Origin of the sequence: Streptomyces sp. NPDC046909 (assembly GCF_040644695.1) — a bacterium.
GTDB lineage: Bacteria > Actinomycetota > Actinomycetes > Streptomycetales > Streptomycetaceae > Streptomyces.
The window spans coordinates 413,821-469,178 of sequence record NZ_JBEYXC010000008.1 but is presented as its reverse complement, the minus strand read 5'-3'; the positions used below and the strand labels follow the sequence as shown (position 1 = coordinate 469,178).

57 protein-coding genes and 2 tRNA genes (2 of these 59 only partly in view) are annotated in these 55,358 nt (G+C 70.4%); 40 read left to right on the top strand and 19 right to left on the bottom strand.

The window, feature by feature from the left end; genetic code table 11:
• The 7 genes from ABZ928_RS28170 to ABZ928_RS28140 form a co-directional block, all read left to right on the top strand.
• On the top strand, window positions 1–1,444 hold the 3' portion of the coding sequence (locus ABZ928_RS28170) for a beta-N-acetylhexosaminidase (RefSeq protein ID WP_361524614.1). 188 nt of this gene lie to the left of the window's left edge; the window shows 1,444 of its 1,632 coding nt (coding positions 189–1,632); its start codon lies off the left edge, out of view; its stop codon occupies window positions 1,442–1,444.
• Between the two features lie 255 nt (window positions 1,445–1,699).
• The gene (locus tag ABZ928_RS28165; protein WP_361524611.1) at window positions 1,700–2,593 is read left to right on the top strand and encodes an FAD binding domain-containing protein; all 894 of its coding nucleotides are present in this window, start codon (window positions 1,700–1,702) and stop codon (window positions 2,591–2,593) included.
• Complete coding sequence (locus tag ABZ928_RS28160) at window positions 2,590–4,368, top strand: 2Fe-2S iron-sulfur cluster-binding protein (protein ID WP_361524608.1); 1,779 nt, start codon at window positions 2,590–2,592, stop codon at window positions 4,366–4,368. Before ABZ928_RS28165 ends, ABZ928_RS28160 begins: the two co-directional genes overlap by 4 nt.
• Window positions 4,365–6,674 (top strand): xanthine dehydrogenase family protein molybdopterin-binding subunit, encoded by a 2,310-nt coding sequence (locus ABZ928_RS28155; RefSeq protein WP_361524606.1) that lies wholly within the window; start codon window positions 4,365–4,367, stop codon window positions 6,672–6,674. Before ABZ928_RS28160 ends, ABZ928_RS28155 begins: the two co-directional genes overlap by 4 nt.
• On the top strand, window positions 6,671–6,793 hold the full coding sequence (locus ABZ928_RS28150; RefSeq protein ID WP_361524604.1) for a hypothetical protein: 123 nt from the start codon (window positions 6,671–6,673) through the stop codon (window positions 6,791–6,793). The genes ABZ928_RS28155 and ABZ928_RS28150 overlap by 4 nt, the downstream gene beginning before the upstream one ends.
• Window positions 6,794–6,843: 50 nt before the next feature.
• Complete coding sequence (locus ABZ928_RS28145) at window positions 6,844–7,392, top strand: AAA family ATPase (RefSeq protein WP_361524601.1); 549 nt, start codon at window positions 6,844–6,846, stop codon at window positions 7,390–7,392.
• A gap of 180 nt (window positions 7,393–7,572) precedes the next feature.
• Window positions 7,573–8,742, top strand: a complete 1,170-nt coding sequence (locus ABZ928_RS28140) for an SUKH-4 family immunity protein (RefSeq protein WP_361524598.1) — start codon at window positions 7,573–7,575, stop codon at window positions 8,740–8,742.
• A gap of 78 nt (window positions 8,743–8,820) precedes the next feature.
• Here ABZ928_RS28140 and ABZ928_RS28135 read toward each other — a convergent pair.
• Window positions 8,821–8,892 (bottom strand) — tRNA-Cys (locus tag ABZ928_RS28135).
• A gap of 218 nt (window positions 8,893–9,110) precedes the next feature.
• Here ABZ928_RS28135 and ABZ928_RS28130 point away from each other — a divergent pair.
• From ABZ928_RS28130 to dapE, 7 genes are all read left to right on the top strand, one after another.
• Complete coding sequence (locus tag ABZ928_RS28130; RefSeq protein ID WP_361524596.1) at window positions 9,111–10,679, top strand: MFS transporter; 1,569 nt, start codon at window positions 9,111–9,113, stop codon at window positions 10,677–10,679.
• Window positions 10,680–10,727: 48 nt separating this feature from the next.
• Window positions 10,728–10,925, top strand: coding sequence for an Arc family DNA-binding protein (locus ABZ928_RS28125; RefSeq protein WP_013003224.1), 198 nt, complete (start codon window positions 10,728–10,730; stop codon window positions 10,923–10,925).
• Complete coding sequence (locus tag ABZ928_RS28120) at window positions 10,926–11,312, top strand: type II toxin-antitoxin system death-on-curing family toxin (protein WP_361524593.1); 387 nt, start codon at window positions 10,926–10,928, stop codon at window positions 11,310–11,312. It abuts the gene before it with no gap.
• Between the two features lie 140 nt (window positions 11,313–11,452).
• A complete protein-coding gene (locus ABZ928_RS28115) occupies window positions 11,453–13,249 on the top strand; it encodes a DEAD/DEAH box helicase (protein WP_361524590.1) in 1,797 nt (598 codons plus the stop codon).
• 396 nt (window positions 13,250–13,645) lie between these two features.
• Window positions 13,646–14,287 (top strand): helix-turn-helix domain-containing protein, encoded by a 642-nt coding sequence (locus ABZ928_RS28110; protein ID WP_361524587.1) that lies wholly within the window; start codon window positions 13,646–13,648, stop codon window positions 14,285–14,287.
• Window positions 14,288–14,652: 365 nt separating this feature from the next.
• Window positions 14,653–16,101: an amino acid permease gene (locus ABZ928_RS28105; protein WP_361524584.1), complete on the top strand. Its 1,449-nt coding sequence runs from the start codon at window positions 14,653–14,655 to the stop codon at window positions 16,099–16,101.
• Entirely contained in the window at window positions 16,098–17,162 is a 1,065-nt protein-coding gene (gene dapE, locus ABZ928_RS28100; protein ID WP_361524581.1) for a succinyl-diaminopimelate desuccinylase, read from the top strand. The genes ABZ928_RS28105 and dapE overlap by 4 nt, the downstream gene beginning before the upstream one ends.
• On the opposite strand, the gene ABZ928_RS28095 is transcribed toward dapE, so the two are convergent.
• Window positions 17,143–18,696, bottom strand: a complete 1,554-nt coding sequence (locus ABZ928_RS28095) for a helix-turn-helix domain-containing protein (RefSeq protein WP_361524579.1) — start codon at window positions 18,694–18,696, stop codon at window positions 17,143–17,145. The two genes, dapE and ABZ928_RS28095, sit on opposite strands and share 20 nt — an antisense overlap.
• Before the next feature lie 130 nt (window positions 18,697–18,826).
• Between ABZ928_RS28095 and ABZ928_RS28090 the strand changes: the two genes are divergently transcribed.
• The 3 genes from ABZ928_RS28090 (at window position 18,827) to ABZ928_RS28080 (ending at window position 21,626) form a co-directional block, all read left to right on the top strand.
• A complete protein-coding gene (locus tag ABZ928_RS28090) occupies window positions 18,827–19,603 on the top strand; it encodes a chorismate synthase (RefSeq protein ID WP_361524576.1) in 777 nt (258 codons plus the stop codon).
• Window positions 19,600–20,709: an o-succinylbenzoate synthase gene (gene menC, locus ABZ928_RS28085; RefSeq protein ID WP_361524573.1), complete on the top strand. Its 1,110-nt coding sequence runs from the start codon at window positions 19,600–19,602 to the stop codon at window positions 20,707–20,709. Before ABZ928_RS28090 ends, menC begins: the two co-directional genes overlap by 4 nt.
• Before the next feature lie 125 nt (window positions 20,710–20,834).
• Window positions 20,835–21,626 carry a S16 family serine protease gene (locus ABZ928_RS28080; protein ID WP_361524571.1) on the top strand — a complete coding sequence of 264 codons (792 nt, stop codon included), beginning with the start codon at window positions 20,835–20,837 and terminating at the stop codon, window positions 21,624–21,626.
• Here ABZ928_RS28080 and ABZ928_RS28075 read toward each other — a convergent pair.
• From ABZ928_RS28075 to ABZ928_RS28045, 7 genes are all read right to left on the bottom strand, one after another.
• The gene (locus tag ABZ928_RS28075) at window positions 21,623–21,811 is read right to left on the bottom strand and encodes a hypothetical protein (RefSeq protein ID WP_361524568.1); all 189 of its coding nucleotides are present in this window, start codon (window positions 21,809–21,811) and stop codon (window positions 21,623–21,625) included. The genes ABZ928_RS28080 and ABZ928_RS28075 overlap by 4 nt on opposite strands.
• An 11-nt stretch (window positions 21,812–21,822) precedes the next feature.
• Window positions 21,823–22,404, bottom strand: a complete 582-nt coding sequence (locus ABZ928_RS28070) for a helix-turn-helix domain-containing protein (RefSeq protein WP_361524565.1) — start codon at window positions 22,402–22,404, stop codon at window positions 21,823–21,825.
• Between the two features lie 71 nt (window positions 22,405–22,475).
• Window positions 22,476–23,426 (bottom strand): glycine betaine ABC transporter substrate-binding protein, encoded by a 951-nt coding sequence (locus ABZ928_RS28065; protein WP_361524562.1) that lies wholly within the window; start codon window positions 23,424–23,426, stop codon window positions 22,476–22,478.
• A gap of 5 nt (window positions 23,427–23,431) precedes the next feature.
• Window positions 23,432–24,175, bottom strand: coding sequence for an ABC transporter permease (locus ABZ928_RS28060; RefSeq protein WP_361524690.1), 744 nt, complete (start codon window positions 24,173–24,175; stop codon window positions 23,432–23,434).
• Window positions 24,176–24,240: 65 nt separating this feature from the next.
• Complete coding sequence (locus ABZ928_RS28055; protein ID WP_361524559.1) at window positions 24,241–25,488, bottom strand: betaine/proline/choline family ABC transporter ATP-binding protein; 1,248 nt, start codon at window positions 25,486–25,488, stop codon at window positions 24,241–24,243.
• Window positions 25,481–26,128, bottom strand: a complete 648-nt coding sequence (locus ABZ928_RS28050; RefSeq protein ID WP_361524556.1) for an ABC transporter permease — start codon at window positions 26,126–26,128, stop codon at window positions 25,481–25,483. Before ABZ928_RS28050 ends, ABZ928_RS28055 begins: the two co-directional genes overlap by 8 nt.
• 24 nt (window positions 26,129–26,152) lie before the next feature.
• Window positions 26,153–26,641: an Lrp/AsnC family transcriptional regulator gene (locus ABZ928_RS28045; protein WP_361524553.1), complete on the bottom strand. Its 489-nt coding sequence runs from the start codon at window positions 26,639–26,641 to the stop codon at window positions 26,153–26,155.
• A 126-nt stretch (window positions 26,642–26,767) separates the two neighbouring features.
• On the opposite strand from ABZ928_RS28045, the gene hppD reads away from it, so the two are divergent.
• The 5 genes from hppD (at window position 26,768) to nthA (ending at window position 30,117) form a co-directional block, all read left to right on the top strand.
• Window positions 26,768–27,922: a 4-hydroxyphenylpyruvate dioxygenase gene (gene hppD, locus ABZ928_RS28040; protein WP_361524549.1), complete on the top strand. Its 1,155-nt coding sequence runs from the start codon at window positions 26,768–26,770 to the stop codon at window positions 27,920–27,922.
• A gap of 134 nt (window positions 27,923–28,056) precedes the next feature.
• Complete coding sequence (locus ABZ928_RS28035; RefSeq protein ID WP_361524546.1) at window positions 28,057–28,911, top strand: Teichoic acid biosynthesis protein C (Precursor); 855 nt, start codon at window positions 28,057–28,059, stop codon at window positions 28,909–28,911.
• A 22-nt stretch (window positions 28,912–28,933) separates the two neighbouring features.
• The gene (locus tag ABZ928_RS28030) at window positions 28,934–29,215 is read left to right on the top strand and encodes a hypothetical protein (protein ID WP_361524543.1); all 282 of its coding nucleotides are present in this window, start codon (window positions 28,934–28,936) and stop codon (window positions 29,213–29,215) included.
• Window positions 29,208–29,543, top strand: a complete 336-nt coding sequence (locus tag ABZ928_RS28025) for an SH3-like domain-containing protein (protein ID WP_361524540.1) — start codon at window positions 29,208–29,210, stop codon at window positions 29,541–29,543. Before ABZ928_RS28030 ends, ABZ928_RS28025 begins: the two co-directional genes overlap by 8 nt.
• The gene (nthA, locus tag ABZ928_RS28020) at window positions 29,533–30,117 is read left to right on the top strand and encodes a nitrile hydratase subunit alpha (protein ID WP_361524537.1); all 585 of its coding nucleotides are present in this window, start codon (window positions 29,533–29,535) and stop codon (window positions 30,115–30,117) included. Before ABZ928_RS28025 ends, nthA begins: the two co-directional genes overlap by 11 nt.
• A 4-nt stretch (window positions 30,118–30,121) precedes the next feature.
• On the opposite strand, the gene ABZ928_RS28015 is transcribed toward nthA, so the two are convergent.
• Window positions 30,122–31,573 carry a tetratricopeptide repeat protein gene (locus ABZ928_RS28015; protein WP_361524687.1) on the bottom strand — a complete coding sequence of 484 codons (1,452 nt, stop codon included), beginning with the start codon at window positions 31,571–31,573 and terminating at the stop codon, window positions 30,122–30,124.
• A gap of 128 nt (window positions 31,574–31,701) precedes the next feature.
• Between ABZ928_RS28015 and ABZ928_RS28010 the strand changes: the two genes are divergently transcribed.
• Complete coding sequence (locus tag ABZ928_RS28010; RefSeq protein WP_361524534.1) at window positions 31,702–33,108, top strand: FAD-linked oxidase C-terminal domain-containing protein; 1,407 nt, start codon at window positions 31,702–31,704, stop codon at window positions 33,106–33,108.
• A 29-nt stretch (window positions 33,109–33,137) separates the two neighbouring features.
• On the opposite strand, the gene ABZ928_RS28005 is transcribed toward ABZ928_RS28010, so the two are convergent.
• Window positions 33,138–33,611, bottom strand: a complete 474-nt coding sequence (locus ABZ928_RS28005) for an SsgA family sporulation/cell division regulator (RefSeq protein ID WP_361524532.1) — start codon at window positions 33,609–33,611, stop codon at window positions 33,138–33,140.
• A 213-nt stretch (window positions 33,612–33,824) separates the two neighbouring features.
• Here ABZ928_RS28005 and ABZ928_RS28000 point away from each other — a divergent pair, with 213 nt between their 5' ends.
• Both ABZ928_RS28000 and ABZ928_RS27995 read left to right on the top strand, forming a co-directional pair.
• The gene (locus ABZ928_RS28000; protein WP_361524529.1) at window positions 33,825–35,669 is read left to right on the top strand and encodes an RDD family protein; all 1,845 of its coding nucleotides are present in this window, start codon (window positions 33,825–33,827) and stop codon (window positions 35,667–35,669) included.
• Between the two features lie 100 nt (window positions 35,670–35,769).
• The gene (locus ABZ928_RS27995) at window positions 35,770–36,429 is read left to right on the top strand and encodes an RDD family protein (RefSeq protein WP_361524527.1); all 660 of its coding nucleotides are present in this window, start codon (window positions 35,770–35,772) and stop codon (window positions 36,427–36,429) included.
• 46 nt (window positions 36,430–36,475) lie between these two features.
• Here the strand turns inward: ABZ928_RS27995 and ABZ928_RS27990 are convergent, their stop codons facing one another.
• Window positions 36,476–36,736, bottom strand: coding sequence for a hypothetical protein (locus ABZ928_RS27990; RefSeq protein WP_361524525.1), 261 nt, complete (start codon window positions 36,734–36,736; stop codon window positions 36,476–36,478).
• 358 nt (window positions 36,737–37,094) lie between these two features.
• On the opposite strand from ABZ928_RS27990, the gene ABZ928_RS27985 reads away from it, so the two are divergent.
• Both ABZ928_RS27985 and ABZ928_RS27980 read left to right on the top strand, forming a co-directional pair.
• A complete protein-coding gene (locus tag ABZ928_RS27985; protein ID WP_361524522.1) occupies window positions 37,095–39,440 on the top strand; it encodes an immune inhibitor A domain-containing protein in 2,346 nt (781 codons plus the stop codon).
• Between the two features lie 109 nt (window positions 39,441–39,549).
• Window positions 39,550–39,894: a hypothetical protein gene (locus tag ABZ928_RS27980; RefSeq protein ID WP_361524519.1), complete on the top strand. Its 345-nt coding sequence runs from the start codon at window positions 39,550–39,552 to the stop codon at window positions 39,892–39,894.
• A 25-nt stretch (window positions 39,895–39,919) separates the two neighbouring features.
• On the opposite strand, the gene ABZ928_RS27975 is transcribed toward ABZ928_RS27980, so the two are convergent.
• Both ABZ928_RS27975 and ABZ928_RS27970 read right to left on the bottom strand, forming a co-directional pair.
• Window positions 39,920–40,513, bottom strand: a complete 594-nt coding sequence (locus ABZ928_RS27975) for an isochorismatase family protein (RefSeq protein ID WP_361524516.1) — start codon at window positions 40,511–40,513, stop codon at window positions 39,920–39,922.
• 75 nt (window positions 40,514–40,588) lie between these two features.
• Window positions 40,589–41,935, bottom strand: a complete 1,347-nt coding sequence (locus tag ABZ928_RS27970; RefSeq protein WP_361524514.1) for a nicotinate phosphoribosyltransferase — start codon at window positions 41,933–41,935, stop codon at window positions 40,589–40,591.
• A 137-nt stretch (window positions 41,936–42,072) separates the two neighbouring features.
• Between ABZ928_RS27970 and clpS the strand changes: the two genes are divergently transcribed.
• The 8 genes from clpS to ABZ928_RS27930 all read left to right on the top strand — a co-directional run bounded on the left by clpS (window position 42,073) and on the right by ABZ928_RS27930 (window position 48,003).
• Window positions 42,073–42,390, top strand: a complete 318-nt coding sequence (gene clpS, locus ABZ928_RS27965) for an ATP-dependent Clp protease adapter ClpS (RefSeq protein WP_361524685.1) — start codon at window positions 42,073–42,075, stop codon at window positions 42,388–42,390.
• A 14-nt stretch (window positions 42,391–42,404) separates the two neighbouring features.
• Complete coding sequence (locus tag ABZ928_RS27960) at window positions 42,405–43,007, top strand: DUF2017 domain-containing protein (RefSeq protein WP_361524511.1); 603 nt, start codon at window positions 42,405–42,407, stop codon at window positions 43,005–43,007.
• 308 nt (window positions 43,008–43,315) lie between these two features.
• Window positions 43,316–44,746, top strand: coding sequence for an amino acid permease (locus ABZ928_RS27955; protein WP_361524508.1), 1,431 nt, complete (start codon window positions 43,316–43,318; stop codon window positions 44,744–44,746).
• A 195-nt stretch (window positions 44,747–44,941) separates the two neighbouring features.
• A complete protein-coding gene (locus ABZ928_RS27950) occupies window positions 44,942–45,364 on the top strand; it encodes a M67 family metallopeptidase (protein WP_266891813.1) in 423 nt (140 codons plus the stop codon).
• Between the two features lie 87 nt (window positions 45,365–45,451).
• Window positions 45,452–46,474: a LacI family DNA-binding transcriptional regulator gene (locus ABZ928_RS27945; protein ID WP_361524505.1), complete on the top strand. Its 1,023-nt coding sequence runs from the start codon at window positions 45,452–45,454 to the stop codon at window positions 46,472–46,474.
• Window positions 46,475–46,562: 88 nt separating this feature from the next.
• A complete protein-coding gene (locus ABZ928_RS27940) occupies window positions 46,563–46,658 on the top strand; it encodes a putative leader peptide (RefSeq protein ID WP_020138976.1) in 96 nt (31 codons plus the stop codon).
• A 110-nt stretch (window positions 46,659–46,768) separates the two neighbouring features.
• Window positions 46,769–47,047: a MoaD/ThiS family protein gene (locus ABZ928_RS27935; protein ID WP_171144370.1), complete on the top strand. Its 279-nt coding sequence runs from the start codon at window positions 46,769–46,771 to the stop codon at window positions 47,045–47,047.
• A gap of 5 nt (window positions 47,048–47,052) precedes the next feature.
• The gene (locus tag ABZ928_RS27930; RefSeq protein ID WP_361524501.1) at window positions 47,053–48,003 is read left to right on the top strand and encodes a cysteine synthase; all 951 of its coding nucleotides are present in this window, start codon (window positions 47,053–47,055) and stop codon (window positions 48,001–48,003) included.
• A gap of 29 nt (window positions 48,004–48,032) precedes the next feature.
• Here ABZ928_RS27930 and ABZ928_RS27925 read toward each other — a convergent pair whose 3' ends face one another.
• Window positions 48,033–48,488 (bottom strand): type II toxin-antitoxin system PemK/MazF family toxin, encoded by a 456-nt coding sequence (locus tag ABZ928_RS27925; protein ID WP_361524498.1) that lies wholly within the window; start codon window positions 48,486–48,488, stop codon window positions 48,033–48,035.
• A gap of 215 nt (window positions 48,489–48,703) precedes the next feature.
• Between ABZ928_RS27925 and ABZ928_RS27920 the strand changes: the two genes are divergently transcribed.
• On the top strand, window positions 48,704–49,456 hold the full coding sequence (locus ABZ928_RS27920; RefSeq protein WP_361524495.1) for an MBL fold metallo-hydrolase: 753 nt from the start codon (window positions 48,704–48,706) through the stop codon (window positions 49,454–49,456).
• A 75-nt stretch (window positions 49,457–49,531) separates the two neighbouring features.
• On the opposite strand, the gene ABZ928_RS27915 is transcribed toward ABZ928_RS27920, so the two are convergent.
• Complete coding sequence (locus tag ABZ928_RS27915) at window positions 49,532–50,782, bottom strand: PTS transporter subunit EIIC (RefSeq protein ID WP_361524492.1); 1,251 nt, start codon at window positions 50,780–50,782, stop codon at window positions 49,532–49,534.
• Window positions 50,783–50,919: 137 nt separating this feature from the next.
• Window positions 50,920–52,206, bottom strand: coding sequence for a PTS transporter subunit EIIC (locus ABZ928_RS27910; RefSeq protein ID WP_361524489.1), 1,287 nt, complete (start codon window positions 52,204–52,206; stop codon window positions 50,920–50,922).
• Window positions 52,207–52,333: 127 nt separating this feature from the next.
• On the opposite strand from ABZ928_RS27910, the gene ABZ928_RS27905 reads away from it, so the two are divergent.
• The 4 genes from ABZ928_RS27905 to rdgB all read left to right on the top strand — a co-directional run bounded on the left by ABZ928_RS27905 (window position 52,334) and on the right by rdgB (window position 54,610).
• Window positions 52,334–52,567, top strand: coding sequence for a PTS glucose/sucrose transporter subunit IIB (locus ABZ928_RS27905; protein WP_112449866.1), 234 nt, complete (start codon window positions 52,334–52,336; stop codon window positions 52,565–52,567).
• Window positions 52,568–52,668: 101 nt separating this feature from the next.
• Window positions 52,669–53,406 (top strand): ribonuclease PH, encoded by a 738-nt coding sequence (gene rph, locus ABZ928_RS27900; RefSeq protein ID WP_361524487.1) that lies wholly within the window; start codon window positions 52,669–52,671, stop codon window positions 53,404–53,406.
• Window positions 53,407–53,551: 145 nt separating this feature from the next.
• Window positions 53,552–53,953, top strand: a complete 402-nt coding sequence (locus ABZ928_RS27895) for a hypothetical protein (protein WP_361524484.1) — start codon at window positions 53,552–53,554, stop codon at window positions 53,951–53,953.
• A gap of 54 nt (window positions 53,954–54,007) precedes the next feature.
• Window positions 54,008–54,610, top strand: coding sequence for an RdgB/HAM1 family non-canonical purine NTP pyrophosphatase (rdgB, locus tag ABZ928_RS27890; RefSeq protein WP_361524481.1), 603 nt, complete (start codon window positions 54,008–54,010; stop codon window positions 54,608–54,610).
• A 47-nt stretch (window positions 54,611–54,657) separates the two neighbouring features.
• Here rdgB and ABZ928_RS27885 read toward each other — a convergent pair.
• Together ABZ928_RS27885 and ABZ928_RS27880 are read right to left on the bottom strand one after the other, a co-directional pair.
• Window positions 54,658–54,741 (bottom strand) — tRNA-Leu (locus ABZ928_RS27885).
• Window positions 54,742–54,795: 54 nt separating this feature from the next.
• On the bottom strand, window positions 54,796–55,358 hold the 3' portion of the coding sequence (locus tag ABZ928_RS27880; RefSeq protein WP_361524478.1) for an HNH endonuclease. The gene runs 439 nt beyond the window's last position; 563 of the gene's 1,002 nt are visible here — the last part of the coding sequence; its start codon lies beyond the right edge, outside the window; the stop codon is at window positions 54,796–54,798.

The following is a 55,358-nucleotide window of genomic DNA, read 5'->3' as shown; positions in this document are numbered from 1 at the left end:
GAACACGGTCACGCTGCGGCTCGACGACTCCCTGGACCCAGAGGGCTACCGCCTCAAGGTCACCTTCGGGTGGGGTGTCGAGATCACGGGCGGCGGCCCGGCCGGAGTGTTCTGGGGCGCGCAGTCGCTGCGTCAACTCCTCGGCCCCGACGCCTTCCGACGCGCTCCCATCGGCCCCGGCCTCGAATACGGCGTCCAGCACCAGACCATCGACGACGCCCCCCGCTTCCGCTGGCGCGGCCTCATGCTCGACGTGGCCCGGCACTTCATGCCCAAGGACGGCGTCCTGCGCTACCTCGACCTGATGGCCGCCCACAAACTCAACGTCTTCCACTTCCACTTGACGGACGACCAGGGCTGGCGGATCGAGATCAAGAGGCACCCCCGGCTGACCGAGGCCGGCTCATGGCGGGCGCGTACCAAATTCGGCCACCGGGCCTCGCCGTTGTGGGAGGAGAAGCCGCACGGTGGCTACTACACGCAGGACGACATCCGGGAGATCGTGGCCTACGCCGCCGAGCGGCATATCACCGTCGTCCCCGAAATCGACGTACCAGGACACTCGCAGGCCGCGATCGCCGCGTACCCGGAACTCGGCAACACCGATGTGATCGACACGACCGCCCTCTCCGTCTGGGACACCTGGGGTATCTCTCCGAACGTACTCGCCCCCACTGACAACACCCTTCGCTTCTACGAGGGCGTCTTCGAGGAACTCCTGGAACTGTTCCCGGGTGAGTTCATTCACGTCGGCGGCGACGAATGCCTGAAGGACCAGTGGCGTGCCTCACCCACCGCACAGGCCCGCATCAAGGAACTCGGGGTCGGTGACGAGGACGGGCTTCAGTCGTGGTTCATCGGTCACTTCGACAAGTGGCTCACCGCGCGCGGGCGCAGACTCATCGGCTGGGACGAGATCCTGGAGGGCGGTCTCGCGCCGGGCGCGGCCGTGTCCTCGTGGCGCGGATACGCGGGCGGCGTCACGGCCGCACGAGCGGGGCACGACGTCGTCATGTGCCCTGAGCAGCAGGTGTACTTGGACCACCGGCAGGACGGCGGCGCCGACGAGCCCGTCCCCATCGGGTACGTCCGCACCCTGGAGGACGTGTACCGCTTCGAACCCGTTCCACCGGAGCTGACCTCCGCGGAAGCGGCGCATGTGCTGGGCACGCAGGCCAACTTGTGGACCGAGGTGATGGAGGACCACGCGCGCGTGGACTACCAGGCGTTTCCCCGGCTCGCGGCCTTCGCCGAGGTGGCCTGGAGCCGGTTGCCCGCCCCGGCCGAGCGGGACTTCGCGGACTTCGAGCGGCGAATGACCGAGCACTACGCGCGACTTGACGCCTTGGGCGTCTCCTACCGGCCGCCCACGGGCCCGTTGCCGTGGCAGAAGCGCCCCGGGGTGCTGGGCCGGCCCATCGAGGGGGCGCCCCCGAACAGGTAACGGACACCCCGAACAGGTAGGGGAAAACCATCGTAAGCATCACCGAAGAGTGTCAATCCGCACGCACCGGTGATGCCGTACGAAAACGGACCATCTCCCTGATGAGACGGGCGAATGCCTCCTAGCGGACCCCTGTCTTCGGCCCCTGCGAAGATGTGCCAGAGTTGCCACGTCCGCCCTGTCAGCACGTACCGTACGGCAGCAACAGGTGGGACCAGCTGGGACCAGGTGGGGCAGCGGGAAGGGGCAGCCGGTTTGACCACGCACGCACCGCAGGCGGCGCAGGCCGTCACGCTGCCCACGACGCTCGACGAGGCCGTGGCGGCGCTGGCAGCCATGCCCGCCGCCGTGCCCGTCGCGGGCGGCACCGACCTCATGGCCGCCGTCAACTCCGGCCAGCTCCGGCCCGCCGCCCTGGTCGGCCTCGGCCGCATCAGCGAGATCCGCGGCTGGCAGTACCAGGACGGGCACGCCCTGCTCGGCGCCGGACTGACGCACGCGCGCATGGGCCGCCCCGACTTCGCCGCCCTCATCCCCGCGCTCGCCGCCGCCGCGCGCGCCGCGGGCCCCCCGCAGATCCGCAACGCGGGCACCCTGGGCGGCAACATCGCCACCGCGTCCCCGACCGGCGACGCGCTGCCGGTCCTCGCCGCGCTCGAAGCGACGCTGATCATCGTCGGCCAGGGCGGCGCCCGCCGCGAGATCCCGGTGTCGCATCTGCTGGCCGGCATGGAGATGCTGCGGGCCGGCGAACTCATCGGCTTCGTGCGCGTGCCGCTGCTGCACGCGCCGCAGGTCTTCCTCAAGGCCACAGGGCGCACCGGACCCGGCCGCGCGATGGCCTCCGTCGCGCTCGTCCTCGACCCCGCCCGGCGCGGAGTGCGGTGCGCCGTCGGAGCCATAGCGCCGATGCCGCTCAGGCCCCTGGACGCCGAGCAGTGGGTCGGCCGGCTCATCGACTGGGACAACAATCGCACGATCGTCCCGGAGGCGTTGCAGGCCTTCGGCGAGTACGTCGCCGCCGCCTGCATCCCCGACCCGGCCCCGGAGCCGGACGGCTCCGTGCAACCGCTTCCGCCCGCCGTACTGCACCTGCGGCGCACCGTCGCCGCGCTGGCCCGACGAGCACTGGGGAGGGCGCTGTCGTGACCGACGACCGGCACGGAGAGGGCACGCCGCCCCAGAGCGGCGGCCGCTGGGACCCGCTGCCCCAGGGCGACTACGACGACGGCGCGACCGCGTTCGTGAAGCTCCCCGAGGGCGGCATCGAGGCCCTGCTCGCCTCCGACAGCCCGCTCGCCGCGCCCGGCCACGGCTATGTGCCGCCGCAGATAACGGTGGCGCCCGGGACAGACCCCTCCGCCGCCAGTACGGGCGCGTGGGCGGTGCCCGCCGACGGCGTCCAGTGGCCCGACCCGAACGCTGTGCCGCAGGGCGGCGTACCGCAGGCCGGGGACGACCGGTTCACGTACAACCCGGCGGCGACCGGGCAGTGGAACTTCGAGGAGCACGTCGAGCACACGGAGCGCACGGACGCCGTGCCCGCGCCGGGTCACGATGTGACCGGGCAGTGGTCCATCCCCGTCGCCGGTGGCGATCTTCCGGACGAATCGGGCGAGTTCACCACGTCGTCCCTCGTCGAGCAGTGGGGCGGTACCCCGCCGGCCACCCTGCCCGGCGGCGCGCCCGCGCCCTGGGCCACCCAGACGCAGGCGGGCCAGCCCTGGGCGACCGAGACGCCGGGCGCCGGACAGGAGCACGGCGGACCGGTCGGCGACGAGCGCGGAGCTGTGACACGTGACGACCGCGGTGGCGTGACGGGCGCGGGGCACGCGCACGTGTCACCCGGCGACACCCACGCGCACGTGCCGCCGCGGGACGACCGGCGCGGTCCGGCCGACGCCGCGCACATGCCCTCGGGCGACGGCCACGGCGGTCCGGCCGGCGACGGTCACCACGACCCCGCCCCGGACGCCCACGCACGCGTGGAGACGGGCACCGCCTACGACCCGGCCCAGCCGCACGGCCACGCACCCGCCGACCCCTCCCCGGACATCGCCCCAGCCGCCTCACAGGCCACGCACGGCCCCGGTGAGGCGTCGGCGGCCACCGATACGCCCGAGGGCGCCCCGGAGGCCGTGGAGGCCGCTGAGACGGCCACCGAGCCGCACGCGGGACCGGACACCGAGCCGCACGCCGAGCACGCCCCGGCCGACCGCGACGTCGAAGCGGGACCGGAAGCCGCCGAGGAGCACGCCGACGACCCCGAGGCCGCCGACGAGCCCGCCCCCGTACCCACCGACGAGGAACACCCCCTCGCCTCCTACGTCCTGCGCGTCAACGGCGTCGAACGCCCCGTCGCCGACGCCTGGATCGGCGAGTCGCTGCTCTACGTCCTGCGCGAGCGCCTCGGCCTCGCGGGCGCCAAGGACGGCTGCTCGCAGGGCGAGTGCGGGGCCTGCAACGTCCAGGTCGACGGACGGCTCGTCGCCTCCTGCCTGGTCCCCGCCGTCACCGCCGCCGGCAGCGAGGTGCGCACCGTCGAGGGCCTCGCCGAGGACGGACAGCCCTCCGACGTGCAGCGCGCGCTCGCCAAGTGCGGCGCCGTGCAGTGCGGTTTCTGCGTGCCCGGCATGGCGATGACCGTGCACGACCTCCTGGAGGGCAACCCGGCCCCGACCGAGCTGGAGACCCGCCAGGCCCTGTGCGGAAACCTGTGCCGCTGCTCCGGCTACCGGGGCGTCGTGGACGCCGTCAAGGAAGTCGTCGCGCAGCGCGAGGCACACGCCGCGGCGGATTCCGAGTCGGACGCCGACGAGGCACGTATCCCTCACCAGGCGGGCCCCGGAGCCGGCGGCGTCAACCCGTCGGCCTTCGAGCCGCCGCATGACCAGGCGTACGGAACGGACGGAGGCCAGGCGTGAGCAACGAAGCCGCCACCGCGACCACCCCCGCGGAGGCAGCACCCGCCCCCGAGCCGATCCCGCACGGCCTCGGCGTCTCCCTGCAACCCGCCGACGCCCGCGCCAAGACCGAGGGCACCTTCCCGTACGCGGCCGACCTGTGGGCCGAGGGCCTGCTCTGGGCGGCTGTCCTGCGCTCGCCGCACGCGCACGCGCGCATCGTGTCCATCGACACCTCCCACGCGCGCGAGATGCCCGGCGTACGCGCCGTCGTCACCCACGAGGACGTCCCCGGCAGCCCGGTGTACGGCCGCGGCAAGGCCGACCGCCCGGTCTTCGCCTCCGAGGTGGTCCGCCACCACGGCGAGCCCATCGCCGCCGTCGCCGCCGACCACCCCGACACCGCGCGGATGGCCGCGGCTGCCGTCATCGTCGAGTACGAGGTGCTCGACCCGGTCACCGACCCCGAGCAGGCCTTCGAGGCCGAGCCGCTGCACGCCGACGGCAACCTGATCCGGCACATCCCGCTGCACCACGGCGACCCCTCCGCGACCGGCGAGATCGTCGTCGAGGGCCAGTACCGCATCGGCCGCCAGGACCCCGCCCCCATCGGCGCCGAGGCCGGCCTCGCCGTGCCCCGCCCCGACGGCGGTGTCGAGCTGTACCTGGCCTCCACCGACCCGCACACCGACCGGGACACCGCCGCCGCCTGCTACGGCCTGGAACCCGAACGCGTCAAGATCGTCGTCACCGGCGTCCCCGGCGCCACCGCCGACCGCGAGGACCAGGGCATCCAGCTCCCGCTCGGCCTCCTGGCGCTGAAGACGGGCTGCCCGGTCAAACTCACCGCTACGCGCGAGGAGTCCTTCCTCGGCCACGCGCACCGCCACCCCACGCTCCTGCGCTACCGCCACCACGCCGACGCCGACGGCAAGCTGGTGAAGGTCGAGGCCCAGATCCTCCTCGACGCGGGCGCCTACGCCGACACCTCCGCCGAGGCCCTCGCCGCCGCCGTGGGCTTCGCCTGCGGCCCCTACGTCGTCCCCAACGCCTTCATCGAGGGCTGGGCCGTACGCACCAACAACCCGCCCTCCGGCCATGTACGCGGCGAGGGGGCCATGCAGGTCTGCGCCGCCTACGAGGCGCAGATGGACAAGCTGGCGAAGAAGCTCGGCGTCGACCCGGCCGAACTGCGCCTGCGCAACGCACTCGCCACCGGGGACGTCCTCCCGACCGGCCAGACGGTGACCTGCCCCGCGCCCGTGGCCGAGCTGCTCCAGGCCGTACGCGACTTCCCGCTCCCCGCGCTCCCCAAGGACACCCCCGAGGACGAGTGGCTGCTGCCCGGCGGCCCCGAGGGCGCGGGCGAGCCCGGCGCGATCCGCCGGGGCGTCGGCTACGGCCTCGGCATGGTCCACATGCTCGGCGCGGAGGGCGCCGACGAGGTCTCCACGGCCACCGTGAAGGTCCACGACGGCGTGGCGACGGTCCTGTGCGCGGCGGTCGAGACCGGCCAGGGCTTCACCACACTGGCCCGCCAGATCGTCCAGGAGACCCTCGGCATCGACGAGGTCCACGTCGCGCCCGTGGACACCGACCAGCCTCCGGCGGGCCCGGGTTGCCGAGGCCGCCACACGTGGGTGTCGGGCGGCGCGGTGGAGCGGGCGGCGAAGATGGTCCGCACCCAGCTCCTCCAGCCCCTCGCACACAAGTTCGGGATGTCGACCGAGCTGCTCCAGATCACCGACGGCAAGATCACCTCGTACGACGGAGTCCTGTCGACCACCGTCACCGAGGCGATGGACGGCAAGGAACTGTGGGCGACGGCACAGTGCCGCCCGCACCCCACCGAGCCCCTCGACGAGTCCGGCCAGGGCGACGCATTCGTCGGCATGGCCTTCTGCGCGATCCGCGCGGTGGTCGACGTCGACATCGAGCTCGGCTCGGTCCGGGTCGTCGAACTCGCCGTCGCCCAGGACGTGGGACGGATCCTCAACCCGGCCCAGCTCGCCGCGCGCATCGAGGCCGGTGTCACCCAGGGCGTGGGCATCGCGCTCACGGAGAACCTGCGCACCGCGCGCGGGCTGATCCGGCACCCCGACCTGACGGGCTACTCGCTCCCGACGGCCCTGGACGCCCCCGACATCCGCATCGTGAAACTCGTCGAGGAGCGGGACGTCGTCGCACCCTTCGGCGCGAAGGCGGTCAGCGCGGTGCCGGTGGTGACGTCCCCGGCGGCCGTCGCCTCCGCCGTACGGGCCGCGACGGGCCGCCCGGTGAACCGCCTCCCGATCCGTCCGCAGGCCGCGGTGGTGACCGCACAGTGAGCGAGCAGGATCCGCAGCGGTACGAACCGGCGCCGGGCGTCGGGAAGTTGCTGCTGTGGATCGCGGTGTTCGCGCTGGCGGCGCTGGCGGTTGTGCTGGGCGGCGTGTACTTGACGTGACGCGCGAGTCATGTGGGGCCGGGTGTTTCTGACGTGACGCGCGAGGCGTGATGCGCGGGGTGGTCCTCGTGACCGGCGTGATGGCGTCCGGTAAGTCCACGGTCGCGCAGGCCCTCGCCGAACGGCTGCCGCGTGCCGCGCATGTCCGAGGGGACGTCTTCCGCCGGATGATCGTCTCCGGGCGGACGGAGTACGACGGTGGCGCGGGCGGTGAGGGCGGCGCGGGCGGTGAGGGCGAAGCCCAACTCCGTCTGCGGTACCGGCTGTCGGCGGCGACGGCGGACGCGTACGCCGAGGCCGGGTTCACGGCGGTGGTGCAGGACGTCGTGCTGGGGACGGAACTGGCCGCGTACGTACGCCTGATCCGCACCCGCCCCCTGTACGTGGTCGTCCTGGCGCCGGGCCCCGAGACCGTGGCGGGGCGGGAGGCGGGGCGGGGCAAGACGGGTTACGGGACGGCGTGGACGGTCGCGGGGCTGGACGGCGTACTGCGGTCGGAGACCCCGCGGATCGGGCTGTGGCTGGACACGTCGGAGCTGTCGGTGGGGGAGACGGTGGAGGCGATTCTGGCGGGGAGGGAACGTGCGAGGGTCGGCTGACGTCTTCTGATCCAGGGGCGTTGTCAGTGGTGCCGCGTAGTGTTCTGAGCAGTGGGGAACGACGGCGAGACTTCACCACCACTCGCCCTGTCCTGCCCTGCTCGGGAACGTGATTTCGCAGGACAGCGATGCGCAGGACAGAGATGCGCAGGACAGCGACTTTGCACGCACGGGGGAACGATGAGCACGAGCGCCACCGCAACCGCGGTGATCACCCTGACCGACGACGACCTGGAACGCCTCGTCACGCACGCCTCGACGCGCCGGTGGCTGACGGGGCCCGGACTGCCGTCCGGCATCGGCCTGTTGAGCTTCGAGGAGCTCGGCCGCGAGGGCCTGCGGACGGTGGAGGACGCGACCGGTGACCCCGAGGGCCGGCTCTCCCTGGATCTGCGGGACCAGCTCGTCATAGGCGGACTGCTCGACATCGAGGGCCAGGAGACGGAGCCGGTCCTGCTCGACGGGGCGACGGGCGAGGTCTCGACGACCGACTTCTGGTACGACAGGCCGGAACTCATGGAGCGCCGCCCGCTCGCGCCCTCACTGGAGAAGCTGGTCTGCTTCGCGACGGCGACGGAGGAACTGGCGGAACTGCGCGGCCAGTTCGCCTCCTACGCCGGCCGTTTCGGACCGCAGGTGGCGGCGGAGGCGACCCGCCAGCTCCTCGCGGTCTTCGAGGAGGGCACGGACGGCGAGGTGCCGCCCTTCTGGCGGATGGCCGCCCTGATCCGCCCCCTGTCCCTGACGGCGGGCCCGGGCACGACGTCCGGCCTGGCCCTGGACCTCCCCGCCCGTCTCCTGGACCAGGAGTTCGGCCAGGGCGAGATCTGGCGCTTCGAGGACGTCGACTTCCCCGCCACCCTCACCCACGAACCGACCCGCCGCTTCCTCCGCGACACGGGCCTGCCGGAGAACGCCCTGCTGTTCCAGCTGGACACGGACGTCCCCCTGCCGACGCTGGCGGAGCACCACGCCGACAACCCGAACGCGGAACTCCCCGCCGACGCCGCCTACTTGATACGCCTCGGCCACCTGCTGGAGGACAACAGCCTGGTCCTCGACGGCCGCACAGGCGCGGTCCTCCACTGGAGCGAACCCGAGGCAAGGCTGTACCCGCTCAACACGGACGTCTCCACCCTGGCCTACACCCTCTGGCTCCTCCACCACGAACGATCCCTCGACAAGGCCCTGGACTTCGGCCTCTCCCAGGGCCCGTACGCCCAGCTGGCAGCCACCATGACCCAGGTCCTGTCAACCGTGGACCCGACCGGCACCACGTCGGACGCCTACTGGCACTACTGGACCGAGGTGTTCCAGGACGAGGCGAACGGGGCGCTGGACGCGGCGTGAGAACCGCGGCTGAAGAACTGAGGGCGGCACCCCTCACAGGGATACCGCCCTTCCCGTCCTACCTGGTCAGGCAACCAGAGGCCGTGGCGGGAATTGAACCCACGTACCTCGCTTTGCAGGCGAGTCCCTAAGCCACTCGGGCACACGGCCGTGTCGGGGGTGGAGGGTGAGCTCCGTTCCGAACCCGGTGAACCGACCGTATGGCGGGGTGAGGGCGGGGCTCAAGGGGATCGCGGGGGCCGCAATGGGACTGCCATACGCCGTTCATGAATGGGGGGTGTCCGACTTCGGGCGTACGACCAAGGTCCGGGCTCATGACCGTCTCCCGACAGGAGTCAAAGGCGGCCGAGGCCCTTACGCTGGCGACCATGACAGCCCTCGAACCACGCGACGCCGATGTCGCGGACACCGCGTCCGACCTGGTCACCGTCGTGGAGGAGGGGGTGCTGAGCCGGTCGTACCGGGCGCTCAGTGTGGGGATCGTGTCCGTTGTGCTGCTGATCGCGTTCGAGGCGACGGCGGTGGGGACGGCGATGCCGGTCGCGGCGCGGGAACTGGACGGGGTGTCTTTGTACGCGTTCGCGTTCTCGGGGTATTTCACGACGTCGTTGTTCGGGATGGTGCTGTCCGGGCAGTGGTCGGACCGGCGGGGGCCGCTCGGCGCGTTGACCACCGGTATCGCCTCGTTCGCCGCCGGGCTCATGCTCTCCGGGACCGCCGGGGGGATGTGGCTGTTCATTCTCGGGCGGGCCGTGCAGGGGTTCGGGGGCGGGCTGGTGATCGTCGCGCTCTACGTCGTCGTCGGGCGGGCCTATCCCGAGCGGTTGCGGCCGGCGATCATGGCGGCCTTCGCGGCGGGGTGGGTGGTGCCGTCCATCGTGGGGCCGTTGGCGGCGGGGGCGGTGACCGAGCATCTCGGCTGGCGGTGGGTGTTCGTGGGGATCCCGGTGCTGGTCGTCTTTCCGCTCGCGCTCGCGCTGCCGCAGATACGGCGGCGGGCGGCGGGGCCGGTCGAGGCGGGCGATGCGGCCCAGGCGGGCGAGGTGGCCCAGACGGTCCGGGCGGTCCCGGCGGTCCCGGCGGTCGAGTCGGGTGGGGCGGGTGAGTTCGGGGAGTCCGGCGAGTCGGGTGGTGGTGGGGCTTCCGGGGCCTTCGACCGGCGGCGGATTCGGCTCGCGCTCGGGATCTCCCTCGGTGCCGGGCTTCTTCAGTACGCCGCTCAGGATCTGCGGTGGTTCTCCCTCGTCCCCGGGGTCGTGGGTGCCGCGCTTCTCGTGCCTGCCGTGCTGGGGCTGTTGCCGCGCGGGACGTATCGGGCGGCGCGTGGGCTGCCGTCCGTCGTGCTGCTGCGTGGGGTGGCCGCGGGGGCGTTCATCGCCGCCGAGTCGTTCGTTCCGCTGATGCTCGTCACCCAGCGGGGGCTGTCGCCGACGCTCGCGGGGTTCTCGCTCGCGGCGGGTGGGCTCACGTGGGCGCTGGGGTCGTGGGTGCAGTCGCGGACGCGGGTGGAGCCGTACCGGGAACGGCTGATGACCTCGGGCATGGTGCTCGTCGCCGCGTCCATCGCCGCCGTGCCGAGTGTGCTGATCGACTCGGTGCCGGCGTGGACGGTCGCGGTCGCCTGGGGGTTCGGGTGCTTCGGCATGGGGCTGGTGATCTCCTCCACCAGCGTCCTGCTGCTCCAGCTCTCCGCGCCGGAGGAGGCCGGTACCAACTCCGCCTCCCTCCAGATTTCCGACGCCCTCGCCAACGTCGTGCTGCTGGCGGCGGGGGGTGCGGCGTTCGCGGGCCTGGGCGGGGGTGCGGTGAGTCATGCGGCGACGGGGGTGTCCGAGGGCGGGTCGCATCCGGCGGCCTTTGTCGTGGTGTTTCTGCCGATGGCGGGGGTGGCGTTGATAGGGGCTTGGGTGACTACGCGGTTGCGGGCGGCCGCCTGACGGTCGGTACCACGGTGGCCCCATCGGTGGTACCGTCGTGGTATGGCTATGAATCTTCGTCTGCGTGACGACCAGCAGGAGGCGCTCAAGCTGCGGGCCGAGGAGGAGGGGCGCAGCATGCACGCCATAGTGCTTCAGGCGATCGACCGGTACCTGGAGCAGGAGGCCGACCGGGCCACGGTCCGGCGCCTGGGGGCGAAGTACGCGGCGGGCCATGCCGACCTGCTGCGCAGGCTGGGGGAGTAGATGAAGTACCTCACGGTCCAGGAGGTCCTGGACCTGGCGGAGCTGGCGTGTGGGGAGCAGACGCAGGTCGCCGTGCGCGACCTGGGCCTGCTCAGCTCGGCCGTCCACCGTCCCCAGTCGCAGATGTTCGGTGTCGAGGCGTACACGGACCTCTTCGAGAAGGCGGCGGCGTTGCTGCAGTCGCTGACTGTGAACCATCCCCTGGTGGACGGCAACAAGCGCATGGGGTGGATGTGCACCGTCGTCTTCCTCGACTTCAACGGCACCGAGATGCTCGACGTCGATCAGGACGAGGCGTACAAGCTCGTCATCGAGGTGGCGTCCGGCGGCCTCGAGGACGTGAGTCTGATCGCCCGGCGGTTGAGGGCCCTGCACGAGGCCATGTGACCTCGGTCCCACCCACGGGTGACCCGGCCTCGTCCGCGCGTTGACGCGCCCGCCCCGCCGGTAGGGTGGCCCGGTTGTCATACCCAGCCGAGCCAGACCCGTCCGTTCCGCCGAGCCGCCCTACCCCACCTACGGAGACCGTGACTACCACCGCCGCCTCCACCACCTCCCACCACCTCTCTCCCGCCTTCCCCGGCCGCGCCCCCTGGGGCACCGCCAGCAAGCTGCGTGCCTGGCAGCAGGGGGCGATGGAGAAGTACGTCCAGGAGCAGCCGCGTGACTTCCTCGCGGTCGCGACCCCGGGCGCAGGCAAGACGACCTTCGCCCTCACCCTCGCGTCCTGGCTGCTGCATCACCATGTCGTGCAGCAGGTGACCGTGGTCGCGCCGACCGAGCATCTGAAGAAGCAGTGGGCGGAAGCGGCCGCGCGGATAGGGATCAAGCTGGACCCGGAGTACAGCGCGGGACCGCTCGGGAAGGACTATCACGGGGTCGCCGTGACGTATGCGGGTGTGGGCGTGCGGCCCATGCTGCACCGCAACCGGGTCGAGCAGCGCAAGACCCTCGTCATCCTCGACGAGATCCACCACGCCGGTGACTCGAAGTCGTGGGGCGAGGCATGTCTTGAAGCGTTCGAGCCCGCCACCCGCCGGCTCGCGCTCACCGGTACGCCCTTCCGGTCCGACACCAACCCCATCCCCTTCGTGACGTACGAAGAGGACAACGCGGGGATTCGGAGGTCGGCCGCCGACTACACCTACGGGTACGGCAACGCGCTCGCCGACCACGTCGTCCGGCCGGTCATCTTCCTCTCCTACAGCGGCAACATGCGCTGGCGCACCAAGGCCGGGGACGAGATCGCCGCCCGGCTCGGTGAGCCCATGACCAAGGACGCCATCAGCCAGGCGTGGCGGACCGCGCTCGATCCGCGCGGTGAGTGGATGCCCAGCGTGCTGCGCGCCGCCGATCAACGGCTCACCGAGGTGCGGAAGGCCATCCCGGATGCCGGGGCGCTCGTCATCGCCTCCGACCAGGACTCCGCGCGCGCCTACGCCAAGCTGATCCGGGAGATCACCGGGACCAAGGCGACCCTCGTCCTCTCCGATGACGCGGGCGCCTCGAAGCGGATCGACGACTTCAGCGCGAGCAACGACCGGTGGATGGTCGCGGTGCGGATGGTGTCGGAGGGCGTCGACGTGCCGCGGCTGGCGGTCGGGGTGTACGCCACCACCATCTCGACCCCCCTCTTCTTCGCCCAGGCCGTCGGGCGTTTCGTACGGTCCCGGCGGCGCGGTGAGACCGCGTCCGTGTTCCTGCCGACGGTCCCCGACCTCCTCACCTTCGCCAACGAGATGGAGGTGGAACGGGACCACGCCCTCGACAAGCCCAAGAAGGAGGGCGAGGAGGACCCGTACGCCGAGTCCGAGAAGGAGATGGAGGAGGCGAACAAGGAGCAGGACGAAGACACCGGCGAGCAGGAGCAGTTCGCCTTCGAGGCGCTGGAGTCCGAGGCCGTCTTCGACCGGGTGCTGTACGACGGCGCCGAGTTCGGGATGCAGGCCCACCCGGGGAGCGAGGAGGAGCAGGACTACCTCGGGATCCCGGGGCTGCTGGAGCCGGATCAGGTGCAGCTTCTCCTCCAGAAGCGGCAGGCCCGGCAGATCGCGCACAGCCGCAAGAAGCCGGACTCCGAGGCGGACCTCCTTGAGCTGCCCGCCGAGCGGCGGCCCGTCGTCTCGCACAAGGAGATGATGGAGCTGCGGAAGCAGCTCAACACCATGGTCAGCGCGTACGTCCATCAGAGCGGCAAGCCGCACGGCGTCATCCACACCGAGCTGCGGCGGGTGTGCGGGGGGCCGCCGAGCGCGGAGGCCACGGCGGGGCAGTTGCGGCAGCGGATCGCCAAGGTGCAGGAGTGGGCCACCCGGATGAAGTGACTCCGGTGAAGTGACCCCGGAGAAGTGACCCCGGAGAAGTGACCCCGGTGAGGTGACTCCGGTGAGGTGACTCCCGTGAAGTGACTTCGGGTACCGCGGGGCGTGTGGTGCGTGCCGAGCGCCGTATATATCAGGACAAAGCCGAGTGGTCCGTACCGGCCACTGCCCGGATTCTGGACGGAGCCTTCCGCTCAGCGAACCGGCATCGCTAAAGTCCCGCTACGCACACGCCCCGTGGCAGCGCCGCCGCGGAGCGCAGCCGTGAAGCGACGCGGTCCGGCGAATCACGCCGGGCCGCCGGCCGATCGGCGGCCTCTGACGCGCGTCACCGACGGGACTCGATGACGCAATCCCGCGGCAGGGCCGCCGACCTCACCACTTGGAGGAGTGGGCGTCGTGACCGCGGAGACCTCTCAGACGCTCGACCGAGGACTGCGTGTCCTCAAGCTGCTGGCCGATACGGACCACGGGCTGACCGTCACCGAGCTATCCAACAAACTGGGCGTGAACCGGACCGTGGTGTACCGGTTGCTCGCCACGCTGGAACAACACGCACTCGTACGGCGTGATCTGGGCGGACGTGCCCGGGTCGGGCTGGGGGTGCTGCGGCTTGGCCGCCAGGTGCATCCGTTGGTGCGTGAGGCGGCGTTGCCGGCGTTGCGTTCGCTGGCGGAGGACATAGGGGCGACGGCTCATCTCACGCTGGTGGATGGGGCGGAGGCGTTGGCCGTCGCTGTGGTGGAGCCCACGTGGACGGACTATCACGTGGCTTATCGGGCCGGGTTCCGGCATCCGCTGGAGCGGGGAGCGGCGGGGAAGGCGATTCTCTCCGCTCGGATTCAGCCGCTTCGGGATCCTGGGTACACGTTGACGCACGGGGAGTTGGAGGCGGGGGCCAGTGGGGCTGCCGCGCCGCTGATCGGGGTCACGGGTGTCGAGGGGAGTGTCGGGGTCGTGATGCTTGCCGATGCGGTGCCTGAGAGGGTTGGGCCGCGGGTTGTGGATGCGGCGCGGGAGGTTGCTGAAGCGCTGCGTTGAGCTGTGGGGCCGGGTGGGGGGCTGAGGTCGGGGTGGGTGCGCTCGCCCGCGCTGGCGGGGTGCCGCTGCGCCCACCCGTGCCGCCCCAGCGGCACGACTGCCCGCAGCTACGGCGACATCCGACTACCCCCCCCAGCTACGGCGACATGCGACTACCCCCAGCTGTGGCGACATGCGACTGCCTGTCCACAGCTACGGCGACACTCGACCCCCCAGCCGCGCCGCCCTCGGTTACCCGCGCGCTACGTGCTTTAGCCGATCCGCCAAACCGTCACCCCCACCTCTTGCCGATTCACCCACCGCCGTTCCCGCTCCCCTCCGCATCATCAGGGGCCAGGCAGCGGAACAGTGGAGGGAACGGCAGCGTGGAGACAGTGGGTACACGGCCGCCCGGCGGGCGGCAGGTGGGAGCGGTACGGCGGTTGGCGCGGCGGCAGGATGTCGGTGTGCTGGTCGGGGAGGCCGCTGGGAGTCCGCTGCGGCGGACCATGGGCGTCGGGCAGCTGACGCTGCTCAGTGTGGGGGCCACCCTCGGCACCGGCATCTTCGTCGTGCTCGGGGAGGCGGTGCCGGAGGCCGGGCCGGCGATTGTCGTGTCGTTCCTGCTGGCCGGAGTGACCGCGCTGTTCTCGGCGCTGTCGTACGCCGAGCTGGCCGGGATGATCCCCGGTTCGGGATCGTCGTACAGCTATGCCTACGCCACCCTCGGGGAGCTGGTCGCCTGGGTGTGCGGGTGGTGTCTGATCCTGGAGTACGGCGTGTCCGTCGCGGCGGTCGCCGTCGGCTGGGGGCAGTACGTCAATGAGCTGCTCGAACTCACTGCCGGGGTCTCCCTGCCCGAGACGCTCAGCGCGCCGCCCGGGCTCGGCGGGACGCTCAACATTCCGGCCGCGCTCATCGTCGTACTCGCGATGGTCGTGCTGTTGCGCGGCGCCCGGGAGAGTGCCGTCGCCAATACGGTCATGGTGGCCGTGAAGGTCGCCGCCCTGATCCTGTTCTGCGCGGTCGCCTTCACCGCGTTCCGGGCCGGGAACTTCCAGCCGCTCTTCCCGCTGGGCGCCGCCGGGATGAGTGCCGGAGCCGCCTCGCTGTTCTTCTCCTACATCGGCTTCGACGCCGCCTCGACCGCGGGGGAGGAGGCGAAGAACCCGCAGCGGGACCTGCCCCGGGCGATCCTGCTGTCGCTCTTCCTCGTCACGACCCTCTACGTCCTCGTCGCCGTCGCCGCGCTCGGCGCCATGCCGTGGCGGGAGTTCGAGGGGACGGAGGCGACGCTGAGCGAGGTGCTCGTGCGGGCCGTCGGGGGCGGCAGCCTCTGGCCGATCCTTCTCTCCGTCGGGGCCGTCGTCGCCACCACCAGCGTCGTGCTCACCGTGCAGTACGGACAGATCCGCATCCTCTTCGCGATGTCCCGGGACGGACTCGTGCCGCCGCTGTTCGCCAAGGTCCATCCGCGCACCGGGGTGCCGCGCGCCAACACCGTCATCGTGTCGTCCTTCATCGCGGTACTCGCCGCCCTCGTCCCCCTGGGCAGCCTCGCCGACGCCACCAGCATCGGCACACTCTTCGCGTTCATGCTGGTCAACCTCGCGGTCGTCCTCCTGCGCCGCCGCAGCCCCGACGCACCCCGCTCCTTCCGGGTGCCCTTCTCGCCGGTGACGCCGCTGCTGGGCGTCGGCTTCTGCGGGTACATGCTGTTCAGCCTCGGGACCGACACCTGGATCGCCTTCGGGGCGTGGATGGCGGCCGGGCTCGTCATCTACGCGACCTACGGCATCCGGCACTCCAAGCTCGGCAAGGCGGCCGCCGAGTGACCTCCCTCGACCTCACCACCGAGGGCGCCGACGTCGTCGCCCTCACCCGCGCTCTCGTCGACCTCCCCTCCGAGAGCGGGCAGGAGGGCCCGATCGCGGACGCCGTCGAAGCCGCCCTGCGCGCCCTTCCCCACCTCGCCGTCGAGCGCGTCGGCAACTCCGTCGTCGCACGGACGGAGCTCGGGCGGGCTCAACGGGTCGTGATCGCGGGGCACTTGGACACCGTCCCGGCGGCCGGAAATCTGCCCTCGACACAACAGGGCCCCTTTCTCTACGGCCTCGGCGCCTGCGACATGAAGGGCGGCCTCGCCGTCGCCCTCCGCCTCGCCGCGACCGTCACCGCGCCCGTCCACGACGTCACGTACGTCTTCTACGAGTGCGAGGAGGTCGAGGGCGACCGCAACGGACTGCGCCGGATCGCCGCCGAGCGTCCGGGTCTGCTGGCGGACGCCGACCTCGCCGTCCTCATGGAACCCTCCGACGCGGGCGTGGAGGCGGGCTGCCAGGGCGTGTTGAGCGCCGACATCGTCGTACGCGGCGAACGCGCCCACACCGCCCGCGCCTGGATGGGGGTCAACGCCGCCCATCTCGCCGCCCCGGTCCTGCAACGGCTCGCCGACCACACACCCGAGCGGGTCGTGATCGACGGCCTTGAGTACCGGGAGAGGCTCAGCACGGTGGCGGTACGGGCGGGGGTGGCCGGGAACGTCGTCCCCGACGAGTGCGTGGTCAGCGTCAACTCGCGGTTCGCGCCCAGCCGTTCGTCGGAGGAGGCGGAGGCGTATGTCCGCGGGCTCTTTCCCGAGTACGACGTCCAGGTCACCGAAGTCGTGCCGGGCGCCCTTCCCGGACTGGACCGGCTGGGCGGTCTTCTCGACGTCCTCGGCGCCGAACCACGCCCCAAGCTCGGCTGGACGGACGTCGCCCGGTTCGCGGCGCTCGGGGTGCCCGCGCTCAACTACGGCCCCGGAGACCCGTCGTTGGCGCACACGGCGGGGGAGTACGTGCCGGTGGAGCAGCTCCGCGGCTGCGAGGAGCGGCTCAGGAAGTGGCTCCTCTGAGCCCCGCCAGTGTCCTCAACTGAAGCCACAGCACGAGCCGTTCGTCGGGATCGTCGAGGTCGATCCCGACGTGCTGCTGGGCCTGCTTGAGGCGGTAGCGGCAGGTGTTCGGGTGCACGGCGAGGAGCTTGGCCGCGCCCGCCATGTCGCAACCCGCGTCGAACCAGCTGACCAGGGTGCGCGCGTAGTCGGTGCCGTGCTCGGCGTCGTACGCGAGCACCCGCCGCCACGCGCCCGCGCTCAACTCCCGCCGCTCGCCGAGGACTTCGGTGAGGCGGAGGAGGGTGACCCGGGCGCGTACCTCGTCGACGGTCGCCACCGGCAGTCCGGGGCCGAGGACGCGCAGCACCAGATCGGCGTCCGCCCGCGATCCCGTGACCTCCCCGAGCCCCGCGACCACCTCGCCCAACGCGGCCCGCACCGGCACCCGCAGCGCCTGCCCGGCCCGCGCCACGATGTCCTCGGCGAGCCGCCGGTGCCGTTCCCCGGCCCGCTCCTCGGGCGCCGGGAGCAGGGCGTACACCACCCCGTCGACCAGCACACACGCGTGCCGCCCGTAACGCGCCTCGCATTGCAGCCGTACGACGTCCAGGAGCCGGAGTCCGGTCTGCTCGGCGTCCGGGAGGCTGGCGGCGTCGAGGACGAACGCGGCCACCCGCACCGCGCCCTCAAGTCCGAGCCGGGGACCGGCCGTTGAGGCATCCGCCGTGCCGTCGAGGAGGCGGCGCAGCAGGTCGCTGTTCTGGTGGCGGGCCAGCTCTTGGGCCGCGCGGGCGCGGAGCAGCAGCAGGGCGGCCGTGGAGGCGCCCTGGGTGAGGGTGTCCTCGGCGTCCGGTGCGAGGGTGCCGTCGTCGACGACCCAGACCGAGCCGAGGGTCTCGCCGCCGGCCCGTACGGCGACCGCGAGGCGCGGCAGGTCGCCCTCGCGGAGCGCGGGGAGCCGTACCGCGCCGGAGGCCGCGAACAGCACCCGGTACTGCTCGCTGTTCTCCGGGCTGCCGGGCACCTGGAGGCCGAGGATGCCCTGCCGCCGGTCCTCGTCGACCGGCTGGCCGGGGACCGTGGAGTAGGCGAGGATCCGCTGCCGGGGGTCCTCCACGGCGGTCGCCCCGCCGGTGGCCGCGGCGATGGCGTCGGCGAGCGCGAAGAGGTCCCCATGGCCGCTGGACGACACCGGGCGCGCGCCGATCGCCGAGGCCAGCAGCAGGTGCACGTGGTGCCAGGCGGTGTCCTCGTCGACCGAGAGCAGCGCGATGCCGTACGCCTCCGCCTCCCCGACCGGACCGCCCTCGCCGCGGACGACCAACCCGGTCATCCCGGCCCCCGCGGCGGCCCGCACCAACGGCCCGGCCGCGGCCGCCCGCACCCCGACCGCCAGCAGCAGCGCGCCGGGAGTGTGCGGGAGCGGGGCGTGGGCGTCGTACAGGAGGGCCTCGGTGACCGGGGCGGTCAGGCCGGTGGCGGGGGCGGTGCGCAGGCGGACGGAGGGGCCGCCGATGACGTCCAGCAGGTCGCCGAGGGTGCAGGCGTCCATGGCACTCCTAGTGATGGGCCAGTCCTCGTCCCTGACCAGTCCTCATGATTGTCCGATCAGGAAAGGAACGTACGCATCTGTTGTGCAGGTGCACAACCCGGGGCGGCGATACGGCTTCGAGACTCGTCCCATGACCGCAGTCACCCTTCGCACGGTCCACGACGTCGCAGGCATCGCGGCCGTCACCGACTACTTCAGCGACGTCTGGCAGACCCCCCGCAGCGCCCCGCCCTACCCGGCCGAGGTGCTGCACAGCCTGATCCACGCGGGCGGCGCGGTGCACGCCGCGTACGAGGGGGCTCGGCTGGCCGGGGCGTCGGTCGCGGTGCTCGGGCCGCCCGGCGACACGTATTCGCTGGTCGCCGCCGCGGACCAGGGGCTCGGGCAGGTCGTGAAGCAGGCGCAGCGGGCCTGGGCCCTGGAGCGCGGCGCCCGCACCATGCGCTGGACCTTCGACCCGCTCGTCGGCCGCAACGCCCGCTTCAACCTGGCCAAGCTGGGGGCCGCCGGGACGGAGTACCTCGTCGACTTCTACGGTCCGATGGCGGACGGGGTGAACGACGGGGACGAGAGCGATCGGTTGACGGTGACGTGGGATCTGCGGGCACCCTCATCGACGTACAACACGCACGACCGTGGAGCCGACCGCGACGCCGCGCCCGCCACTCACCGTGGCCCCGACGGGGACCCCCTCGCCCGCCGTGACCTCGACGATCTGCACGTCTGGTGCCGGGTCCCGGAGGACATCGTCAAGTTGCGGGCCGCCGAGCCGGTGCTCGCGCTGCGGTGGCGGCATGCCGTGCGTGAGGTGTTCACGGAGGCCTTCGGGCAGGGGTTCAGGGCGACGGGGATGTCGCGGGACGGCTGGTACACGCTGACGCGTCGCGGAGAGGGTGTGGCGGCGTGAAGCTCGAACGCGTCGAGATCGTGCATGTGGCGATCCCGCTGGTCACCCCGTTCCGTACCTCCTTCGGGACGATGACGACGAAGGACACCTTCCTGCTGCACGTCGTGACGGACGTGGGGGAGGGCTGGTCGGAGTTCGCCGCCGATCCCGAGCCGCTGTACTGCTCGGAGTTCGTGGCGGGCGCGGAGATCGTGCTGCGGGACTTCCTGCTGCCACGCCTCGCGGCCCTGCCGACGGTGACCACGGCCGGGCTCGCCCCCGCTCTCGCCAAGGTCAAGGGGCACGAGCTGGCGAAGGCCGCGCTGGAGACGGCGGTGCTCGACGCGGAGCTGCGGTCGTACGGGATGCCGCTCGCGGTCTATCTGGGCGCGGTGCGCGACCGGGTCCCGGCGGGGGTGTCGGTCGGGATCAAGGGGTCCGTCGCGGAGCTGCTCGACGACGTCTCGCGTTATCTCGACGAGGGGTACGTCCGGATCAAGCTGAAGATCGAACCGGGGTGGGACGTCGAGCCGGTGCGGGCGGTGCGGGAGCGGTTCGGGGGCGAGCTGCCGTTGCAGGTGGACGCGAACACGGCGTACACGCTGGCGGACGCGGAGCATCTGCGGCGGCTGGACGAGTTCGGGCTGCTGCTGATCGAGGAGCCGTTGGAGGAGAACAATCTGTACGGGCACGCGCGGTTGCAGGAGCGGTTGTCGACTCCGGTCTGTCTGGACGAGTCGCTGCACAACGCCCGTGACACGGCTTCGGCGATCGCGATGGACGCCTGCCGGGTGGTGAACGTCAAGCCCGCTCGGGTCGGCGGCTATCTGGAGGCGCGGCGGGTCCATGACGTGGCGCATGCGCAGGGGGTGCCGGTGTGGTGCGGGGGGATGCTGGAGACGGGGATCGGGCGGGCACCGAATCTGGCGCTGGCGGCGCTGCCGGGGTTCAGCCTGCCCGGGGACACCTCGGCGTCGTCGCGGTACTTCGCGGAGGACATCACCGAGCCGTTCGTGCTGGAGGAGGGGCATCTGCCGGTTCCGGGGGGTCCCGGCATCGGGGTGGAGCCGTTGCCGGAGGCGCTGCGGAGGTTCACTGTGCGGCGGGGGGAGCTGTACCGGGGGTGAGCGGGACTGAGCGGGACTGAGCGGGACTGAGTGGGGTGGACCGGGTGGACCGGGTGGACCGGGGTGGCTCCACCCCCGCCCGGGCCCGCCCTGGCCGGAACTGGTCGTCGCGTTAGATTGATCCCGTGCTCTCTCGCCTCACGCGCCCCCAGGCCGTCGCCGTCTGCGCCCTGCCCGTCGTGGCCCTGCTCGCCACGGCCGCCTTCGCGCCGCTGCCGTTCTCGCTGGCGCAGCCCGGCATGACGGCGAACGTCCTCGGTGAGAACCAGGGCGCGCAGGTGATCACGATCTCCGGTGCGGAGACCCGTGAGACCAGCGGTGAGCTGCGCATGACGACCATCGAGGCGACCAACCCGGACGCGCGGGTCTCGCTCGGCGATGTGCTCGACGCGTGGTTCGCCACGGACCAGGCGGTCATGCCGCGCGACTCCGTCTACCCGAGCGGGCAGTCGACGAAGGAGATCGAGCAGCACAACACCGAGCAGATGGAGGAGTCGCAGGACGCGGCGACGGCGGCGGCGCTCAACTATCTCGACCTGAGCGCGTCGAAGGTCAAGGTCTCGCTGAAGCTGGCGGATGTCGGTGGGCCCAGTGCGGGGTTGCTGTTCTCGCTGGGCATCGTCGACAAGCTGAACGGCGACGGTGACGGCGGTGACCTCACCGGCGGTCGGGTCATCGCCGGGACCGGGACGATCGACGAGAGCGGCTCGGTGGGTGCGGTCGGCGGGGTGTCGCTGAAGACGCAGGCCGCGAAGCGGGACGGGGCGACGGTGTTCCTCGTCCCCAAGGACGAGTGCTCCGACGCGAAGGCGGAACTCCCCAAGGGGCTGCGGCTGATTCCGGTGACCACGCTGAAGGGTGCGGTGAGCTCGCTGGTGGCGCTGGAGACGGGGAAGGGGACTGTGCCGAGCTGCTAGGCGGGCGCGGGCTTCGGGGTGGGGGCTGCGGCCAGGCGGAGGCCGAGTTCCACGAGGGTCCAGCCGAGGCGGGTACGGAGCTCGCGGGCGGGCTTGGCCTCGGTGGCGAGCCGGTGTGCTTCGGCTTGGGTGCGGAGATCGGCGGCGTGCTGCTCGGCGAGGTGCCGGTGGATGTCGAAGTGCATGGCGGGGCCTCTCAGTCCGTGCGGGTGGGGAAGAGGTGCGTGTGAATGCGTACGCGCTCGGCCTCGGGGTTGTCCTTGTCGGCTTCGAACGTGTCGTAGCTCTTGAGCAACTCGTGCATTTTGGCGATGAGTTCACGGGAACGGTCCGGTGTCAGGCGGAGCGTGAAGTCGCTGAGGTCCATGGCGTGGTTCGACCACTCCGGGAGCCACTCGTCACGGGTCGCCACAAAGGTCGACACTTCGCGGGAGTGGTCGGTCGCGATCTCGTGCAGGAAGGTGTCGACCGCCCCGCGCACCGCCGGATCCGGGCTCTGGAGCAGGTCCTCGGTCACGCTGATGCCCTGCGCGACCGCCTGCCACCACCGCTCCCGCCCCTTCCCCCGCTCGGGCGCGTCCTCGACGAACCCGTGCGCGGCGAGCTGCCGCAGGTGGTAGCTCGTGGCCCCGCTGGACTCGGCCAGCCGCTCGGCGAGCATCGACGCGGTGGCGGGGCCGTGCCGGCGCAGGGCGCTCAGCAGCTCCATGCGCAGGGGGTGCGCGAGTCCGCGCAGTGAACGCGCGTCCAGTTTCCTGAGGTTGGGCTCTTCCGGCATGCGTACAAAGGTATCTATGCAAAGGCTCCTTTGCAACGCCTTCTTTGTAAGTCCCCGGACCTCAGCCCTCCTCAGCCCTCCTTCACGAACCCCTCCGCCACCATCCAGTCCAACGCCACCTGATGAGGGTCCTCCCCGTCCACATCCACCTTCGCGTTCAACTCCTGCGCCACCGCGTTGTTCAGCCTCTTAGTGATCGGGTCGAGGACCTCCTCGATCGCCGGCCACTTCTTCAGCGCCTTGGAGTTGATCTCGGGTGCGGCGTTGTAGTTGGGGAAGAACTTCTTGTCGTCGGACATCACCGCGAGGTTCATGGACTTGATGCGGCCGTCGGTGGTGAAGACCTCGCCGTAGGTGCAACTGCCCTTCTTCACCTGGGTGTAGATGATCCCGGTGTCCATCTGGGTGATGTTCTTCGCCGGGACGTCCATGCCGTACGCCTTCTCCATGCCCGGCAGCCCGTCCGCGCGGTTGGCGAACTCGCTCTCCACGCACAGGGTCACCGCGCCGGGGTCCGATTTCGACAGGGCCGCCACGTCCGACAGGGTCTTCGTGCCGTACTTCTTGAAGTTGGACTGGTTCATCGCGAGCGCGTAGGTGTTGTTGAGGGCAGCGGGCGGCAGCCAGGTCAGCCCGTTCTTCAGGTCGGCCTTGCGCACCGCCTCCCACTGCGCCTGAGGGTCGGCGATGGGCTCGCTGTTGCCCAGGTACGTGATCCAGGCGGTGCCCGTGTACTCGTACATCCCGTCCGCGTCACCGGACTTGACCGCCTCGCGCGCGCCGATCGAACCCTGGATCCCTGTACGGTCCAGCACGTCCGCGCCCGCTGCCTGGAAGGCGATGCCCATGATCGCGCCGAGGATCAACTGCTCGGTGAACTCCTTCGACGTGACCGTGAGGCTCGCGCCCTTCAGCGGCTCCCCCTGTCCGATCGAACCCGGCTTCACGTCGTCCACCATCGGCGAACCGCTCGTCAGGCCGCAGGCCGAGGCGAGCACCAGCACCCCCGCGACAGCGGCCATGCGCCTCACGTCCCCACCTCCAACCCCCGCGGCCTGAGCACCAGTTCCGCCAGTGACGCCAGCCAGTCGACCAGCAGCGCCAGCACCACCGTGAGGATCGAGCCCAGCATCAGCACCGGCATGCGCTGGTTCGTGATGCCGGTCGTGATCAGTACGCCCAGCCCGCCACCGCCCCCGAACGTGGCCAGCGTCGCCGTACCGACGTTCAGGACCAGGGCCGTCCGCACGCCCGCGAGGATCAGCGGGACCGCCAACGGCAGCTCCACCCGCGTCAGCACCCCCAGCGGAGACATCCCGATGCCGCGCGCCGCTTCCAGGAGCGTGGGGTCGTTCGCCTTGAGGCCCGCGATGGTGTTCGACAGGACCGGGAGGACGGCGTAGATGATGATGCCGATCAGCGCGGCCTTCGTACCCGTGCCCAGCCAGATCACCAGGAGAGCCAGGAGGCCGATCGCCGGGGTCGCCTGGCCCATGTTGGCGAGCGCCATCGCCACCGGGGCCGCCGGACGGAACATCCGCCGGGTGAGCAGGATCCCCAGCGGGATCGCGATGATCAGTACGAAGAAGGTCGAGATCGCCGTCAGTTTCACGTGCTGCCAAAGCGCTTTCGACACCTGGCCGTTCGACAGCGCGTTCTCCGAGATCGAGTCCAGGTCCGCCTGCTGGAACCACAGCCAGGTCGCCAGCAGCACCGCGACCAGCACGGCCGGCAGGAACGTCAGCTTCTGCCAGGTGATCCGCCGCTTCATGGAGACCTGCGGCGCCGGAGCCTCCCGCTCCTCCAGTACCTCCCGTTCCTCCACCTCGGGGACTCTCACGCCTTCTTCCCCCCGCCGTCTCCGTCGCCCTCCTGCTCGGCGTGCGTCTGGGCGGCCCGCGTCTCCTCCAGGTCGTGCTGGTGCTCCATCGCGTCCAGCCGGTCGGCCTCCAGCAGCTCGTGCACGGAGTTCATGAGCGTCTCCATGTCGACGACCCCGTCGTACTCCCCGCGCCGCCCGGTGACCGCGACCCGCCCCGCGTTGTCCGTCAGCACCGCTTCCAGCGCGTCCCGCAGGGTCGCGTCCCGTGTCACCGTGTCGCTGACCAGCGTCCCGGCCCGCGCCAGCGAGCCCTTCGCGCGCATCAGGTCGCCGCGCCGCAGCCATTTGTACGGGCGCCGCCGCTTGTCGAGGAGGAGGATCTCGTTCGTACCGCTGTCCCGGAGCTTGTTGAAGATCTCCTGGAGCGGGTCGTCGACGGTCACCACCGGGTAGTCGGTGATCTCCACATCCCGTACACGCGTGAGGTTCAGGCGCTTCAGCGCCGCCCCCGCCCCGACGAACCCCGACACGAAGTCGTCCGCCGGGTTGGTGAGGATCGCCTCCGGGGTGTCGAACTGAGCGATGTGAGAGCGTTCGCGCAGTACGGCGATACGGTCACCGAGCTTGATCGCCTCGTCGAAGTCGTGTGTGACGAAGACGATCGTCTTGTGCAGCTCGTGCTGCAATCTGATCAACTCGTCCTGGAGATGGTCGCGGGTGATCGGGTCGACCGCGCCGAACGGTTCGTCCATGAGCAGGACCGGAGGGTCCGCCGCCAACGCCCTCGCCACGCCCACCCGCTGCTGCTGGCCGCCCGACAGCTGGCGCGGGTAGCGGCCGTGGAACTCGCCCGGGTCTAGGCCCACCAGGTCGAGGAGTTCCTCCACCCGCGACTTGATCCGCGCCTTCCCCCAGCCGACCATCTTCGGCACCAGCGCGATGTTCTGCGCGACCGTCATGTGCGGGAACAGCCCCGCCGACTGGATCGCGTAGCCCACCTTGCGGCGCAGCTTGACCGGGTCGATGTCGGTCACATCCTCGCCGCCGATGCGGATCCGGCCGCCGGTCGGTTCGATCAGACGGTTGATCATCTTGAGCGTCGTCGACTTACCGCATCCGGAGGGGCCGACGAAGATGACGATCTCGCCCGCCTTGATCTCCATGTTGACGTTGTCGACGGAAGGCTGAGGATTGCCGGGATACCTCTTGGTCAGGTTTTCCAGCTCGATGGAGGCGCCGGAGGCGGCGGACGTCTCAGACACGGATCCCCCTGGGAATGGTCAGCCGTCCGATCAGGACGTACGCGGCGTCGAACAGCAGGGCCAGGACGATGATCCCGAGCGTGCCCGCGAGCACCTGGTTGAGCGCGTTCTTGCTGCCCAGCGAGGCGATCCCGCGGAAGATCTCATTGCCGAGACCGGGCCCGGAGGCGTAGGCGGCGATGGCCGCGATGCCCATCAGCATCTGCGTGGAGACCCGGATACCGGTCAGGATCGGCGGCCACGCCAGCGGCAGCTCGACCCGCACCAGCCGCATCAGCCGCGACATCCCGATGCCCGTCGCCGCGTCCACCAGGGACGGGTCGACCCCGCGGAGGCCGACGATCGCGTTGCGCACGATCGGCAGCAGGCCGTACAGGGTCAGCGCGATCACCGTGGGCGGTACGCCCAGCCCGACCATCGGGATGAGCAGACCGATCATGGCGAGCGACGGAATGGTCAGAATGGTCGAGGTGGCCGTCGTGGCGAGGTTCCCGGCCCATTCGCTGCGGTACGTCACCACACCGATCAGGACCCCGATCACCGTCGCCACGACCATGCACTGGAAGACGGCGCTCGCGTGTTGGTAGGCATCCGAGAGCAGCTGCTGATGGCGGCTGCCCAGGTACTCCCAGAAGTTCACATCGAGTCACCCCGGTCGGCTAGGTCAGGTCGGCCAGTCCCTCTCCTGGTCCTCGGCCGCCTGCTCCACCAGCGGGATGATCCGCAGCGGAACCGGGTTCTCCATCACGATCGCCGTGGCGGCCCGGACAATCCCATCAAAACCGACAACCCGGTCGATGACCCGCTGGAGATCCGCGTTGGAGCGGGCCACGAGCCGGCACAGCATGTCGCCGCTGCCCGTCGTGGTGTGCAGCTCCAGGACCTCCGGCACGGTCGCCAAGTGCGCCCGTACGTCCGCCCCTTGACCCTGCCGGATCTGGAGCGTGGCGAAGGCCGTCACCGGATAGCCGAGGGCCGCCGGATCCACCTGCGGCCCGAATCCCCGGATGACGCCATTCGACTGAAGCCGGTCCAGACGCGCCTGCACGGTCCCGCGCGCCACCCCCAGCCGCCGGGACATCTCCAGCACCCCGATCCGCGGCTCCCGCGCCAGCAGCACGATGATCCGTCCGTCCAGCCCGTCGATCCCCACGAGAGCCGCCCTTCCCAGTGGTCATCCTGTACAGAGAGCCGGTAAAAACCGCCCTCTCACTGGTCATCTTGCATAGCAGAAACGCAAACTATTGCGCACCTTGCCGCCGCGGAGAAGGCTGCCGCCATGGCCGTGACTTCTGCGAACACTCACCACACACCCGACACCGCCCGGCAGGCCGACCCCTTCCCGGTCAAGGGAATGGACGCGGTCGTCTTCGCCGTGGGCAACGCCAAGCAGGCGGCGCACTACTACTCCACCGCCTTCGGCATGAAGCTGGTCGCCTATTCCGGACCGGAGAACGGCAGCCGCGAGACCGCGAGCTACGTCCTGGAGAACGGCTCCGCCCGCTTCGTCCTCACCTCCGTCATCAAGCCCGCCACCACCTGGGGCCACTTCCTCGCCCAGCACGTGGCCGAGCACGGCGACGGCGTCATCGACCTCGCCATCGAGGTCCCGGACGCCCGCCGCGCCTACACCTACGCCCTGGAGCACGGCGCCCGCTCGGTCGCCGAGCCCTACGAGCTGAAGGACGAGCACGGCACCGTCGTCCTCGCCGCGATCGCCACCTACGGCGAGACCCGCCACACCCTCGTCGACCGCTCCGGCTACGACGGCCCCTACCTCCCCGGCTTCACCGCGGCGACCCCCCTCGTCGAGCCGCCCGCCCACCGCACCTTCCAGGCCATCGACCACTGCGTCGGCAACGTCGAGCTCGGCCGCATGAACGAGTGGGTCGGCTTCTACAACAAGGTCATGGGCTTCACGAACATGAAGGAGTTCGTGGGCGACGACATCGCCACCGAGTACAGCGCGCTGATGTCGAAGGTCGTCGCGGACGGCACGCTCAAGGTCAAGTTCCCGATCAACGAGCCCGCCATCGCGAAGAAGAAGTCCCAGATCGACGAGTACCTGGAGTTCTACGGCGGCGCCGGAGTCCAGCACATCGCGCTCAACACCAACGACATCGTCGAGACCGTAAGGACCATGCGGGCGGCGGGAGTTCAGTTCCTCGACACCCCGGACTCCTACTACGACACCCTCGGCGAATGGGTCGGCGACACCCGCGTCCCCGTCGACACCCTGCGCGAACTGAAGATCCTCGCCGACCGCGACGAGGACGGCTATCTGCTCCAGATCTTCACCAAGCCGGTCCAGGACAAGCCGACCGTCTTCTTCGAACTCATCGAACGGCACGGCTCGATGGGCTTCGGCAAGGGCAACTTCAAGGCCCTCTTCGAGGCGATCGAGCGAGAGCAGGCCCGCCGCGGGAACCTGTGAACCCACAGCGGGAACCTGTGAATCCACAAGCGCTTTCGTGAACCTTGAAACCGGCTCACGCGAGTTGACACTCTCTGGTCCTGTGGGCGTCACCCGGACGTCCGTACGTCCACAGGAACCAGGGGACCCCGATCGTGACCGACCGCATCGACCTCGACGTATCCGCCAAGCGCTGGCTGAGGGAAACGGCTCTCGCCGAGGGCACGGTCCTTCAGTCCTTCGCCTTCGACGAGGTGCACCGGCACCTCTACGTCCTCCAGGTCCGCCCCGGCGGCGGCGAGACCGGCGACCTGCGCCTCAACAAGCTCGACTACGAAGGCGAGTTGCTCGGCAGCATGAAGCTCCAGGGCTTCGGGCACGGCGTCAGCATGGGCGTCCAGAACGCCGCCGACGGCAAGGTCTGGCTATGGACCGAGGCCGACGCCAAGGGCGGCTACGGCCAGGGCGTCACCCGCTTCCAGTTCGCCGACGGCGCCACCCGCACCGGCAAGGACGTCAACATCCGCAAGCCGATACCGGGCTCCATCAACAACCAGCCCTCGGTCTGCATGGCATCCGGCCGCATAGCCGTCCGCTACCGCGTCAAGGGCAAGCCCCGCTACCGGATCTGGGACCTCGACACCTTCGTCGCCCGCGACTACGACCACCGCATCGCGGACATCGCCCAGCCCGAAGCCCACCCCAACTCCAAGATCCCCTTCCAGGGGTACGCCCTGCACGGCGACACCATCTACCAGCTCGCCGGCACGGCCTACGACCCCGAGGACAACCCGGCCGCCGCGTTCGGCAACGCCTACCTCTCCACCGTCGACATCCCCAGCGGCACGTCCGTCCAGCGCATGCGCACCGAGGCAGGCCGCTCCCTCGTCTACCGCGAGCCGGAGGGCCTCGCCGTCCGCCACAAGGGCGGGACCAGGCTGTTCATCGGGTTCGCCTCGGGAGCGGCGGGGGCGCGCAGGTTCTCGCTCTACAGCAAGGCGCCGGCGTAGCGGGTCGACGTAATGTGGCCGCATGGCCAGGATCAACGACGTCGGCGGCACCGTGGGCTTCGGCGCGATCGACACCACCGACGACACCGAGCCCTTCCACGCGGACTGGGAGGCCCGGGTCGTCGGCCTCTTCAACACCCTGCGCGGACAAGGGATCTTCAACACCAACGAGTTCCGGGACGCGATCGAGGCGATGCCGCCCGCGGAGTACCTGGCGGCCTCGTACTACGAGCGCTGGTTCACCGCGATCTGCGCCCTCCTGGAGCGCAAGGGCGTGATCGAGCCGGGTGAGCTCGATGACTGACGACCGCTCCACCCCGGGCACGGACCGCTTCCCGCCCGGCACCCGCGTCCGCACCTTCCCGCACGACCCGCCGCACCACACCCGGTTGCCCCGCTACGCGCGCGGCAAGCGGGGCGTGATCGTGGAGCCCGAGGGCCCGGACGAACTCCCCGACATCAGCGCCCAGGGCCGCGGGGACGCCCCCGTCGAGCAGATCTACGCGGTCCGCTTCGAGGCCCGGGACCTGTGGGGCGAGGGCGACCACCACGTCGTACTGGATCTGTGGGAAAGCTACTTGGAAGAGGACGGATTGGAAGAGGACGGAGAGGACGGGTCCCATGAGCGGTGACCACCACACCGATGCCACGATCGCCCGCCGCGTGCGCCGGCTGGAGACGCTCCTGGAGGAGCGGGGCCTGACCACCGGCGAGAAGGTGGACGAGGCCATCGACGCTTTCCTCGCCTCCTCGTCCCCCGCGAACGGGGCGAAGGTCATCGCCCGCGCCTGGACCGACGAGGCGTACAAGGGGCGTTTGCTGGCCGACGGGACCGCCGCGGTACAGGAGTTGGGCTTCATGGACGGCTCGTACCAGCGGCTGCGCGTCGTCGAGAACACCGCGACGACCCACAACGTCATCGTCTGCACCCTCTGCTCCTGCTACCCGCTGCGCCTGCTCGGCCCGTCCCCGAGCTGGTACAAGTCGGAGGCGTACCGCTCCCGGGTGGTCCGTGAACCCCGGGCCGTACTGCGGGAGTTCGGCCTCGACCTGCCCGACGCCGTCGACATCACGGTCTGGGACTCCAGCGCCGAGTCCCGCTACATGGTCCTGCCCCGCCGCCCCGAGGGGACCGAGAGCCTGGGAGAGGACGAACTGGCGGCACTCATCACCCGCAACGCGATGATCGGCACCGCCGCGGTCTAGCTCGTCAGGACTTCTCAGGCTTCGCCTTCGCGTCCATCGCCGGTACGTCGTCGGCGGGCGGCTCGCTCAGGGCCGTCAACGCCTGTTCGGCCAACGGCACTCGCAGCGGCGAGAAGTACGGGTTGATCCGCAGCGCCTCCTGAAGGTGCCGCCGGGCCGGTCCGTACTTCTCCGACTCCCGCTCGATCATGCCCCGGTGGAACACGTACAGCGCGCTGCGCACCCCACCCCCGTGCGCCTTGTCCGTGGCCCGCGTCGCGAACCGCAGCGCCTCCTCGTCCTCCCCGGCCCGGTGCAGCGCCCAGCCCAGCGCGTCGGCCACCGCGATCCCCGGCTGGCGCCGCCACTCGGCCCGCAACAGCCGTACGGCCGCCTCCGGATCCCCGTGGTCCGCCTCCAACTGACCGAGCACCAGCTGCTCGTCCACCCCGCCCCGCGCGGCGTGCCGCACCCGCGCCCGCAGCAGGTCGTACTGCACCCGGGCCGCCTGCCGCAGCCCCAGCGACTCGTACAACTCCCCGAGCTCCAGCGCGTACTGGGGGTCCGGCTGGTTCGTGAGCGCCACCCGGTACGCGCTCAGCGCCTCCGAGGTCCGCCCCAGCGCCGCCAGCGCCCGCCCCTGCCCGGCCTGCGCGGCCCGCTGGTCGGGATCGACCCGCACCGCCTCCTGGAAGTGCCGCAGCGCCACCTCCCGCTCCCCGCGCTCCCAGGCCAGCTGCCCCACCCGCTCCAGATACGCGGCCTGCTCGGCCGGTGCCACCGCCCCCGCCGCCGCGTCGGACAGCTGCGCCATCGCGTCCTCGCGCCAGCCCCGGTCCCGGTAGACACCCCCGGCCCGCGCCATCACGGCGGGCCCGCCCCGCAGCCCCTGCAACCGCTCCAGCGTCCGCCCGGCGGCCTTCCAGTCACCGAGGCCGGTATAGGCGTCGATCAGCGGCGGATACGTCGTCCAGCGCTTCGCGTCCAGCTTCAGCGCCGCCTCGCCGAACCCCTTCGCCGCCCGGAAGTCCCGCCGCGCGTTCGCCAGCACCGCCAGACCGCCCAGCGCCTCGGCGTTCCCCTTCGCCCGCGCCCTGAGCGACGTACGCAGGGCCCGGTCGGCCTTCGGGTAGTACGCCGACTCCGCCGTCCGCCGCCCCTGCTCCACATACGCGGCCCCCAGCACCGCCCACGACTCCGCGTCTTGCGGATGCCTGTGCAGATGCGCCTCCCGCTCACCGATCAGCACCGCCAGATCGGGCAGCGCGGCCGGCGCCCCCACGGCGACCGCCGCCCGGGCCTGCGCCCCGGGGGCCGGTGGCGCGGGCGCCCGCTCGGCGGGCGGCCGCCAGGGCAGCACCATCAGCGTTCCGCCGAGGACCAGGCACCCGGTGAGCGCGGCGGTCAGCACCCGCTGCCCGAGGCGCGAACGCCGGGGGGTCCCGTCGTGGTTCTCCGTGACGCTCCGGTTCTCCATGACGTTCTGGTTCTCCACGACGTTCTGGGTCTCCATGGCGCCCACTGTGCGTCAATACGACGACCACACCCGGGCATACGACGGCTGCCGCAGACGGGGTTCACACCGATGGACCCAGGTGCGACGCTGTGATCATGAGCCGTATCGAAGCCCCGCGCGACGAGGCCACCGGCAACCTGGTCGACCGCCTCCTCGCCGCTCTCCCCGCCGAGGCCGTCCTGACCGACCCGGACGTCACGGCCTCCTACGCCAACGACATGGCCAGCTTCTGCCCGGCCGGCGCCCCCGCCGTGGTCGTCCTGCCCCGCACGGTCGAGCAGGTCCAGCACGTCATGCGCGTGGCCACCGACCTACGCGTCCCGGTCGTCCCGCAGGGCGCCCGCACGGGCCTGTCCGGCGGCGCCAACGCCACCGACGGCTGCATCGCGCTGTCCCTGACCAAGATGGACCGCATCCTGGAGATCAGCCCCGTCGACCGCATCGCGGTCGTCGAGCCCGGCGTCATCAACGCCACCCTCTCCCGCGCGGTCAACGAACACGGCCTCTACTACCCGCCGGACCCCTCCAGCTGGGAGATGTGCACCATCGGCGGCAACATCGGCACCGCCTCCGGAGGCCTGTGCTGTGTGAAGTACGGGGTGACGGCGGAGTACGTCCTCGGCCTCGACGTCGTCCTCGCGGACGGCCGCCTGATGTCCACCGGCCGCCGCACCGCCAAGGGCGTCGCCGGATACGACCTGACCCGCCTGTTCGTCGGCTCGGAGGGCTCCCTCGGCATCGTCGTCCGGGCGACCCTCGCCCTGCGCCCGCAACCGCCCGAGCAGCTGGTGCTGGCCGCCGAGTTCGCCTCCGGCGCCGCCGCCTGCGACGCCGTCTGCCGGATCATGGAGGGCGGACACGTCCCGTCCCTCCTCGAACTGATGGACCGTACGACCGTCAAGGCCGTCAACGACCTCGCCCACATGGGCCTCCCGGAGACCACCGAGGCCCTGCTGCTCGCCGCCTTCGACACCACGGACCCGGCCGCCGACCTCGCGGCCCTCGGCGCCCTGTGCGAGGCGGCGGGCGCCACGCAGGTGGTCCCGGCCGACGACGTGGCCGAGTCGGAGCTGCTGCTCCAGGCCCGGCGGCTCTCGCTCACCGCCCTCGAAGCGGTCAAGGGCACCACGATGATCGACGACGTGTGCGTGCCCCGCTCCCGCCTCGCCGAACTGCTCGAAGGCACCGAGCGGATCGCCGAGAAACACCAGCTCACCATCGGCGTCGTCGCCCACGCCGGGGACGGCAACACCCACCCCACCGTCTGCTTCGACGCCGCCGACCCCGACGAGTCCCGGCGCGCCCGCGAGTCCTTCGACGAGATCATGGCCCTCGGCCTCGAACTCGGCGGCACGATCACCGGCGAGCACGGCGTGGGCGTACTGAAGAAGGAGTGGCTGGCGCGCGAGATCGGCCCGGTCGGGGTGGAGATGCAGCGGCAGATCAAGCAGGTCTTCGACCCGCTGGGGATCCTGAACCCCGGCAAGCTGTTCTGAACCTCGGCGGCTGACGGCCCTCCCTCGTGTCACTCCCCGTCCTTCGACTCGTCGCTCGGCCAGGGGTCGCGCAGCCACAGGTCGTCGGCGGGCGTCGGGGCGAGCAGCTCCGCCAGGGCGTCGTCGATCCCGAGCTGCTCGCCCTCAGACCCCGGGGGCACCACCCGCAGCGTCCGCTCCAGCCAGGCGGACACCTGGGCGGCGGGCGCCTCCAGGAGGGCGTCGCCGTCGGGCGAACTGAGCGCCATGAGGACGACACTCCGGCCCTCGACCTTCGTCGGCCACACCCGTACGTCCCCGTGACCGCACGGCCGGAACACCCCCTCCACGAGGAGCTCGCGGGCGAACGTCCAGTTCACGGGGTGGTCGGAGCCGATGTGGAAGGCGATGTGGACGGCGAAGGGGTCGTCGGTGCGGTAACTGAGCCGGGCCGGGACCGGGATGCTGCGCTCGGGGGACAGGATGAGTTTGAGCTCCAGCTCACGCTCTACCACGGTGTGCATGTCGTGCGTTCCTCTCTCGTGCACTGTCTCGTACGAGTGGAGAGAGGGGGTGGGGCCGGAAGCATTACGCGGGTTCGCGAAACTTTTTTCCCGATGCGTTCACGGTGTTGCCCAAAAGGGGTGGGTCCGGTGGGACTGGCGGTGGGGGTTGCGCCGGTCTGATAGATGTGGAGCCCCCCATATTGACCCCCGAGCAGATACGGGACGACGGACATGAGCGCCCCAACCCCGGCACCCGGCGACGACAGGCCCCGCGAAGGGTATTACCCGGACCCGTCCATTCCTGGATATGTCCGGTACTGGAACGGTGCCGCCTGGGTACCGGGCACGAGCCGCCCGGCCCCGTCGGCCGGCGAGCCCCTGGCACCCCCGCCGGGTACGGGCTCGGGGCCCTCGCAGGTGGAGGAGACGGGCCCGCACTTCTTCGACGAGGACCCGCAGCCGCAGGCATCCCCGTCCGACGCCCAGCACGGCAGCCGCCCCGAACCCGCCTCCGCCTGGGGCGCCGACCGCGCCCACCAGTCCGGCTTCGGCGGCGACCAGGACCGCCGCGTCTCCTGGGGCGCCGCCGCAGGCACCGACCCCCGCATCCCCTCCGACACGACCACCGGAGACGGCACGGCCACGATCCCGCCCGCGGACTCCGACCGACCCGCCTCCGGCAACACGTTCGTCTTCCGCAGGCCGACGGCTGGGGGAGCGGCGACACCGGGAACGGGTACGCCGACGCCGGGCGCCGGCAGCGGCGGCGGGGGCGCTTCCGGCGGTCCGGCTTCGGGCGGTCCCGGGGGCGCGTCCTCGGGTGCCCCCGGCACGGGTGGCTCGGGCGCCGGTGCTTCCGGCGGTCCGGCCTTCGGCGGTCCCGCTTCTGGTGGCGGTTCCGGTACGTCGGGTTCGGTTGCCCCCGGTACCGCGGGCCCCGGTGCTTCCGGTGGTCCCGCCTTCGGTGCTGCCGCCTCCGGGCGTCCCTCGGGTACCGCAACTCCCGGTGTTCCGGCTCCCGGTGGCCCCCTCGGTGACGAGGGCACCATGACCTTCCGGGCGCTCTCCCCGCGCACGCCCCAGCAGGGCGGGGCGCAGGCAGGGGGCACGGCGGGCGCACGCCCCGACGGCGGCGCGGCAGCGGGCGGGTTCGGTACCCAGCCCCCAGCCAACCCGGGCTCCGCCACCCCCGGTTCCGGCACCCCCGCCCCCAACGCCCCCGGCTTCGGCGCCGGCAAGGCGGCAGCTGACCGTGCGGCTGCCGCTCAGGCTCAGGCGGCCGCCGGGGTCCAGGCACCCGCCTCCGCCCTCGGCCAAGCCGCTCCCACGGCCCTCTCCGGACCCCAGCAGGCGAACCCCCAAGCCCAGGCCCAAGCCCAGGCCCAAGCCCAGGCCCAAGCCCAGGCTCCGGCCGCGTCCTCTCCCTCCCCCTCCGTCCCCGTCCAGCCCACCCCCATGACCAGTGGCCCCGGTGGCGGTCAGCCCTCCTGGGCGCAGCAGGTGCATCGGCTGGCCGGGGCCGAGGAGCAGCCCGTCGCGCCCTGGAAGCCCCCGGTCGACGACATCTTCCAGGCCGCCGCCCGCCGCCAGGCCTCCGCCCGCCCCGCGGGGCTCGGGAAGCGGTTCGCCGCGCGGCTTCTCGACAGCGTCGTCCTTCTCGGTGTGACCGCCGTGGCCGCCGTCCCGCTCGGCACCAAGGCGATCGACCACGTCAACGAGAAGATCGACGCGGCCAAGCTCTCCGGCGAGACGGTCACCGTCTGGCTCCTCGACGGCACGACGTCGGCCTACCTCGGCATCGTCCTCGCCGTACTCCTCCTCTTCGGCGTCCTCTACGAGGCGCTGCCCACCGCCAAGTGGGGCCGCACCCTCGGCAAGAAGCTGCTCGGTCTGGAGGTGCGGGACATCGAGGGCGGCGAACCCCCGTCCTTCGGCTCGGCCCTGCGCCGCTGGCTCGTCTACAGCGTCCCCGGCCTCCTCGCGATCGGTGTCGTGGGCGTCGTATGGGGCCTGTTCGACAAGCCGTGGCGCCAGTGCTGGCACGACAAGGCCGCACATACGTTCGTAGCCGGATAGCTGCCGGACCGCGGCCTACCTCACCTGGAGCAGCCGATTCCGTACCCCGGACGGCCGCTCGCCGGATGCGGAGCCGGTGGGTTCGCGGTCGACTCGGGCCATGAGCAGCGAACCGCCCCCCGGCGCCGGCCAGGAGCCGCCGGAAGACGACCCGTTCAGGAAGCAGCCCCCGCCGTACGGAGGCGGTCCTCAGGGCGAGAGTCCCTACGGCGGCAGCCCCTACGGCGGCGACAGTCCCTACGGCGGCGGCAGCCCGTACGGCGGCGGTGACCCGTACGGCGGTGGCTCGTACCCCAACGACCCGCTCGCCGGCATGCCCCCGCTCGCCGACAGCGGCAAGCGCACGCTGGCGAGGATCATCGACCTGATCCTGGTCGGGATCGTCGTCGCACTGCTCACCTGGGGCTTCGGGGTCAACGAGTACGACATGGACGCCGACAAGGTCGAGTACGGCAAGTCGTTCACGCAGTCGCTCATCGCGGCCGTGCTCTACATCGCGTACGACACCGTGATGATCAGCCGCACCGGGCAGACGCTCGGCAAGAAGTGGCTGAAGATGCGCGTGGCCAACCTGGAGAACGGCTCCACGCCCTCCGTGCAGACCGCGCTGACGCGCTCGGCCGTGCTGTGGATCCCGTTCGCGTTCTGCTGCGCGTGCGTGTGGACCGCGATCTCGGGCGGCTGGAGCTTCTTCGACAAGCCCTACAAGCAGGGCCTGCACGACAAGGCGGCGAAGACGGTGGTGGTCAGCACCGGCTGACCGGCACCGTCCCGACCACCACCGCCACCACCGTCGAACGCGACCGTCAGGCGGCGGTCTTGGAGCTCGTGGCCACGGCCGGCACGGGCTCCTCGGCCGTCTCGGGAGCGGGCGTGCGCAACGCGACCACACGCGACTTCGGCATGGGTACCGTCATGGCGACGAGGAGCCCGAGAGCGAGCGCCGCGACGGCGATGATCGCGATCCCCACGCCCGAACTCGTCTGAGACAGCAGCAGCATGGCGAGCGTCGAGAAGATCACGGTGAACGAACCGTAGGCGAGCTGTGCGGCAGTCGGACGAGGCATGGCAATCGTGTCCTCGGAAGTGGGGGTCCACGGGGGTGTCGGCCTGGCTTTCCGCCGAATTCTGGGCGTTCCGCCGATCGACTCTAATCGCGTGCATGCCCGAGCGGAACGAACAGTAAGCGTGACCTAACCAACAGTACCGGTGCATGGGGGGCGCACGGAGTCATACCGTCCACCAAGTGGACACGTCCGAGCGCCGGTCGAGGGTCGCTCAAGGCGCCGCTCAAGAACTTCACGAGATGTTCGTAAAGCGGATTCCGCTTCCGCATAGTGCACTTGTCACGTTCAAGTCAAGGTCTGGTTTTTCTTCTGAACCTCTAGTCAAATGCCGTCACTTGACTAGGGGAGGCAGACTCAAGTGCCCAGCAGATCCTGGACGTTCAGAGCGGCGGCGACCACCGTCGCCCTGGCCGCCGCAACCGCGACATTCTCGACGTTCGCCGTGGCCCAGGCCGCCACGGACAAGTCCGCGGAGACGCCCGCGGTCGACCGGCATGACCCGCAGCCGGCCAAGGCTCAGGAGCACGACTTCGACGGGCCGTACAGCAGGACCCAGGAGGCCCAGCGCGAGGAGGCCCTCAAGCAGGTCATATCCGGTGAGGCCACGGTCAAGGACCGCGACGGCTCGAAGGTCGTCCAGCTCGACAGCCGCAAGGGCGGCAGTAAGTACGTCGAGCTCGGCCGGGAGAAGACCGACAAGATCTTCACGATCCTCGTGGAGTTCGGCGACCAGATCGACTCCCGCTACGGCGGCACGGTCGGCCCGCTGCACAACCAGATAGCCGCGCCCGACCGCTCGGTGGACAACTCCACCGCCTGGCAGGCCGATTACGACCAGTCCCACTTCCAGGACCTCTACTTCGGCGACGGCAACGCCACCCTCAAGTCCTACTACGAGAAGCAGTCCTCGGGCCGCTACTCGGTCGACGGCGAGGTCACCGACTGGGTCAAGGTCCCCTACAACGAGGCCCGTTACGGCTCCAACGACGCCTCCACCGGCGCCTGGTACGCCGTCCAGGACGGTGTCAACGCCTGGGTCGCCGAGCGCGAGGCCGCCGGGGCCACCGCCGCCGAGATCTCCGCGGAACTGGCCGAGTTCGACCAGTGGGACCGCTACGACTTCGACGGCGACGGCGACTTCAACGAGCCCGACGGCTACATCGACCACTTCCAGATCGTGCACGCCGGCGAGGACGAGTCCGCGGGCGGCGGCGCCCAGGGCACCGACGCCATCTGGGCACACCGCTGGTACGCCTTCGGCACCGACAAGGGTGTCACCGGCCCCGACGGCAACCTGCGCGGCGGCGCCAAGATCGGCGACACGAACATCTGGGTCGGCGACTACACCATCCAGCCGGAGAACGGCGGCCTCGGTGTCTTCGCCCACGAGTACGGCCACGACCTGGGCCTGCCCGACGAGTACGACACCTCCGGCGGCGGCGAGAACTCCACCGGCTTCTGGACCCTGATGTCCTCCGGCTCCTGGCTCGGCACCGGCAAGGAGTCCATCGGCGACCTGCCCGGCGACATGAACGCCTGGGACAAGCTCCAACTGGGCTGGCTGGACTACGACGTGGCCAAGGCCGGCAAGAAGTCCACGCACAAGCTGGGCGTCGCCGAGTACAACACCAAGAACGCGCAGGCCCTCGTGGTCCAGCTGCCGGAGAAGACGGTCACCACCGACGTCACCACCCCGGCGCAGGGCGCCACCCAGTGGTGGAGCGACACCGGCGACGACCTCGAGAACACCCTGACCCGCACGGTCGACCTCACCGGCAAGTCCGCCGCCTCCCTCACCCTCGACGGCTGGTGGGACATCGAGCAGGACTACGACTACCTGTACGCCGAGGTCTCCACCGACGGCGGCGCCAACTACACCCCGCTCGACGGCACGTTGGCCGACGGCACCGCCATCCAGCGCGACGGCAGCGACAAGCCCGCCCTCACCGGCACGGTCGACGCCTACCAGAAGCTGACCTACCCGCTGAACGCCTACGCCGGCCAGCAGATCAGCCTGCGCTTCCGCTACTCCACCGACGGCGGCACGTCCCTCAAGGGCTTCGCGGCCGACGAGATCAAGGTGACCGCCGACGGCGCGACCCTCTTCTCCGACGACGCGGAGAGCGCGGACACCGCCTGGACGGCCAAGGGCTTCCGCCGCGTCGGGGCGTCCTTCTCGGACTCCTACGCCCAGTATTACATCGCCGAGAACCGCCAATACGTGTCGTACGACAAGGTGTTGAAGGTCGGCCCGTACAACTTCGGCTTCTCCACGACCCGTCCGGACTGGGTGGAGCACTACCCGTACCAGAACGGCCTGTTGATCTGGAAGTGGGACACCTCCCAGCCGAACGACAACACCAGCCAGCACCCGGGCAAGGGCCTGATCCTGCCGATCGACTCCCACGCGACCCCGCTCAAGTGGTCCGACGGCACGCTGATGCGCAACCGCATCCAGGCCTTCGACTCGACGTTCAGCTGGTACCCGACGGACGCGCTCACGCTCCACAAGGCCGACGTCGCGACCAAGATCCCGTCCCGTCCGGGCGTCCCGGTCTTCGACGACGGCAAGTCGAGCTACTACGACGCGTCGAACCCGCTCGCGGGCGTCCAGGTCACTGACACCAACACCCGGATCGCGATCGTCAGCGAGCCCCTGAGCGGCTCGACGATCACGCTCAAGGTCGGACCTTCCGCAAAGTAAAAGTAAAATCGCAGGTCAGAAGCGACCCCTGGCGGGTTGCCGCCGATCGTGTTTAGGTGCCACCTGATGGCTTTCTTATTGACACCGGTGCACACGGGGGTGTGACTGCATGGCCGCAGGAGGTTTCTGCAAGCTGCCGACCGGCAGCGTGGTGGTGGCGCTGAACCTGCCCAGCCCCTCCGCCGACGGCACGGGCTGCGTCCGTGTCCTCGTCCACGCCCGGAACCGCGCACGGGCCCTGACCAGGCTCCGCAATCTGGGCCTGCGAGCGGTCTATCTCCGCGGCAACGCGGCCCCGCCGACCCCGGACGAGATCACCGCGGTCCTGCACCACCCGGACGGCCTCATATGGCGCACCGCCCCTGACAACGCTGTCGCGACCGGCCCGGAGCTCGCCCAGGAGCTGTGGCACCCGATCAGAGCGCTGCTGAGGAGACCGGCGGCGCAGGCGTAGGACGCCCGCTGACGTTCCGCCTGCGTCAGGCCACGACCGGCTTCCCGGTGAGCTCCACCCCGGCCTGCCGCAGCTCCTCCAGCGCCCGCTCGGTGGTCTCCTCGGCCACGCCCGCGGTCAGGTCGAGCAGCACCTGCGTGCGGAAGCCCTCCCGTGCGGCGTCGAGCGCGGTGGCCCGTACGCAGTGGTCCGTGGCGATGCCGACGACGTCCACCTCGACGACCTCCCGGGCCCGCAGCCAGTCGGCCAGCGCGACGCCGTTCTCGTCATGGCCCTCGAAGCCGCTGTAGGCCGCCGAGTACGCCCCCTTGTCGAACACGGCGTCGATCGCGCCGGAGGCGACGGCGGGGGCGAAGTTCGGGTGGAAGCCGACGCCCTCGGTGCCGGCGACGCAGTGCGCGGGCCAGGAGTGGGCGTAGTCGGGGTTGTCGGCGAAGTGGCCGCCGGGCGCGATGTGGTGGTCGCGGGTGGCCACCACGTGCTGGTAGCCGGAGCCGCCGGCCGCCTGCCCGATCAGCTCGGTGACGGCGGCGGCCACATCCGCACCCCCGGCCACCGCGAGAGAGCCCCCTTCGCAGAAGTCGTTCTGTACGTCGACGACGATCAAGGCGCGGCGCATGGTGGGTGTCCTTCGACTAAGAGTGAACTTACGAGCCTAGAGACTTCGACGGCACTGCGGGAGGGCGCACCGCTTTTAGCTACCCGAGCGCCCGTGGACGTACTCCGTCGGAATGACGGGTTCCCCGCGCGACAGCTGCGTCGCGGAGAGCGGCAGCCCGTCGCGCGCGGCCGTGTGCCGGTCCCGTACGACGTCCAGGGGCTCGCGTGCCACGACGTCCCCGCCCTTCACGAGCTCGACGAGCAGCTGCCGGTCCACGAGCTCGGCGGGAACGGCCCCGGTGCCCACGACCTCGGCCTCCGCGATCCCGTCGGAGTCCAGCCGGCGCGCGGCCCACTTGCGCCCCCCGATGGAGGTCTTCCCGCCGGACGACTTCTTCGCGACCGGCACCAGCGGCGCCGCCGGGTCGGCCGATTCGGCGCGGGCGACCAGCTTGTAGACCATCGAGCAGGTCGGATGCCCGGACCCGGTCACCAGCTGGGTACCGACGCCGTACGCGTCCACGGGCGCCGCCGCCAGCGAGGCGATGGCGTACTCGTCGAGGTCCGAGGTCACGATGATCTTCGTGTCCGTCGCGCCCAGCTCGTCCAGCTGCTGCCGCACCCGGTGGGCGACGAGCAGCAGGTCGCCCGAGTCGATCCGGACCGCGCCCAACTCGGGCCCGGCGACCTCCACCGCCGTACGGACGGCTTCCGCCACGTCGTACGTGTCGACGAGCAGGGTGGTGTTGCGGCCGAGCGAGTTCACCTGGGCCTGGAAGGCGTCCCGCTCCTGGTCGTGGAGGAGGGTGAAGGCGTGCGCGGAGGTGCCGACGGTCGGGATGTTGTAGCGGAAACCGGCCGCGAGGTCGGAGGTGGAGGCGAAACCGCCCAGGTAGGCGGCGCGGGAGGCGGCGACGGCGGCGAGCTCGTGGGTGCGGCGGGCGCCCATCTCGATCAGCGGCCGGCCCCCGGCGGCCGAGGACATCCGGGAGGCCGCGGCGGCGATCGCGGAGTCGTGGTTGAGGATCGAGAGGATCACCGTCTCCAGCAGCACGCACTCGGCGAAGCTGCCCTCGACCCGCATGATCGGCGAGCCCGGGAAGTAGACCTCGCCCTCCGGATAGCCCCAGATGTCACCGGAGAAGCGGTACGAGGCGAGCCAGTCCAGGGTCTCCGCGTCGACGATGTTCCGCTCGCCGAGGAAGGCCAGGACGTCCGCGTCGAAGCGGAAGTTCTCGACGGCGTCCAGGACCCGCCCGGTGCCCGCGAGGACGCCGTAGCGGCGTCCGTCCGGCAGTCGCCGGGTGAAGACCTCGAAGACGCTCCGCCGCTCGGCGGTACCGGCCTTCAGCGCGGCCTGAAGCATCGTGAGCTCGTACTGGTCAGTGAAGAGCGCCGTCGAGGGAACATCCACCGGCAGCCCAAGGTCCGCTACATCCACGAAAGCTCTCCTCGCCGTGAATCTCCGGGTCCCCCAGGTCGGCCGGGGGTCCGGGGGTTGTCCCCCGGTGTATGCAGCATGGCAATGGATAGTACTCCCTTCTCGTCGGTGTGACGATTTCTGGGATGCGTGGCAGCATGGGCCTTGTGACGTCACCCGCTCCCGTAGAGATCGAACGCACCGAGTCGGCGGAAGAGGTTTTCGCCGTCCCCGAGCCCGACGTCCCCTGGGTCACGATCGTCCACAACGACCCGGTCAACCTCATGAGCTACGTGACCTATGTCTTCCAGACGTACTTCGGGTACACGAAGGACAAGGCCACCAAGCTCATGATGGACGTCCACCACAAGGGCCGGGCGGTCGTCTCCAGCGGATCCCGCGAGGAGATGGAGCGCGACGTGCAGGCGATGCACGGATACGGTCTGTGGGCCACCCTCCAGCAGGACCGGAAGTAGCTGAACTCACCTTCATGCCTGGACACTTCGAACCGCTCCCCGGCGGCGGCGCGGCCGTCGCGCTCGACGACGTCGAGATCTCCATCATCCGCTCGCTGGCCGTCCAGCTCCTGGAGCTCATCGGGCCGGGCCCCGCCGAGGACGCCCCCGACGACCCGCTCGCCGAGCTCTTCGCCGAGGGCCCGAGCGAGCCGCCCGCCGACCCGGTGCTCCGCCGCCTCTTCCCGGACGCCTACAGCGACCCCGAGGGCACCCCGGAGGCGAAGGAGGCCGAGGAGCAGCGGGCCTACTCGTCGGAGTTCCGCCGCTACACCGAGAACGACCTCCGCGCCGGCAAGCGCGACAGCGCCCTCGCGGTGATCCGCACCCTGGACGCGCTGAGCCCGGTGGACGACGGGGGAGCGGTCCTCAAGCTCTCCGTCGAGGAGTCCAAGCAGTGGCTCGGCGCCCTCAACGACCTGCGCCTCGCGATCGGCTCCCGCCTGGAGATCACCGACGAGGAGGACACGGACCTGCTCTACCGGCTGCCGGACGAGGATCCCCGTAAGCCGATGGTGATGGCGTATCTGTGGCTGGGCGGGCTCCAGGAGACGCTCGTGACGACCCTGATGCCCTGATCGTTCGCTCAGCGGACGCTCAAATCCGAATAACGATCACATCACCCTGGCGGCCGCGTATGACCGCCAGGGTGTTTTTTGTCCGCTTCTTCCTGTGTCGTGCATCACTTCTCGCCCCGGCGATCACTGTTTCCGCCGTGATAAATCTTCACGACCGCCCGACGAACACCACCCGTATGTTCGGTCGGGTGCGCCACCGAGCCGGTAACCGCCGGCCAGGCACAAAGCTCCAGTATCCGGGGGGATCGAGAACCGGTCCGAGGCCGACGAGAGGCCCGGTTCGGTATGGAGAAAGGCGCACCACACACATGACCTCCGCTCAGGTCGAAAAAGGCTCAGAGGGAACCCCGGAAGAGGGTTACGAGCGTGGCCTCGGCAGTCGCCAGGTCCAGATGATCGCGATCGGCGGCGCCATCGGCGTCGGCCTCTTCCTCAACGCCGGGGCGAACATCGCCAAGGCGGGCCCCAGCCTGATCCTGATGTACGCCGTCGCCGGCGTCATCATCTTCTTCATCATGCGGGCGCTCGGCGAACTCCTGCTCTACCGCCCGGTCTCGGGCTCGTTCGCGGAGTACTCCCGGGAGTTCCTCGGCCCGTTCTTCGGCTACTTCACCGGCTGGACGTACTGGCTGCTGTGGGTCGTCACCGGCATGGCGGAACTCACCGCCGCCGCGATCTACATCAACTACTGGTTCCCCGACGTCCCGCGGTGGGCGTCCGCGCTGGCCTTCCTGGTCCTCCTCTTCGTGGCCAACCTGATCTCCGTGAAGCTGTTCGGCGAGATCGAGTTCTGGTTCTCGATGATCAAGGTCACCGCCCTCATCGGCATGATCGTGATCGGCCTCGGCGTCCTGACCTTCGGCTTCAGCAACGCCGGTGACACGGCCGCCGTCTCCAACCTCTGGGCCTTCGACGGCTTCTTCCCCAAGGGCATCGGCTCGTCCCTGATGACCCTCCAGGGCGTCATGTTCGCCTACCTCGCCGTCGAGCTCGTCGGCGTCACGGCGGGCGAGTCGGAGAACCCCGAGAAGACCCTCCCCAAGGCGATCAACACCCTGCCCTGGCGGATCGGCCTCTTCTACGTCGGCGCCCTCACCGTCATCCTCTGCGTGGTCAAGTGGACCGAGTTCGCGCCCGGCGTCAGCCCCTTCGTGAAGGCCTTCGCGATGATCGGCATCCCCGCGGGCGCGGGCATCGTGAACTTCGTCGTCCTGACCGCCGCCCTGTCCTCCTGCAACTCCGGCATGTACTCCACGGGTCGCATGCTGCGCACCCTCGCGGACAGTGGCGAGGCCCCCAAGGCCTTCAACAAGCTGTCGCCGACCAAGACGCCGGCGCTCGCCATCACCGTCTCCGTGCTGTTCATGGGCATCGGTGTCGTCCTGAACTACATCGTCCCCGAGAAGGCCTTCGGCTACGTCGTCTCCGTCGCCACGGCGGCCGGTATCTGGACGTGGCTGATGATCCTGATCAGCCACGTGCTGTACCGCCGCGCGGTGGAGGCGGGGCGCCTGCCCGCCTCGTCCTTCCCGGCGCCGGGCGGCTCGAAGGGGTCGTACGTGGCCATCGCGTTCCTCCTCTTCGTCACCGGCCTCATCGCGTACGACGCCGACTCCCGCGTCTGCCTGTACGTCATGGCCGGCTGGGCCGCCGCCCTCGGTATCGGCTGGGCCGTGCTGAAGAGCCGTAACCCGCAGATCGCCGAGCGCCGCGAGCCGGAGTTCGAGAAGGTCGGCTGAGTGCTCCGCGGGGAGGCCGTGAATCGGCTGCTGCGCCGTCGTGGCTGGTCGCGCAGTTCCCCGCGCCCCTAGGGGCGTCCAGTGGTCGGGAGTTTTCGTGGAGCCCCCTGCCATTGCCGCTCAAGGCGTCCGGCATATGGGCCGCCCCGTACCACCTGTCGGTACGGGGCGGCCCCTCTGCTTATCCTGGCCAGCATGCTGACCATCACCCAGGCCCTCGTCGACCAGATCGTCGCGCACGCGCGCAAGGACCACCCCGACGAGGCGTGCGGGGTCGTCGCCGGGCCGGCGGGCTCGGACCGGCCCGAGCGGTTCATCCCGATGCTGAACGCGGCCATGTCGCCCACGTTCTACGAGTTCGACTCCGGTGACCTGCTCAAGCTGTACCGCGAGATGGACGACCGCGACGAGGAGCCGGTGGTCATCTACCACTCCCACACCGCCACCGAGGCCTACCCGTCCCGCACGGACGTCTCCTACGCCAACGAACCCGGCGCCCACTACGTCCTCGTCTCCACCGCCGACACCGACGGCCTCGGCGACTTCCAGTTCCGCTCGTTCCGGATCGTGGACGGCGAGATCACGGAGGAAGAGGTCACGGTCGTGGAGGCGTACTGAGCGGAGCGGGGAACGGGGTATCGGGCTGAGCGCCGGGCGGCATACTGATCACGTACGCCCGACCAACTCGCCCCCTCGGAGCCGGTGTTGACGCGACGACCGCACGGACAGCGCCCCACGATCGAGGATGTCGCGCGTCGGTCGGGGGTGTCGAGGTCCACGGTCTCGCGGGTCATCAACGGTGAGCCGAAGGTGCGCGCCGAGGTCGTCGAGGAGGTCCGGCGGGTCATCGCCGAGCTGGGATACGTGCCCAACCAGGCCGCCCGCCAGCTCGTCACCCACCGCACGAACGCCGTCGCCGTCGTCGCGGACCAGCCCGACAACCGGCTCTTCCTCGACCCCTACTTCGACTGCCTCCTGCGCGGAATCCGCCGGGAGCTCGCGTGCCACGGCGCCCAGGCCGTCCTCCTCTTCCTGGACGAGCCGGACGACCACGCGCGCGTGGCCGACTATCTGGGCGGCGGCCATGTCGACGCGGCCGTCCTCTTCTCCCTGCACCCCGGCGGGCGGCTGCACGAGATGATCGGCCGTCTCGACATCCCCGCCGTCTTCGGCGGCCGCCCCCTCCTGCGGGACGGCGACACGGTGCGCGCCCACGCCTACGTCGACGGCGACAACCGGGGCGGTGCCCAGCAGGCCGTCCGGCATCTGGCCGCCCTGGGCCGTCGCCGGGTCGCCACCGTCACCGGCCCCTACGACCAGGAGCACTCCGCCGCCGAACGCCTCGCCGGCTACCGGGACGTCCTGCCCGACGCCCCGCCCGAGCTGACCGAACGCGCCGACTACACCCGGCAGGGCGGCGCCGCCGCGATGGGCGCGCTGCTCGACCGCCGCCCCGACCTGGACGCCGTCTTCGTCGCCTCGGACCTGATGGCCTCCGGCGCCCTGGAGGTCCTGCGCGCACGAGGGCGCCGGGTCCCCGAGGACGTGGCCGTGGTCGGCTTCGACGACCTCGCGGAGATCGCCGAGGCGACCGACCCGCCGCTGACCACCGTCCACCAGGACGTGGGGGAGATGGGGCGGCTGATGGCCCGGCTGCTGTTCGAGCGCCCCTCGGAGCTCCCGTCGGTGGTCGTACCCACGCGACTCGTCCTGCGAGAGTCCGCCTGAACAGCCCCGTCTCACCCCCCGGCCGATATCCGTCCGCGATGTGGGATCACATTCCGGGACCCGGACAGGGAATCGATACGATGACCCCATGGTTCTGAACGACGTGAGCGAGAAGGCGCCGAGCATCCTGCTCGTGGCGCGGCTGCACGTCGACCTGTGCAGGCTGAACAGCGCCATCTGTTGACGTTCCCTGCCGCCGTACGGCCGCGCCGCGGCTCCCCCAGAGCAAAAAGCCTGGGGGGACCCCCACCGTGCGCCCACCGACCCCAGACTTCCCGACAGGAGCCCGCAACCATGGCCATCGAGGTCCGCATCCCCACCATCCTCCGCACCTACACGGACGGCCAGAAGGCGGTGGAGGGCAACGGGGACACCCTCGCCGAGCTCTTCGCCGACCTCGAGACCCGGCACCCGGGCGTCCAGGCCCGCATCGTGGACGGCGGCGAGCTGCGCCGCTTCGTCAACGTCTACCTGAACGACGAGGACGTCCGCTTCCTCGACGGCATCACCACGAAGCTGTCGGACGGCGACAACGTCACGATCCTGCCGGCCGTCGCCGGCGGCATGGCCTGATCTCCATGCGTTACGACTCCCCGCTGGCCGCGGTGGGCAACACCCCTCTGGTGCGCCTGCCGCGGCTGTCGCCGTCCGACGACGTGCGCATCTGGGCCAAGCTGGAGGACCGCAACCCCACCGGCTCGGTCAAGGACCGCCCGGCCCTGCACATGATCGAGCAGGCGGAGAAGGACGGCCGTCTCACCCCCGGCTGCACCATCCTGGAGCCGACCAGCGGCAACACCGGCATCTCGCTCGCCATGGCCGCCAAGCTCAAGGGCTACCGCATGGTCTGTGTCATGCCCGAGAACACCTCCCAGGAACGCCGGGACCTCCTCGGCATGTGGGGCGCCGAGATCATCTCCTCCCCGGCCGCGGGCGGCTCCAACACCGCCGTACGCGTCGCCAAGGAACTCTCCGCCGAGCACCCCGACTGGGTGATGCTCTACCAGTACGGCAACCCGGACAACGCGGGCGCCCACTACGCCACCACCGGCCCCGAGATCCTCGCCGACCTCCCCTCCATCACCCACTTCGTGGCGGGCCTGGGCACCACGGGCACCCTGATGGGCGTGGGCCGCTACCTCCGCGAGCAGAAGCCGGACATCAAGATCGTCGCGGCTGAACCCCGCTACGACGACCTGGTCTACGGGCTCAGGAACCTCGACGAGGGCTTCGTACCCGAGCTCTACGACGCCTCGGTCCTGACCACCCGCTTCTCGGTCGGTTCCGCGGACGCCGTCACCCGCACCCGCGAACTCCTCCAGCAGGAGGGCATCTTCGCGGGCGTCTCCACGGGCGCCGCGCTGCACGCCGCGATCGGCGTGGGGAAGAAGGCGGTGCAGGCGGGGAAGTCCGCCGACATCGTGTTCGTCGTCGCGGACGGCGGCTGGAAGTACCTGTCGACGGGCGTGTACACGGCGGCGACGACGGAGGAAGCGATCGAGACGCTCCAGGGCCAGCTCTGGGCGTAAGGCGCCTCCGGGTGTAAGGCGGCGGAGGGCTAACTCGCCAGGTGTCGGACCTGGTCCCAAAGGACCGGGTCCACCACGCCCACCCGCCGCCGGAAATCCCACACCGGCACCTCGCGCAGCTCGTCCGTCTCCAGGAAGCTCGCGCGCCCATGGGCATCGCCCACCGACCCCGGCGGCAGCGGGATCACCCCCGCCCGCTCGTCGTGGTACTTGCTGGTGATCTTCGCGACGACCACCCGCCGCCCCCGCACCGCCAGCACCAGACACGGTCGGTCCTTCGCCCCCGGCCCGTCCTCGAACGGCACGTTCGCCCACCAGATCTCCGCGGGCCGGGGCCGCGCACCCGCGCCCCGCTGCCCCGGACGCCCCGGCGGCCGAGTCCGCCGCCCGCTGGGCCGGCGCCCCCGCCCCCAGCCGTCCACGAGCGTGGCGACCAGCGCGAGCAGTACCACCGCCGCGAGCGCCAACCACCAGGACGTGTCCATACGGATGACGTTACCGGCGCACGATCCACAACGCGCGCCTTCTTGCGCGCCACACGCGCCCCCGGTCCAGCCGAACCGGTGACACCACAGGTGAGTTCGCCCACAACAGCCCTTGGCGGAGGAGCGACAGGGGGTTTTGCGCCTTACGCTCGACGGACCGCACGACCCCCGTCCCCCTTACTGAAAAGTTTCCCGCCCGCGGAGGTTTCTGCTTTATGAAGCTCACCGTCGTCGGCTGCTCGGGGTCGTTCCCGTCCGCGGAATCGGCCTGCTCGAGCTACCTCGTAGAGGCCGACGGCTTCCGGCTGCTCCTCGACATGGGCAACGGTGCCCTGGGCGAGCTGCAGCGCCACTGCGGTCTCTACGACCTCGACGCGATCTTCCTCAGCCATCTGCACGCCGACCACTGCATCGACATGTGCGCGTACTTCGTCGCGCGCTACTACCGCCACGACGGCGGCCGCTGCGACCCCATCCCGGTCTACGGCCCCGAAGGCACCGAACACCGCCTCACCACCGCCTACGCGGACACCCCCACCGCCTCCTCCATGAGCGAGGTCTTCGACTTCCACACCGTCAAGCCGTCCACCTTCGAGATCGGCCCGTTCACCGTCCACACGGAACGCGTGGCCCACCCGGTCGAGGCGTACGGCATCCGCGTCGAGCACGGCGGCAGGTCGCTCACCTACTCCGGCGACACCGGCATCACCCCGGCCCTGGACGAACTCGCCCGCGACACCGACCTGTTCCTGTGCGAGGCCGCCTTCACCCACGGCAAGGAAGACATCCCCGACCTGCACCTCAACGGCCGCGAGGCGGGCGAGACGGCGGCCCGGGCAGGCGCCCGCCGCCTGGTCCTCACCCACATCCCGCCGTGGACCGACCCGCAGGTCAACCTCACGGACGCGCGTGCGGTGTACGACGGTCCGGTGGATCTGGCGGCGCCGAGGGTGTCGTACGAGATCTAGTGCTTCGTATGTGCACGAAGGCCCCGGAACCTTCCCGGTTCCGGGGCCTTCGTCATGCCGTACGGCGGTCGGGTCTCACGCCTTCGTGAGGTCCTCGACCTCCTCCTCGGGCTCGCGGCCCGGGGTCGCGAGGTTGAACCGGGTGATGGCGAACCGGAAGACGAAGTAGTAGATCGCTCCGAAGGCCAGGCCGATCGGGATGATCAGCCAGGGCTTGGTGGCCAGGTTCCAGTTCAGGGCGTAATCGATGAAACCGGCCGAGAAGTTGAAGCCGGCGTGGACGCCCAGTCCCCAGGTGACGGCCATGGATATGGCAGTGAGCACCGCGTGGATGACGTAGAGGATCGGGGCGATGAACATGAACGAGAACTCGATCGGCTCGGTCACACCGGTCACGAAGGAGGTGAGCGCGAGGGAGATCATCATGCCCGTCACGGCCTTGCGGCGCTCGGGGCGAGCGGTGTGCGCGATGGCGAGCGCGGCGGCGGGCAGACCGAACATCATGATCGGGAAGAAGCCCGACATGAACATTCCGGCGCTCGGGTCACCGGCCAGGAAGCGGCTGTAGTCGCCGTGCACGACCTCGCCGGCGGCGTTCGTGAAGTCGCCGAGCTGGAACCAGGCCACCGTGTTCACGAACTGGTGCATGCCGATCGGGATGAGCGCGCGGTTGATGGCGCCGAAGAGCGCGGACCCGAACGAACCCAGGCCGGTCATCCACTCGCCGAAGCTTCCGATGCCCTCGCCGATCGGCTCCCAGACCAGCCCGAAGAAGACACCGACGAAGACGCCGACGAAGGCCATGATGATCGGGACGAGTCGGCGGCCGTTGAAGAAGCCGAGCCAGTCCACGAGCTTCTTGCGGTGGTATCGCTGCCACAGGACGGCGGAGAGCAGGCCCATGATGATGCCGCCGAGGACACCCGGGTTGTTGTAGGTCGCGGCTATGTCGGCGCCCGCCTGCACCTTGGCCTCGGTGACCGGGAAGGCTTCCAGGACCTTGCTGTAGACCAGGAAGCCCACCAGGGCGGCGAGGGCGGTCGAGCCGTCGGACTTCTTGGCGAAGCCGATGGCGACGCCGATGCAGAAGAGCAGGGGGAGGCTGCCGGTGATGGCGCCGCCTGCCTTGTCGAAGACCAGGGCGACCTTGTCCCAGCCGAGGCCGTCGGCCCCGAACACGTCGGGCTGGCCGAGCCTCACCATCAGGCCCGCCGCCGGCAGCACGGCAATGGGCAACTGCAGGCTGCGGCCGACCTTCTGCAGGCCCTGGAACAGACCGGATCCCCGCTTCTTCGCGGGGGCCGCCGTATCGGTGGCGGTGCTCATACGTCCTCCATCGGGTGGTGGTCTACACCACTCAGTGGTGTAGACCTGTTGTACACGATGGAGGTCGATATAAGGAACCCGTCAATTCCGCAACCGGAACGCTACGGACGGTCAGACGAACGGGTGATGGGTGACGGTCAGACCTTTGTGACGTCCTCGACCTCTTCCTCCGGCTCGCGCCCGGGAGTCTTGAGGTCGAACTTCGTGATCGCGAAACGGAAGATCACGTAATAGAGGGCCGCGAAGCACAGGCCGATCGGAATGATCGCCCACGGTTTCGTCGCCAGGTTCCAGTTGATGATGTAGTCGATCAGCCCGGCCGAGAAGCTGAACCCGTCGTGCACCCCGAGCCCCCACGTCACCGCCATCGACACACCCGTCAGCACCGCGTGCACCGCGTACAACAGCGGCGCGATGAACAGGAACGAGTACTCGATCGGCTCGGTGATACCGGTGACGAACGACGTCAGCGCGACGGAGAGCATGAGGCCGCCGACTTCCTTGCGGCGGTTCGGCTTCGCGCAGTGGGTGATCGCCAGGGCGGCGGCCGGGAGGGCGAACATCATGATCGGGAAGAACCCGGACGTGAACTGACCCGCGTTCGGGTCGCCCGCCAGGAACATGTTGATGTCACCGTGCACCTCGGTGCCGTCCGGCTTGGTGTACGTCCCGAACTGGAACCAGATGGGCACGTTCAGGAACTGGTGCAGCCCGATCACCAGCAACGCCCGGTTCGCCAGACCGAAGATGCCCGCACCCCACGCGCCCGCGTCGCTCAGCCAGTCGCTGAAGTTCTCCAGCCCGTCACCGATCGGCGGCCAGATCCACAGGCACACGGCCGCGAACGCGATCGCGACGAACGCCATGATGATGGGCACCAGCCGACGCCCGTTGAAGAAGCCCAGCCAGTCCACGAGCTTCGTACGGTGATAGCGCGCCCAGAAGAACGCCGCCATCAGCCCCATGATGATGCCGCCGAACACCCCCGGGTTCTGGTACGTGAAGGCGCTGACCGTCCCGTCCGCCGCCTGGCACCCGGTGACGACCACTTTCGCGCCCGCCGCGCAGTCCTCCGGGAACTGCCGCAGCACGTTGTAGTAGACGAGGAACCCGGCGACCGCCGCCAGGGCCGTCGACCCGTCCGACTTCTTCGCCATGCCGATGGCCACGCCCACGCAGAACAGCAGCGGCAGCCCCAGCGAACCGTCGAGCAGCGCGCCGCCCGCGCCCGCCATCACCTTGGACACGTTCGTCCAGCCCAGCCCGTCGTCCCCGAACACATCCGGCTGGCCCAGCCGGTTCAGGATGCCGGCGGCCGGCAGCACGGCGATGGGCAGTTGCAGGCTGCGGCCCATCTTCTGGAGCCCCTGGAACACCGACTGCCACCGTCGGCGTCCGGGCGAGATCTCGGTGTCGGAACTCATGAGTTGGCGACCGCCTGTCAGGTGGTGTAGACCAGTTACGGACGATTGGGTTGCTGTGACGTCATCTTTCGGTACGTACGGCGCAATCGCTCGCGAAGTTGGGCCAACTGTGCGTGAGGAGACCGACATGGCCACCAAGGCAGAGAAGATCGTCGCCGGGCTCGGCGGCATCGAGAACATCGAAGAGGTCGAAGGCTGCATCACCCGCCTGCGCACCGAGGTCATCGACCCGAGCAAGGTCGACGAAGCCGCCCTCAAGGCCGCCGGCGCCCATGGAGTCGTCAAGATGGGCACCGCGATCCAGGTCGTCATCGGCACCGACGCCGACCCCATCGCCGCGGACATCGAAGACATGATGTAAGGCCGCATCAAGGCCGTATCGAGGCCGTATCGAGGCCGTTTCGGGGGCTCTTTCCCACCGGGGGAGGAGCCCCTTCCGCTCGTGCGGCTAGGCTCAGCGCCATGTCTCGAATCGACGGCCGCACCCCCGAACAACTCCGCCCGGTCACCATCGAACGCGGCTGGAGCAAGCACGCCGAGGGCTCCGTCCTCGTCTCCTTCGGCGACACCAAGGTCTTCTGCACCGCCTCCGTCACCGAAGGCGTCCCCCGCTGGCGCAAGGGCAGCGGCGAGGGCTGGGTGACCGCCGAGTACTCCATGCTGCCCCGCGCCACCAACACCCGCGGCGACCGCGAATCCGTACGCGGCAAGATCGGTGGCCGCACCCACGAGATCAGCCGCCTCATCGGCCGCTCCCTGCGCGCGGTCATCGACTACAAGGCGCTCGGCGAGAACACCATCGTCCTCGACTGCGACGTCCTCCAGGCCGACGGCGGTACCCGCACCGCCGCGATCACCGGCGCGTACGTGGCGCTGGCCGACGCCATCACCTGGGCCCAGGGCAAGAAGCTGATCAAGGCGGGCCGCCAGCCCCTGACGGGAACGGTCTCGGCCGTCTCGGTAGGAATCGTGGGGGGTGTGCCTTTGCTGGACCTCTGCTACGAGGAGGACGTCCGCGCCGAGACCGACATGAACGTCGTCTGCACCGGCGACGGCCGCTTCGTGGAGGTCCAGGGCACCGCGGAAGCCGAACCCTTCGCCCGCGACGAGCTCAACTCCCTTCTGGACCTGGCCGTTCTGGGCTGCGACGAACTCGCTGTCCTCCAGCGCAAGGCCCTTGATACCGTCCTCGAAAAGTAAAGGACGCGCCAAGGAAACCGGCCGGAAGGGGCAACCCGGCCGCCCGCCCTCGCGTCACTACGGGTACGGGCGTACGGCACACCGCTGTACGCCCGGCCAGTACACACGGGGGCCCTTGGGGCTGAACAAGGGAGGGACCATCACCATGGCCGAGAGCCGACGCCGTCACCGCCGTACCGCCATCGCCGCGGCGATAGCGGCCGCAGGGCTGACGGTGGGACTCACGACCGGCTGCGACGCGGTCAACAAGGCCCTGGACTGCGTCCAGACCGCCGAGGCCGTCGCCGACAGCGTGACCGACCTCCAGCAGGCCGTCGAGAACGCGTCCAACGACCCGACCCAGATCGACGAGGCCCTCGCCTCCATCGACCAGAACCTTGACGACATCGGCGACAAGACCGACAACGCCGACGTCAACGCCGCGGTCGACGACCTCAACACCGCGGTGGACAACGTCCGTACGGCGGTCAAGAACGGCGACGAGACGCCCGACCTCAGCCCCATCACGGACGCGGCGGGCGAACTGACGAAGGTCTGCACGTCATAACCGGCGGCATAACCGGCGGCAGGGGAGCCGGGTGAGGCGGGGATACTGAACCGCATGACCCGCCTGATCCTCGCCACCCGCAACGCCGGGAAAATCACCGAACTCCACGCGATCCTCGCCGACGCAGGCCTGAGCCATGACCTGGTCGGCGCGGACGCGTACCCGGAAGTCCCGGACGTGAAAGAAACGGGCGTCACCTTCGCCGAGAACGCGTTGCTGAAGGCGCACGCCCTGGCCCAGGCAACAGGCCTCCCGGCCGTCGCCGACGACTCGGGCCTGTGCGTGGACGTCCTGAACGGCGCCCCGGGCATCTTCTCCGCCCGCTGGGCGGGCAAGCACGGCGACGACCAGGCCAACCTGCACCTGCTCCTGGCCCAGCTCTCGGACATCGCCGACGAACACCGAGGCGCCCACTTCGCCTGCGCCGCCGCCCTCGCCCTGCCGGACGGCACGGAGCGCGTGGTCGAGGGCCGCCTGCGAGGCATCCTCCGCCACGCCCCGGCTGGCACGAACGGCTTCGGCTACGACCCCATCCTCCAGCCCGACGGCGACACCCGAACCTGCGCCGAACTGACAGCGGAGGAAAAGAACGCGATCAGCCACCGCGGGCAGGCGTTCCGGGGGTTGGTGCCGGTGGTGCGGGAGCTGCTGGGCTGAGGGACGAGAGAGGGGCCGCCCGGCTCCGGGCAGCCCCTCTGTACACGTGCGGCCGGTGGGACTCGAACCCACACGGGTGTGAACCCACTGGGACCTAAACCCAGCATGACTGCCAATTCCATCACGGCCGCTCAAAAACGGTCATCGCGCTCGACCAGCAGCGTTCAGTGTACGGGTAGAGCACGCTACGCGACGAGGGGAGGCCTTGCCTTCTGGCGGCACCACGTCTCCGTCAACGCGTGACAGTTGGGGCACAGATACCGCAGGTTCTCGCGGCGATTATCGCGCCAGTCGCCGTTGACGTGATCGATCTGCAAGGTGATCGGCTGCCCCAGCCACAAACCCTCGTTGCCGCAGGTCTCACACGCGTAGGGCACGCCGACTTCGCACAGGGCCCGATGAAGCTGGGATCTGTTGGTCCGTCCCGCGTCCGGAGGCAGGACGATCAGCACTCGGTGCGCGACGGGTTCTGGTCCGGAGCGCTCAGGCCGTGCCCATGCCCTGCGCTTGAAGTGGCTTGTGTCCAGCCCGAGTCGAGACGCAGCACGTCGAACGCGCCGGTGATTGGTGTCGTTGACATCCATGCCGAGGCCGCGCATCACGTCGGCGAAGCTCGTGGCGTCGGCCACGACTTGGCGGAGCCTGGCCTCGGGGATCGCCAAGCGCTGGTGTGAGAAGTGTGTGGTGTCGATGCCCCGATCACGCAGCATGCGGCTCAGAGCTGCCCGTGAACGGCCGTCGTCCGGCG

What these genes read in the sequence shown, in the direction of transcription:
- hppD (WP_361524549.1), top strand. Translation starts at nt 26,768, where the DNA reads ATGGCCGTGACTTCTGCGAACACTCACCACACACCCGACACCGCCCGG.
- ABZ928_RS28015 (WP_361524687.1), bottom strand. Translation starts at nt 31,573, where the DNA reads ATGGAGAACCGGAGCGTCACGGAGAACCACGACGGGACCCCCCGGCGT.
- ABZ928_RS28125 (WP_013003224.1), top strand. Translation starts at nt 10,728, where the DNA reads ATGAATCTTCGTCTGCGTGACGACCAGCAGGAGGCGCTCAAGCTGCGG.
- ABZ928_RS28145 (WP_361524601.1), top strand. Translation starts at nt 6,844, where the DNA reads ATGCGCGGGGTGGTCCTCGTGACCGGCGTGATGGCGTCCGGTAAGTCC.
- ABZ928_RS27895 (WP_361524484.1), top strand. Translation starts at nt 53,552, where the DNA reads ATGGCCGAGAGCCGACGCCGTCACCGCCGTACCGCCATCGCCGCGGCG.
- ABZ928_RS27920 (WP_361524495.1), top strand. Translation starts at nt 48,704, where the DNA reads ATGAAGCTCACCGTCGTCGGCTGCTCGGGGTCGTTCCCGTCCGCGGAA.
- ABZ928_RS27935 (WP_171144370.1), top strand. Translation starts at nt 46,769, where the DNA reads ATGGCCATCGAGGTCCGCATCCCCACCATCCTCCGCACCTACACGGAC.
- ABZ928_RS27925 (WP_361524498.1), bottom strand. Translation starts at nt 48,488, where the DNA reads ATGGACACGTCCTGGTGGTTGGCGCTCGCGGCGGTGGTACTGCTCGCG.
- ABZ928_RS27950 (WP_266891813.1), top strand. Translation starts at nt 44,942, where the DNA reads ATGCTGACCATCACCCAGGCCCTCGTCGACCAGATCGTCGCGCACGCG.
- nthA (WP_361524537.1), top strand. Translation starts at nt 29,533, where the DNA reads ATGAGCGGTGACCACCACACCGATGCCACGATCGCCCGCCGCGTGCGC.
- ABZ928_RS27910 (WP_361524489.1), bottom strand. Translation starts at nt 52,206, where the DNA reads ATGAGTTCCGACACCGAGATCTCGCCCGGACGCCGACGGTGGCAGTCG.
- rph (WP_361524487.1), top strand. Translation starts at nt 52,669, where the DNA reads ATGTCTCGAATCGACGGCCGCACCCCCGAACAACTCCGCCCGGTCACC.
- ABZ928_RS28075 (WP_361524568.1), bottom strand. Translation starts at nt 21,811, where the DNA reads ATGCACTTCGACATCCACCGGCACCTCGCCGAGCAGCACGCCGCCGAT.
- ABZ928_RS27940 (WP_020138976.1), top strand. Translation starts at nt 46,563, where the DNA reads ATGGTTCTGAACGACGTGAGCGAGAAGGCGCCGAGCATCCTGCTCGTG.
- ABZ928_RS28065 (WP_361524562.1), bottom strand. Translation starts at nt 23,426, where the DNA reads ATGGCCGCTGTCGCGGGGGTGCTGGTGCTCGCCTCGGCCTGCGGCCTG.
- rdgB (WP_361524481.1), top strand. Translation starts at nt 54,008, where the DNA reads ATGACCCGCCTGATCCTCGCCACCCGCAACGCCGGGAAAATCACCGAA.
- ABZ928_RS28000 (WP_361524529.1), top strand. Translation starts at nt 33,825, where the DNA reads ATGAGCGCCCCAACCCCGGCACCCGGCGACGACAGGCCCCGCGAAGGG.
- ABZ928_RS28030 (WP_361524543.1), top strand. Translation starts at nt 28,934, where the DNA reads ATGGCCAGGATCAACGACGTCGGCGGCACCGTGGGCTTCGGCGCGATC.
- ABZ928_RS27955 (WP_361524508.1), top strand. Translation starts at nt 43,316, where the DNA reads ATGACCTCCGCTCAGGTCGAAAAAGGCTCAGAGGGAACCCCGGAAGAG.
- ABZ928_RS27960 (WP_361524511.1), top strand. Translation starts at nt 42,405, where the DNA reads ATGCCTGGACACTTCGAACCGCTCCCCGGCGGCGGCGCGGCCGTCGCG.
- ABZ928_RS28060 (WP_361524690.1), bottom strand. Translation starts at nt 24,175, where the DNA reads ATGAAGCGGCGGATCACCTGGCAGAAGCTGACGTTCCTGCCGGCCGTG.
- clpS (WP_361524685.1), top strand. Translation starts at nt 42,073, where the DNA reads ATGGGCCTTGTGACGTCACCCGCTCCCGTAGAGATCGAACGCACCGAG.
- ABZ928_RS28130 (WP_361524596.1), top strand. Translation starts at nt 9,111, where the DNA reads ATGACAGCCCTCGAACCACGCGACGCCGATGTCGCGGACACCGCGTCC.
- ABZ928_RS28095 (WP_361524579.1), bottom strand. Translation starts at nt 18,696, where the DNA reads ATGGACGCCTGCACCCTCGGCGACCTGCTGGACGTCATCGGCGGCCCC.
- ABZ928_RS27980 (WP_361524519.1), top strand. Translation starts at nt 39,550, where the DNA reads ATGGCCGCAGGAGGTTTCTGCAAGCTGCCGACCGGCAGCGTGGTGGTG.
- ABZ928_RS28090 (WP_361524576.1), top strand. Translation starts at nt 18,827, where the DNA reads ATGACCGCAGTCACCCTTCGCACGGTCCACGACGTCGCAGGCATCGCG.
- ABZ928_RS27905 (WP_112449866.1), top strand. Translation starts at nt 52,334, where the DNA reads ATGGCCACCAAGGCAGAGAAGATCGTCGCCGGGCTCGGCGGCATCGAG.
- ABZ928_RS28140 (WP_361524598.1), top strand. Translation starts at nt 7,573, where the DNA reads ATGAGCACGAGCGCCACCGCAACCGCGGTGATCACCCTGACCGACGAC.
- ABZ928_RS27990 (WP_361524525.1), bottom strand. Translation starts at nt 36,736, where the DNA reads ATGCCTCGTCCGACTGCCGCACAGCTCGCCTACGGTTCGTTCACCGTG.
- ABZ928_RS28070 (WP_361524565.1), bottom strand. Translation starts at nt 22,404, where the DNA reads ATGCCGGAAGAGCCCAACCTCAGGAAACTGGACGCGCGTTCACTGCGC.
- ABZ928_RS27975 (WP_361524516.1), bottom strand. Translation starts at nt 40,513, where the DNA reads ATGCGCCGCGCCTTGATCGTCGTCGACGTACAGAACGACTTCTGCGAA.
- ABZ928_RS27995 (WP_361524527.1), top strand. Translation starts at nt 35,770, where the DNA reads ATGAGCAGCGAACCGCCCCCCGGCGCCGGCCAGGAGCCGCCGGAAGAC.
- ABZ928_RS28025 (WP_361524540.1), top strand. Translation starts at nt 29,208, where the DNA reads ATGACTGACGACCGCTCCACCCCGGGCACGGACCGCTTCCCGCCCGGC.
- ABZ928_RS28005 (WP_361524532.1), bottom strand. Translation starts at nt 33,611, where the DNA reads ATGCACACCGTGGTAGAGCGTGAGCTGGAGCTCAAACTCATCCTGTCC.
- ABZ928_RS27915 (WP_361524492.1), bottom strand. Translation starts at nt 50,782, where the DNA reads ATGAGCACCGCCACCGATACGGCGGCCCCCGCGAAGAAGCGGGGATCC.
- ABZ928_RS28120 (WP_361524593.1), top strand. Translation starts at nt 10,926, where the DNA reads ATGAAGTACCTCACGGTCCAGGAGGTCCTGGACCTGGCGGAGCTGGCG.
- ABZ928_RS27930 (WP_361524501.1), top strand. Translation starts at nt 47,053, where the DNA reads ATGCGTTACGACTCCCCGCTGGCCGCGGTGGGCAACACCCCTCTGGTG.